The following is a 52706-nucleotide window of genomic DNA, read 5'->3' as shown; positions in this document are numbered from 1 at the left end:
TTTGCGGTTGCGGTGTCTTTGGCCCGGTTGTGGGAGCACTTTGGTGTGGTGCCGGATGCGGTGGTGGGGCATTCGCAGGGGGAGATTGCGGCTGCGTGTGTGGCGGGTGCGTTGAGTGTGGGGGATGCGGCGCGGGTGGTGGCGTTGCGGAGTCAGGCGATCGGTCGGTCGCTGGCGGGACGGGGCGGGATGGTCTCCGTCCCGCTGCCCCTTGACGAGGCGCGGGAGTTGTTCGCCCGGTGGGGTGGCCGGGTGGAGTTGGCGGCGGTGAATGGTCCGTCGTCGGTGGTGGCGGCGGGTGATCCCACGGCGTTGGAGGAACTCCTCGCGTTGGGGGAGGAGTTGGGGGTCCGGACGCGTCGTATCCCGGTGGACTACGCGTCGCACACCTCGCATGTGGAGGCGATCGAGGGCGAGTTGCTGGATGTCCTGTCTGCGGTGAGGCCATTGGCTCCGGTGGTGCCGTTCTTCTCCACCGTGGATGGCGAGTGGGTGCAGGACGCGCGGCTGGACGCGGGCTATTGGTATCGGAATCTGCGGCGGACGGTCCAGTTCGGGGCTGCTGTCGAGGCGTTGGTGAAGGACGACTTCCGGGTTTTCGTCGAGTCGAGTGCGCACCCGGTGCTGACCATCGGCGTACAGGAAGCGCTGGAGCGGTCCATGGGTGTCTCGGCTGTGGTGTCGGGGTCGTTGCGGCGGGGCGAGGGCGGGTTGCGGCGGTTCCTGTCGTCGGTGGCGGGGCTGTGGGTGCGCGGGGTCGAGGTGGACTGGTCGGCCGTCCTGCCCGACACCGGCGGCCGCCGGCCGGAGCTGCCCACGTATGCCTTCCAGCACCGGCGCTACTGGCTCAAGACCACGCCTCAGGCACGATCCAGCATCGAGGAGGACCTGTTGACGGACCGTCAGATCGAGCAGGGAAGCGGCACGGGTGCCGAGGGGACAGGATCGGGGGACCCCGGGGCGCCCGCCGTCGAGTCGCTCACCGACCGCCTTGCCGGGCTCTCCGAGGAGGCACGTACGGAGCTTCTCCTGGAACGGGTACGGGCGGAGGCCGCGGCCGTCCTCGGGCATGAGGACCCGGGGCCGATCGAGCCCGGCGGCGTCTTCTTCGAGATCGGTTTCACCTCCCTCACCGCCGTGGAACTGCGCAACCGTCTCTCGGCGGCGACCGGCTTCGAGCTGCCGATCATGCTGCTCTTCGACAACCCGACCCCGTACACGCTGGCACAGCACCTCCAGGGGCTCTACAACAGCGAGGAGCAGACCCGTGTTTGACGTCGACCGCTACCTGAAGGCACTCGACCACTCCGGCCCGGTGCGCGCCGACCGGGAGACACTGCGGAGCCTGCACAAGAAGCATCTGATCGCGGTGCCGTACGACAGTTCACGGAACACCGGGAACGGGACCTCCTTGTGGGAGGGCGTCGACATCGACCCGGACGCCACGTTCGACAGCCTGATCGTCGGCGGCCGAGGCGGGGTCTGCTACGAACTGAACGGACTGTTCCGCGTCCTCCTGGACCGGATCGGCTTCGAGACGGGTGTGCTGGCCGCCGGGATCCGGCAGATGGACGGCAGCTTCGGGCCCGACCTGGAGCACGTCTTCGGATACGTACGGCTGGACGGTGAACTGCTCCTTGTCGACGTCGGATTCGTCGGCCCCTCCTATCTCGAGCCGCTGTCCGTGACGGACCGGATCCAGCACCAGTACGGAAGTGACTTCCGCGTGGTGCGGACGGACGGTTACCACGTCGTGCAGCGCAAGGGCCGTACCGGCGACTGGCAGGCGGTGTACCGGTTCACCCCGCAGGCCCGGGAGTTCGCGGAGTGGCAGAACCCGACACCGGATCTCGTCGCGTTCGCCCGGCAACTGGCGGGCGCGGGCACCGTCGTACGCGGACGGGCCTTCGACAGCGGTCAGAAGATCCTGATCGGCCGGCGTCTCCTCACGGTGGACGACGGCCGCGAGACCATCCGTGGACTCGTCGCCCAGGCCGATCTCGACCGGGTCGCGGCCGACATTCTGCGGACCGACGGCTGACCCGGGGCGGGAGACGACGAGATGAACGACAGCGCAGCCGCACCCGCGCCCGGCCAGGAGGCGTTCGAGGCCGATGTCCTGGTGGTCGGCGCGGGGCCGGTCGGCCTGGTCACCGCTCTCCTGCTCGCCCGGCAGGCGCTGCGGGTCACCGTCCTGGAGCGGTGGCCGGAGCCGTATCCGATGCCGCGGGCCGTCTCCTTCGACGGCGAGTCGGCCCGGATCCTCGCCGCCGCCGGAGTCGGTGACGTCGTGGGCGAGTTCGGGGAGTCCTCCCGTGACTACACCTGGCGCAACGGTGAGGGGAAGGTTCTCTTCCACGTCGACGTCGAGGACGTGGGCCGCTCGGGGTGGCCTGATTCGACCTCCATGTACCAGCCGGCCCTGGAAGCGGCGCTCGCGGCCCGCGCGGCGGCACTGCCCGGACTGCGCATCCTGCGCGGGTACGAGGTCGTCGCCCTGACCGACCACGGCGACCGCGTCACCGCCACCGCGGCGGGTCCGGACGGGCCGACGGAGTTCACCGCCTCCTGGATCGTCGGCTGCGACGGCGCCAACAGCTTCGTACGCGGAGCGGTGGACGCGGGCATGAAGGACTTCGGGTTCTTCAACGACTGGCTCACCTGCGACGTCGTCCTGCACGAGCCCCGCGAGTTCCGTCCCAACAACCTTCAGGTCTGCGATCCCGCGCGGCCCAGGACCGAGGTGTCGGCCGGGCCCGGCCACCGGCGCTGGGAGTTCATGCGGATACCGGGTGAACCGGTCGAGGAGTTCGGCCGGGCCGAGAACGCCTGGAAGCTGCTCGCCCTCTTCGGCATCACCCCCGACAACGCCACACTGGAGCGGCACGCCGTCTACACCTTCCAGGCCCGGTACGCGACCGAGTGGCGGGTCGGGCGCGTCCTGCTCGCGGGCGACGCGGCCCACCTCATGCCGCCCTTCGCCGGCCAGGGCATGTGCTCCGGATTCCGCGACGCCGCCAACCTGGCCTGGAAACTCGGCCTCGTCCTGCGCGGCAGGGCCGGCGAAGCGCTCCTGGACACGTACACCACGGAGCGCCGCGCCCATGTGCAGCACGCGATCGGCATGTCGATGGACCTCGGTCGCGTCATCTGCCAGACCGACCCGAAGGCCGCCCGGGACCGCGACGCGATCATGATCGCCACCAGGGAGCGCGGACTCGACCGCGGCGGCCGGGAACCCGCCGTCCAGCAGCTCACCGAGGGCCTGCTCCACCGGGACGCCGACGGCCGGCCGATCGCCCCGGCCGGTGAGCTCGGCCCGCAGGGCAGGGTGTCCCGCGACGGTGCGGAGGGGAGGCTCGACGAGGTGCTCGGCACCGGGTTCACCCTGTTCACGACGGTGCCCGTCGCGGAACTGCTGGACGGGCACCGGCTGCGCACCCTCGCGGAGCTGGGCGTGCGTGCCGTACGGCTGACACCGGCCGGCCGGCCGGACACCGGCGGTGCGGACACGACGGTGCGGGACCTGGCCGGGACCCACCTGGACCAGCTGGCCCGCACGGGGGCGACGGCGCTGCTCACCCGCCCCGACTTCTATGTGTTCGGCGCGGCCGGGGACGCGGCGGAACTCGCCCGGCTGGTCGACGCCCTCGCCGCGCAGCTGTGCGTGCCGGACGGGTCCCGGGGCTGACCGGGAGGGCGGACGCCGGGGTCGGCGTGGCCGCTCAGGCGACCGGGTCGACCGCGCTCCGGTCGTACTCGACCCGCGCGTCGGCGATGGAGGACCGGTGGCGCTCGGCCCACTTGGCGAGGGTCACCAGGGACTCGTACAGCTCCAGGGCCATCGGCGTCGCGGTGTACTCCACCTTGGGCGGCACCGTCGGATAGACCGTCCTGGTCAGCAGGCCGTCCCGCTCCAGATTGCGCAGGGTGAGCGTCAGCATGCGGCGGCTGATGCCCCTGACCGCGCGCTCCAGTTCGGTGAACCGGCGAGGGCCGTGCGCGCACTCCAGCAGGATGCCGATGGCCCACTTGCCGCTGACCCGCTCCAGTACCTGGAGCACCGTGCACGCCGTCCGCTCGTGATCGTCGGAGCCGGCGTCCGGAACCTCTGCGGGAGCCTCGACGGCCCGGACCTTCACGGTCACAGCGCTGTTCCTCTGGGACATAAAAGTGCCTCCTTCCGCGGGAGTTCAGGGTCACACACTATGAGTTCGGTAACAAGTCGTTCCCTTTGAGAAAGAAGGTTACCCATGGCTGCCGACACGGCCGCCCGGACCGAGCGGAAACGCTGGCTGGCGCTGTACACGCTCTGCGCGGGGACACTGATGATCGTCCTGGACGGCAGCGTCGTCACCGTGGCACTGCCCACCATCGGCAGGGAACTGGACTTCACCCAGTCGAACCTCGCCTGGCTCGTCAATGCCTACATGATCGCGTTCGGCGGACTCCTGCTGCTGTCGGGCCGGCTCGGCGACCTGATCGGCCGCAAGCAGATGTTCCTCGGCGGCATCACCCTGTTCACGGCGGCCTCGCTGCTGTGCGGACTGTCCAACAGCCAGGAGCTGCTGATCTTCGGCCGGTTCGTCCAGGGCGTCGGCGGCGCCATGGCCAGCGCCGTGACCCTCGGCATGATCGTGACGATGTTCCTGGAACCGCGCGAGCAGGCCAAGTCGATCGGCATCTTCAGCTTCGTCGCCGCCGCCGGCGGCTCCATCGGCGTCATCGCCGGCGGTGTGCTCACCGAGGCGGCCGGCTGGAACTCCATCTTCTTCATCAACGTGCCGATCGGCGTCGTCATCATCTTCGCCGCCGTCCGCCTCTTCGAGCCCGACCAGGGGCTCGGCTTCGGCGCCGGCGCCGACCTGGTGGGGGCGTTCCTGGTGACCTCGGGCCTGATGCTGTTCGTCTACGCCATCAACAAGATCGAGAGCGACGGCTTCGGCTCCGCCAAGACGCTCGGCTTCGGCGCCGTCGCGCTCGCGCTGCTCGCCGGATTCGTGCTGCGCCAGGCCAAGGCGGGTACCCCGTTGCTGCCGCTGCGGATCTTCCGTTCGCGTTATCTGTCGGGGTCCAACGGGGTCATGTTCCTGTTCGTGGCGGGCCTGTTCGGCTTCCAGTTCCTGCTCGCCCTCTACCTGCAGTCGGTGGCCGGATACAGCTCGGCCAAGACCGGCATGGCCTATCTGCCGGGCCCCATCGTGATCGCCGTGATCTCGCTCGGCTACTCCGCGAAGCTGATCACCCGGTTCGGTCCGCGCGCCGTGCTGCTCGTCGGCATGGCCGTCACGGCCCTCGCGCTCGCCCTCCTGGGCCGGCTGCCCGTGGACGCGTCCTACGCCACGGACATCCTGCCGTCGGTGCTTCTGCTGGGCGTCGGCGCAGGCCTCGCGCTTCCTGCCGTCATCGGGCTCGCCATGTCGGGCGCGACCCCGGCCGACTCGGGTCTGGCCTCGGGGCTCGTCAACACCACGCAGCAGGTCGGCGGCGCCCTCGGCGTCGCGGTCCTCGCCGCGCTGGCCGGCTCCCGCTCCGACACCCTGCTCGGCCAGGGCAAGAGCCCCGCCGAGGCCACGACGGGCGGCTACCACGTGTCCTTCCTCGTGGCCGCCGGACTCGAGGTGCTCGGCGTCCTCCTCGCCGCCGTCGTCCTGCGCTCCCCGAAGACGGCGGGTGCCGGGGACTCCGCCGGCGCCGCTCCGGTCGACGCACCCGGACAGGACGTCGACGACATCGCCGTCACCTCCCCGAACCAGAACTGAGCGGCCGGCCCGACACGAGCGATTCCCGGCCGGCCGCCCGCGGCTCCGGCGTCGTCCACCCCCCCCGTCCGACGCCGGCGAAGCGCCCGGCGGCGTACATTCCGTACGCCGCCGGGCGCATCACTCGTTTCACGACACCGAGTTTCTCGGGAGCTTATTCGGAATTCGCCCGACCACCGTGATTCCAGCAGGCTTTCGCGGAGGTCCAGGCACTTTTCAGGGGTGCCATAGGGGATGGCGAATTCCCTTCCGGTCAGTAGCGTTTCAGCCGTTCTTCCGAATTGACGTGTGTACGTATCCGAAGGGACCCCGTCGGTATGACGACCGCAGAGCACCCCGCGCCCAGCTATCCGTTCGGGCCCTCGGAGGGGCTCGACCTCCACCCCCGCTACGCGGAGCTGCGACGCGAGGACCCGGTGTCCCGCGTCACCATGCCGTACGGCGGCGAGGCCTGGCTGGTCACGCGTTACGACGACATCAAAGTGGTCCTCGCGGACAGCCGGTTCAGCCGCGCCGCCACCGTCGGGCAGGACGTGCCGCGGATGAGGCCCCCGATCGAGTCGGAGAACATCCTCAGCATGGACCCGCCGGACCACAGCCGGCTGCGCAAACTGGTCTCCAAGGCGTTCACGGTCCGGCGCATCGAGGAACTCCGCCCCCGTGTGCAGATCATGGTCGACGAACTCGTCGACGACCTGCTGGACGCCGGGCAGCCGGCCGACCTCGCAAAGACCGTCGCCTGGCCGCTTCCGGTGCGCGTGATCTCCGAGCTGCTCGGCGTCCCGAAGGAGGACCGCGACAACTTCCGTACGTGGACCGGCCTCGCCCTCGCCACCGGCAACGAGACGACCCCCGAGCAGATCGAGGAGGCTCTCAACCAGCTGCTGGGGTACATGGGAGGTCTCATCGTCCAGCGCCGCGAGAAGCCGACCGACGACCTGCTGTCCGGGCTGATCCAGGCCCGCGACGACGGGGACAAGCTCAGCGAGCAGGAGCTGATCGTGCTCGCCGTGACGCTGCTGGCGGCCGGCCACGAAACGACCGCGAACCAGATCGGCAGCCACGTCTACCAGTTGCTGACCCGTGAGGGCTACTGGCAGCGGCTCGTGGACGATCCCGAGCTGGTTCCGGGGGCCGTCGAGGAGCTGCTGCGGCACACCCCGTTGTCGGTGGGCGCCGACAACGCGCGCGTCGCGCTGGAGGACGTGGAGGTCGGCGGCCGGCTGATCCGCAAGGGCGAGGCGGTGGTCGTCATGCCGCTGCTCGGCAACCGCGACGCATCCGTCTTCGAGCGTCCCGACGAACTCGACCTGGACCGCGAGAAGAACCCGCACATGGCCTTCGGCCACGGCGTCCACCACTGCCTGGGCGCCCCGCTCGCGCGCGTCGAACTCCAGCTGGCCCTCGGCACGCTGGCCCGCCGGCTGCCGAACCTGCGGCTGGCCGAGGCTCCGGCGGACGTGCCCTGGCGCCGGGACAAGATCGTCCGCGGTCCGAGCGCACTGCTGGTCACCTGGTGACCGAGCCGGGTGCGGCCGCCACTGCCGGCGCCCGATGGGCGGTCACCGTCGACCGGAGCCGCTGCAACGGTTCCGCCATCTGTGCCGGCACGGCGCACGGCCGCTTCCGCGTGGAGAACGGCAAGTCCCGGCCCGTCGAGACGGAGATCGCGCCCGACGAGGCCGTCCTCGACGCGGCCGAGTCCTGTCCGTGGGAGGCACTGACCGTGACGGATCTCGCGAGCGGCACGGTGCTCGCCCCCGAGCAATAGAGAGCGAGACATGGGAAACAGCATCCTGTTCGTCAACATCCCGGCCCGCGGCCATGTGTTCCCGACCCTCGCCGTCGTCGAGGAGCTGACCTCGCGCGGCCACGGCGTCACCTACGTCACGGTCGAGGAGTTCGCCGACAGCGTGCGGGCGACCGGTGCGGACGTGCTCACCTACGACTCCGTGAACCCGTTGGAGCTGCTCGGCAAGCCCGAGGCGGGGGGCGCGCCCGCGGTGTTCCTGCGGGAGAACATCGTCATGCTCGACGCGATCGAGGCCCACTACGGCGAGCGCCGGCCCGACGTCGTGGTCTACGACGAGGCGGCCTTCCAGGCAGGCCGTGTCCTGGCCAGGAAATGGGGCCGGCCGGCCGTGCAGTCGACCCCCAGCTTCGCCTTCAACGAGCACTTCTCCTTCATCGGGAAAATGCTCGAAGCGGCCGAGGGCTTCACCCTGGTGGACCCGGTGGACGAGACCGCGGCGCTGCTCGCCGAGCACGGTCTCGACGGTCCGCTCGACGACTACCTGTGGACCCGGCGCGGGCCCGAGGAGCGCAACCTCGTCTACCTCACCCGGGACTTCCAGTACCACGGCGAGACCTTCGACGACCGCTTCGCCTTCGTCGGACCCTGCCTGGGCGAACGGGAGTTCCTCGGCGGATGGCGGGCCCCGGACGACGGACGGCCGCTGGCGCTCGTGTCGCTGGGCACGCTGCACAACGACAACCTCGCGTTCTTCCGGGCCGGCGTCGACGCGTTCGCCGGGCTTCCCTGGCACGCCGTGATCTCCGTCGGCGACAAGGTGGACATCGACGAGCTGGGCCCGCTGCCGGACAACGTGGAGGTCCACCGGTGGGTGCCGCACCTCCAAGTCCTGGAGCGCGCCTCGGTGTTCGTCACGCACGGCGGCACGGGAAGCGTCATGGAGGCGCTTCTCGCCGGCGTTCCGCTCGTGGTGGTGCCCCAGTGGCTCGACGTCGCGCCGAACGCGGAACGGGTCGCCGAACTCGGCCTGGGCCGGCTGATTCCGCCGGAGGACCTGGACGCGGAGCGGCTGCGCGCGGCCGTGTTCGGCCTCGCGGCCGACGACGAGGTCCACCGTCGGGTCGCGGCCATGCGCCGGCACACGGCGGAGGCCGGGGGCAGAGGGCGGGCGGCGGACGTGATCGAGGAGCGGGCCGGGAACTGAGTCGGCGAAGGGGTGGTCTCCGGCGGAGACCACCCCTTCCCGGTGTCCGGGTCCTTCGTGCTCACACCGTCGTGCGACGCCCGCTGTCCGCCGACTCGTTGACGGCGTCGATCAGTCGGTGCAGTTCGACGGCCGTACCGAAGTCCGGCTCGGCACGGCCGCCGTCATGGATCGCCGCGGCGAGTTCCGTGTACACCCGGCCGACATTGCGGACGGCCGGCGGTTCGTCCGGCAGGACCGTCCGGTGGATGTCCGGTACGGCGATCCGGACCACGTCGTGCTCGGCACGCGCCAGACCCACGTACAGCTCGGAGCTCGCGATCCAGTTGTTCTCGGCCTCCAGGACGAGCCGCCCCTCCCTGCCGTAGACCTCGATCCGCATGCCCGCGCCCTGCAGGCCACCGGTGAGGATCTGCGCGGTCGCGAGCGCGCCGGACTCCAGGACACCCTGCACCAGGACGTGATCGGGCGAGGTCACGGTGATGTTCTCACCCGTCTCGGCGATCACCATCCGCGGAGTGCGGGTGGCGAGCGTCGCGGACAGCTCGGTGAAGTCGCCGACGGCGCACCGGAACATGTCGAGGGCGTGCGCCCCGACGATGGTCAGCGTGTTGACCGCCTTGTCCCGGTCCGCCAGCCAGCCGTAGCGCTGCGGGAGCAGATTGCCGCCCGGTGTGGAAGCCGAGTACGAGAGCGTCGCGGAGAGCACCTCACCGATCCGGCCCTCGGCGATCAGATCGCGCAGCAGCCGGATCGCCGGGTGCTGCCGGCCCTGGAGCCCGATGGCGCTGCGGACACCGGCCTTCTCGGCGAGATCGCGGTACCGCCCGGCCCGTACGGCGTCCAGCCCCAGCGGCCACTCGCAGTACACGTGCTTGCCCGCGGAGATCACCTGGGCGACGAGATCCTCACGCACCGGCAGCTGCACCGACACGGCGACGAGATCCACTTCCGGGTGCTCGATGAGCTCCAAGGGGTCCGTGAAACTGTGCGCGGCACCCCACTGTTCGGCCGTGCGCGCGGCGACCCCGGCCCGGGTGTTGGCCACCGCGCTCAACTCCAGGCCGGGCAGCCCGGCGAGGGCGGGCAGGTGTGTCGCCGAGGCCCACCCCCGTTCCGCGTTCGCCCCGATCACACCGACGCGGATCGTGTCCGACACGTCATCACCTCTCCGTTCAGATCTTGCCGTCGTGCAGAAATGGCTCGTACACATACGCTGCCCGGCCGCCGCCCGAGGTGCGGGGCGGCGGCCGGGCAGCGGTTCAGACCGTCTCGCCGGTGGGCACCGGCCCCCTGCTCCGCGGCACCTCCGGCGCGGGACGCTTCCGGCTGCGGCCCCAGCGACGCATCACGGGCTGTTCCACCAGGCTGTACAGCAGCCAGCCGGCCAGCAGGTCGACCAGGAACAGCGCGATCAGCAGCCCGATCGCCGCGGCGGTGCCGAAGGTGCGGCCACCCAGTACCTCGGGCCGACCGTAGAAGATCACCAGACCCTGGACGAGATAGAAACCGAAGGAGACGTTTCCCAGCCACACCATCGTCCGACCGCCCAGCCAGCCGCCCGCACCGCGCAGATCCGCGGAGGCCGCGGCGCAGAGGATCATGCCGACCGGGACGATCGTGGTCAGGCTGAAGTCGTACGGATCGGGGGCGGCGATCGCGGCCCAGTACCCCGCGGCGAACACGGCCAGGGAGGGCAACAGGCCGATCCGCGGCCACAGGCCCGCGGCGACGATCCGGGCCAGGATCATGCCCAGCACGAACTCGAACAGCCGCGGCGGCGGGAACGCGTAGCTGAACCACTGCTGGTCCATCGTGAGGTTGAACAGGGGCGTCGTCGAACCTCCGGGGATGAACCGCGTCACCAGGGTCACGCCGGCGATCCCGGCGACCATGCCGGCCGCCGACAGCCACAGCCACCGCTCGGCGATCCGCCGCACCAGGAGGATGAACAGCGGGAACAGGGCGTAGAAGAACATCTCCGAACAGAGCGTCCAGGCCGGTCCGTTGACGCTCGCCCAGGTGTCGGGCCGGTCGATGAACGAGTGCACCAGGAAGAGGTTCGCCAGCCAGGCGTGCAGCGGGGTGTACTCGGCGGCGAACAGCCACATCACCAGCGCCCAGGTGACGATGTGGTTGGGGTAGATCTTCAGGGCCCGGCGCCGCCAGAACGCCGTGACGCGCTCCCCGGGCACCGACGACCAGGTCAGCACGAAGCCGCTCAGCACGAAGAAGAAGGAGACCCCGATCCCGCCGGCCGGCCGGAAGAAGTCGGCCAGCGGTTCGGCGATGTCCTGGTCGGCGAAGAAGCTGATCGGCACCGTCGGCCGGATCGGATCGGAGAGCAGCGACGTGTGGACCAGGAACACGAGCATGGCCGCGAAGAACCTGAGGCCGGTGAGCGAGGGGAGCGGGGCGCGGCGCTCCGATGGACCGCTGAGCCGAGGTACGACGGTTCGGTCTGCCATGTCCGTACTGCCTCTCGATGGGGGACGCGGCGTGCTGGGCGGTCAGCGTGCGGTGAACCCGCGGATGGACTCGGCGACGTAGTCGATCATCTCGTTGGTGATCCCCGGGTAGACGCCGATCCAGAAGGTGCGCTCGGTGATGATGTCGCTGTTCTCCAGCGAACCCACCGTCTTGAACTCCACGTCCTGATAAGCGGGTTGACGAGCCAGGTTGCCGGAGAACAGCATGCGCGTGCCGATCTTGCGCGACTCCAGGAAGGAGACGATCTCGGCGCGGTCGAAGGACGCGTCCTTGGTGACCGTGAGGACGAAGCCGAACCAGCTCGGGTCGCTGCCCGGCGTCGGTTCGGGCAGCAGCAGGCCCCGCACCCCGTCCAGCGCCTCGCGCAGCCGCTGCCAGTTGCGCCGCCGCGCCGCCCCGAACTCGGGGAGCTTCTCGAACTGTGCGAGCCCCAGCGCCGCCTGGAGATCCGTCGTCTTCAGGTTGTAACCGACGTGCGAGAACGTGTACTTGTGGTCGTATCCGTACGGCAGCTGTCCCTGCTGGTGCGAGAAGCGCTTGTGGCAGGTGTCGCTCTGGGCGGGTTCGCACCAGCAGTCCCGCCCCCAGTCCCGCAGCGACTCGACGACCCGGGCGAGCGCCAGATTGTCGGTCACCACACAGCCGCCCTCGCCCATCGTGAGGTGGTGGGCCGGATAGAAGCTGGCCGTGGCGAAGTCGCCGAAGCTGCCCGTGGGCTTTCCTCCGTAGAAGGAACCGACCGCGTCGCAGTTGTCCTCGACGAAGAACAGGTCGTGCTGCTTGGCCAGTTCGGCGATCTCCGCCACCGGGAACGGATTGCCGAGCGCGTGGGCGATCATGATGGCCCGGGTCCGCGGCCCGATGGCCGCGGCGACCCGGTCGGCGGTCGTGTTGTACGTGGGCAGGTCGACGTCGACGAGAACGGGCACGAGCTGGTTCTGCACGATCGGGTTCACCGTGGTCGGGAACCCGGCGGCGACCGTGATCACCTCGTCCCCGGGCACCAGCCTGCGGTCGCCGAGTTCCCGCTGGGTCAGCGAGCTCAGCGCGAGGAGGTTCGCCGAGGAACCGGAGTTGGTCAGATGTGCCTTGCGGCGGCCCAGCAGCCGAGCGAACTTCCGCTCGAACTGGATCGCGCTGGCCCCGGAGGCGATCCGCATCTGGAGCGCCGCCTCGACCAGGGCCGCGCGGTCGTCCTCGTCGAACACCGCGCCGGACGGCAGAATCGGTGTCTCGCCCGGTACGAACCGGCGGTCCGCCTCCTGAGCGCGGTGGTACTTGCGCACGCTCTCGAGGATCAGATCCTTCTCGGCCCTGCTCATCGAAGCCCCTCTCTGATCGGTGGTCACGGCCGGACCAGCGCTCGTTCCCGCACCCGGTCGACCAGGGCCGCCTGGGTCAGTACGGACTCGCCCTCGAGACTCGAGGGCACGCCGTCCACCACCCGTGCGACGAACGCGGCCACGACATTGCCGAACTGGTCCTCGGCCGGCAGCGTCAGTTCCTCCACCCGGTCCTGGCGCTCGATGCGCAGGACGGGCGAGTGGGTGGGCGGCGGTGTGTACGCCCAGTGGGCGGAGATGTGGCCGGAGCTGCCCCAGAGCGCGTACCGCGAGCGGTACGAGTGCTCCATGCCCCAGGTCAGATGGGCGGTGACCCCATCGGCCCGGCCGATCAGCGCGGCTCCGCCGAGGTCGACCCCGAGGGCCTCGTCGTAGTGCAACGAGGCGCCCAGCACGTCGAGTTGGGAGCCGAGGTACAGCAGGGCGGTACGCACCGGGTAGACCCCGATGTCGGTGAGCGCGCCGCCGCCGACGTCGGGCAGATAGCGGATGTCGTCGGCCGACTTCTGCGGGAAGGCGAACTCCGCGGTGAGGGAGCGCAGTTCGCCGATCACCCCGTCGGCGATCAGCTCCCGGACCCTGGTGTGCTGGGAGTGGGTGAGGAACATGAAACTCTCCAGAAGCACCAGGCCGCGCTCCCTGGCCAGGTCGACCAGAGCGGTGGCCTGCTTGAGCGTGGCGGCCAGCGGTTTCTCGGAGAGGACGTGCTTGCCGGCGCGCAGCGCGCGGTCGATCCAGTCGCCGTGCAGCAGCGCCGGCAGCGGAACGTAGACCGCGTCGACATCCGCGCGTTCCAGGAGCCGTTCGTAGCCGACCACGGGTTCGCCGCCGAAGCGGTCGGTGAAGCGCCGTGCCTTCGTCTCGCTCCGGCTGGCCACGGCGGTGAGGGTCACATCCGGGTTGGCCGTGATCGCCGGCAGCATGCGCCGCCACGCGATTCCCGCACAGCCGAGCACACCGATCCTCAACGGACTTGCCTTCACTCGGGACCTCCACCCGGCGGACCGGAAATTCGGTGCGCTTGTCAGCCGCGTCAATTTTGATTTTCCGGGTGAATTCCCGGAACTGGCGCAGCGATCTTAGGCGCTGAATTCCTGCCTCTGTCAACCCCTGGTCGGCCGGGCACAGTACTTCTGAAATCCCCTATCCACCCCCTAAGTTGGCAGGATTTTCCGTTGTAGGCATTGAGGTCCTTTCATAGTGGGCCGAGAACTGGACGAAGCCCGATCCTTAATTGATGTCGAGGAGTTCATATGCCTGGTTCATCGGCCGCTGTGCAGCTGCGCAGGCCGGACGAGCACATGGCCGTACGGATCACCGAGTCGGCGCTGGCGGCCGAGGGGATCATGGACCTGGCCGAATTCCACCTCTGGTTCGCGCACCGGCGCGCCACCGACGTGGCCCGGGTGGAGCGCATCGCCCTCGACGACCTGGTGCGCTGGGGAACGGATCCGGACAGCGGTGACCTCGTGCACGACAGCGGGGGCTTCTTCGCCGTGCGCGGACTGTCCGTGGAGAACCCGGGCGCGGCGGTGCCGGCCTGGACCCAGCCGATCATCGACCAGCCCGAGATCGGCATCCTCGGGATTCTGGTCAAGGAGTTCGACGGCGTACTGCACTGTCTGATGCAGGCCAAGAACGAGCCGGGAAACTTCAACGGCGTTCAGCTGTCGCCCACGGTCCAGGCCACCCGCAGCAACTACACGCGGCTGCACCAGGGCAGTGCCGTGCCGTACCTGGAGTACTTCCAGGACACCGCCCGGCACCGGGTCGTGGCCGATGTGCTCCAGTCCGAGCAGGGCGCCTGGTTCTACCACAAGCGCAATCGGAACATCGTGGTCGAGGTGACCGAGGACGTCGAACTCCGCGACGGATTCTGCTGGTTGACGCTGGGACAGCTGCACCAGCTGCTCGACGGCGACGACCTCGTCAACATGGACTCCCGCACCGTGCTGTCCTGCCTGCCGTTCTCGGGCGTCGACCTCGCGGCCGTCTTCCCGCTGCGCATCGGCTCCTTCGGGTCCTCCGTGATCCGCTCGTGCAGCGACGAGCAGGGCGCGCTGCACACCACCGACGAGATCCTCAGCTGGATCACCGAGGCCAGGGCCCGTGCCGTGGTGCGCACCCGGCCCGTTCCGCTGGACCACGTCCGCCGGTGGCAGCGCACGTCCGCCGACGTCTCCCACGAGACCGGACGCTTCTTCAAGGTCATCGGCATCTCGGTGCGCGCCGAGAACCGGGAGGTCGCCGGCTGGACCCAGCCCATGGTCGAACCCGTCGGTCTCGGGATCAACGCCTTCCTCGTCAAGCGGGTCGACGGTGTGCTGCACGTCCTGGTGAACGCCCGCATCCAGCCCGGCTACCTGGACGTGGTCGAACTCGCGCCGACCGTACAGGCCACGCCCGACAACTACACGGTCCTGCCCGCCGAGGCCCGGCCGCGGTTCCTCAGCGAGGTGCTGGAGGCCGATCCGGACCGTATCCGCTTCGACCGCCCGCTGTCGGAGGAGGGCGGTCGCTTCCACCACGCGCGCAACCGCTACCTGGTCATCGAGGCCGACGAGGACTACGAGCCCGACGACGCCGCGGACTTCCGCTGGCTCACCCTGCACCAGCTGGTGGGCCTGCTGCGGCACAGCCACTACGTCAATGTCGAGGCCCGCAGCCTCATCGCGTGCGTGCACAGCCTGGTGGGCGCGGCGGCGAGCGGCTGAGCGGGGCCGGCCCCGCCCCGCCGCCGCGGCCGAGCGCCCCGCGCGGTCTCAGCCGCGGAGCATCTCGGCCACCAGGAAGGCCAGTTCGAGGGACTGCTCCGGATTGAGCCGGGGATCGCACACCGTCTCATAACGGTCCGCGAGGTCCTCGTCCGAGATCTTCCGTGCGCCGCCCAGACACTCCGTGACGTCGTCGCCGGTCAGCTCCACATGCAGGCCCCCGGGGTGGGTACCCAGAGCGCGGTGCACCTCGAAGTAACCGCGGACCTCGTCGACGACGCGGTCGAAGTGCCGGGTCTTGTAACCGCTCGGCGACTCATGGGTGTTGCCGTGCATGGGATCGCACTGCCAGACCACCTCGTGGCCCGAGGCGGTGACCCGCTTCACGATCGGCGGCAGCACCTCCCGGATCCGCTCGTTGCCCATCCTCGTGATGAGGGTCAGGCGGCCCGGGACACCGTGCGGATCGAGCCGCTCCACGTACTCCAGGGCCTGGGCGGGCGTGGTGCCGGGACCGATCTTCAGACCGACGGGGTTCGCCAGCAGTTCCGCGAACGCGAGGTGGGCGCCGTCCGGCCGGCGGGTGCGTTCGCCGATCCACAGGAAATGGCCCGACAGCTCGTACAGCCGCTCGCCGTCCGAGCGCAGCAGCGCGCTCTCGTAGTCCAGGAGCAGCGCCTCGTGCCCCGTGTACACCTGGGGGCCGTACAGGGCACTGGTGTCGGTGTCGACACTTCGGTCGATCTCCGTCGCGAGCCGCTCGTACCGGGCCCCCGCCGGAGTGCTGAGGACGAAGTCCCTGTTCCACTCGTGCACATGGCGCAGCCCCGAGTCCCCGGAGGGGCCCGTGACCGCGCGCAGCAGATTCAGGGTGGTGCTCGCGTTGGCGTACGCGCGCAGCATGCGCCCGGGGTCGGCGGTCCGGTCGCCCGGCGTGGGCAGGAACGAGTTGACGATGTCACCGCGGTACACCGGCAGACCGAGCGAGTCCAGCGTCCCGGAGCGGGGCTTGGCGTACTGCCCGGCGATCCGGCCGATCTTGACCACGGGGAGTCCGGCGCCGAAGGCGAGGACGACGGCCATCTGGAGCAGCGTGCGGATGTTGGCCCGGACGTGCCGTTCGGTGTTCCCCGCGAAGGTCTCCGCGCAGTCACCCCCCTGCAGGACGAAGGCCCGGCCGCGGGCCACGTCGGCCAGGCGTCCGGCGAGGTCGTCGACCTCGGCGGGCAGGACGAGCGGAGGCAGGCCGGCGAGCGTCCCCCGCACGGCCTCCACCGCACCCGGATCGGACCACCGCGGCTGCTGGTCGGCCGGTTTGGCGAGCGCCGCGTCGAGGCGGGCGCGCAGCGGGGCCGGGAGTGTCTCCGGACCCGGCGCGTGCGCGGTCGCGGGAGAGATGCGGGCGACGGACATGGGTCTACCTGCCTCGATGTCGTTCACGGCCTGGGGAGGTGTTCGCGCGCGTCTCACGCGGTCTTGCTGACGTCGGCCCACAGGCCGACGGGCAGGTCCTTGCGGCGTTTGACGTTGAGCTTCCGGTAGACCCGGGTGAGGTGTTGTTCCACGGTGCTCGCCGTGATGTACAGCCGGTCGGCGATCTCGCGGTTGGTGTAGCCCATCACGGCGAGAGACGCGACGCGGCGTTCGGACTCGGTGAGCGAGGCGACACCCTCGCAGTTGTCCGGGGCGGCGCCCGGCCGCGCGCCGGCGTTGTCGGTGACGGCGAGCAGTTCCTGCGCTATGGGCTTGGCCTCGCACTGGTTGGCGCTGTACAGCGCGTGCCGGAAGAGCAGCCGCGCGCGCCGTTTGTCGCCGGTCGCGTAGTAGGCGCGGCTCAGCTCCGACAGGACCCGCGCCTGCTCGTACCGGTCGCCCGCCGCCTCGAAGAGGTCGAGCGCCTCGGTCAGCAGCTGCGGGCGCCGGCTGGGCGGGACCGTCTCGGCGAGCAGCCGCAGCGTGAGGGCCCGCACCCGCGTGCGGTCGTTGCCCAGCCGCCCCAGCTGTTCGTGCAGCAGCTGCCTGGCCTGGTCCTGGTTGCCCAGCTGCAGCCAGGCCTCGGCGGCGCTGGTCCGCCACGGCACCAGGCCCGCGTTGTCCAGCCCCCAGCGCCGGACGAGATCGCCGCAGGCCAGGAAGTCGGCGAGCGCGGCATGGGTGTGGTTGGTCGCCAACCGGTAGTGCCCGCGCGCATGCAGATAGTGCAGTCCGTACCGGCTCTGGAACGCCGCCTCCGGGATGACGCGGGTCAGGTACTTGGCCGCGTCCTCGTAGTCGCCCATCCGGGTCGCGGCGAGCGCCAGCGTGCTCAGCGGCAGTCCCACGGCCACGCCCCACGACTGATGGGCGAGATAGGTCAGCGCGGCCTGCCCGAAGCGCACCGCGGACGGCAGATCGCCCTGGCGCAGCGCGATATGGGCGCGGATGCCGGCGAACAGGGCACGCGAGGTCGGCGCCCGACGGCTGTGCGCGTCCTCCAGGAGCTGGTCGCACCACTCGACGGCGGTGTCGAGCCGCTCCGCCTGGACCAGCGTGTGCAGGGCGACGAGGGCGGCCTCCTCGCCCCAGCTGGTGGCACCGCCGAGCCGCAGTTCGCGCAGGACCTGCTCTGCGCGGTCGACCAGCTGGGGGCTCCTGCCGTGCACCAGGCCGTTCGCCAGCAGCGCGGTGACCTGGAGCTGCGGCTCGGTGCGCGGGGTCACCAGGGTGACGCGCCGGTCGGGCAGCGCGCTCGGGTGCCGGCGCCTGGCCAGCGGCGGGTGGGCGTACGCCAGCCACTGCTCGGTGTCGCGCAGGGCGGCGGCCGCCTCCTCGGTGTGCTCGTCCCCGCTCAGACCGCGCAGCCGCTCCAGTACGTCGGCGGCCTCCTCGTTGCGTCCGAGCCACAGCAGCTTGCGGACCAGCGCGATGCCCTGGCCCCGGTCCAGCTGCTCGGCGGGTCCGGCGGCGAGCGGGGCCAGATGCCGTCCCGCGGCCGACGGGCTGTACTGCCATTCGGCGTGCGCGAGCCGGGCCCGTATCGTCGCCCGGTCGTGCTCGTCGGTGGTGCAGCGGTGCGCGAGCCGCAGGCAGTCCGCGGCGAACTCGTACTTGTCGTCGAGCAGGGCGTGTTCGGCGGCCTCCAGCAGCGCGCCGGTCGCCCACGTGGTCTGCCCGTGCTTGGCCGACACGAGATGCCGGGCCACGGTCACGGCGGGCGAACCCTGCTCGTGCCGCAACTGCGCCGCCCTGCGGTGCAGTTCGATACCGTCCTGGGCGGGCAGGAAGTTGAGCACGGCGGCGCGGGCCAGCGGATGACGGAACTCCGCCCCGTTCAACAGCCCGTTGTCGGAGAGGGACTTGAGCGTGCGCTCCACCAGTCCGGTCTCGACGTCGATCAGCCGGCCGAGTTCGGCGCTCGTCGCGCCGCTGCCCAGCACCGCCAGCGCCCGCGCGACCCGGAGCAGTACCTGGTCACCGCGGTGCAGGCAGCTCACATAGGTGGCTCCGAAGCCCTGTGCCCGGGGCTCGCCGGACTGCGCGTGGTCCTCCGCGAGGACCCGGGTGAGCAGGGGATGGCCCCCGCCGGCGGCGTGGATCGCCGGTGCCAGCGCCTCCGCGGTCGTCGGGTCCATCCGCTCTCCCAGGAACTGGCGGACGCCGTCCCGGGAGAGCGAGGTGATGCGGATCCGGTGCGCGTGCGGCTGGCGCAGCAGCTCGGAGTGGAGCGGCGGACCCGACGGCAGCATTCCCGTGTCGTCGGTGAGCACCAGCAGAACGCGGCCGTTGCGCAGCCGCCGGCCCAGCCGCAGCAGGCAGTCGAGCGATGCCGGGTCGGCGTGGCGCACGGTGTCGATACCGATGACCACCGGCGCGGAGGTGGACAGTTCGAGGAACGCCAGGGACAACGCGTGCAGGACGCGGGCCAGTTCGGGCGGCACCGGGCCGTCGCCGTCCGTCTCGGCCGGCAGCGTGGCTCCGTCGCGCAGCAACGGGCGTACGCGCTCGGCGAGTTCCGCCGGCAGCGGGACGCTGTCCAGGAGCTGACTCAAGACGCCCAGCGGGACCGTGCTCTCGGCCCGGTGGCAGGACGCGTGCAGATAGAGGGCGCCGGACCTGGTGGCCCGGTCGCCGAAGGCGTGCAGGACTTCGGTCTTCCCACTGGCGATGCTGCCGTCGAGGAGCACCACGTGACCGTGCCCCGACGCGGTGTCGGACAGGAGCTTGTCGAGTATCTCCAATTGCTCGTCCCGTTCGACCAGTTTCACTCCGCTACCCCCAGATTGATGCGGTCGTGCGCGTGTTCCTGAGCCGCAAGCCATCATGCGGGGGTGGCACCCACTGAGCGGGAATCGTCCGCCCATCGACGATCCGTAATCGATGGTTCCGCCTATGTGACGGGAGTGAGCCGGAAGAACTCCTGATACAGGCCCAGTTGATGAGTGAGCATGTACAGACCGTGATGGACCGGGTGACCGAGAGCGGCCGCCGACCGCAGCAGCGCGGTGTCCCTCGGCTTCATGACGATGTCGGCGACCAGCGTCCCCGGCGCCAGCTCACGCGGGGCGAACGGCAGGGGATCGTCGGGGCGCAGTCCCAGCGGGGTGGCGTTGACCGCCATGTCCGCACCGTCCGGCTCGGGGGACGCGGCACCGGCGAGCCGGCCGGGCCAGACCGTCTCCAGACGGCCGAGGAGGGCGTCGCGCCGGGCGGCGTCGGGCTCGCAGACCGTCAGCCGGGCGGCGCCCGCCCGCAGGAGTGCCACGGCGATGGCGCTGCCGGCACCGCCCGCCCCCACCAGCATGATCCGCCTCCCTTCCGGTGGATGGCCCTCGGCCTGCAGCCCCGCCACGAAGCCGGCTCCGTCGAAGTTCTCGGCGTACCAACTGCCGTCCGGCTCCCGGCGCAGCGCGTTCGTACTGCCGGTCAGCGCGACGGCCGGGCTGACCTCGTCGGCGAACGCCCGGGCCGCCGCCTTGTGCGGGACGGTGATCAGCAGGCCGTCCAGATTGGCCGCCCGCTGAAGGCCCCGCACGACCTGCTCCAGATCGTCCGGCCGGGCGTGCACCGGCACCAGGACGGTGTCCGTACCCGGCCGGTTCAGCAGCGGATTGAGCAGGGCCGGTGCCTGCACCTGCCGCACCGGATCCCCGACGACCGCCAGCAGCCGGGTGGTTCCGCTGATGCTCCAGGGAACGGCACCGGTCATCGCGCCGACGCTCCCGCCCGCGACTGCCGGGGCATCGCGTCGAGGACGGCCGAGACCGTCTCCTCGGGGACGCCCGCGACGAGCTCGGCGCCGTCCGGCCCGTCGAGGACGAAGGTCAGACCGTCCGTCGCCTTCTTGTCCAGCCGGGCCAGGGACACCAGTTCACCGGTGGTCACCCCCGCCGGCAGCCCGGTGGGCAGCCCGTAGTGACGTACGACGTCCAGATGCTCGGCCACCCGCTCCGGGCCGATACGGCCCAGCGCTCCCGCCAGCCGCCCGGCGAACACCGTGCCCACGGCCACCGCCTCACCGTGCCGCAGCGCGAAGTCCGTGGCCCGTTCCAGGGCGTGTCCCAGCGTGTGACCGTAGTTCAGCAGATGGCGCAGACCCGTGTCCCGCTCGTCGAGGCTCACGATCTGCGCCTTGCGGGCCACGCTCGCCGCGATCTGCCGGGCCGTCGACAGTCCGCGCAGGTCACCGGCGCCGATGAAGTGACACCGCGCTATCTCCCCGTACCCGTTGACCCGCTCCCGCTCAGGGAGCGTGGTCAGATAGTCCGTGTCGCACAGCACGGCCCGCGGCTGCCAGTAGGCGCCCACCAGATTCTTGCCCTGCGGCAGGTTCACCGCCGTCTTGCCGCCCACGCTCGCGTCCACCTGGGCCAGCAGCGATGTCGGCAGGTGCACCACCGGCACCCCCCGGTGGTAGAGCGCCGCCGCCAGTCCGACCGCGTCGGTCGTCGTTCCGCCCCCGCAGGAGACCACCGCGTCGGACCGCGTCAGCCCGAACTCGGCGAAGCGGCCGCAGAGTTCCTCCACCCAGGCCAGCGACTTGCCCCGCTCCCCGTCCCGGGCCTCCACACGCAGCGCGTCGACCCCCGGATCAGGTGTCCACTCGGCGGGCCGGGCCGACACCACCGCCACCCGCCGGGCACCGATCGCGGCTATGACCTCGGGCAGGGTGTGGCGGATCCCCGCGCCGATCCGTACCGGATAGCCGCGCTCGCCGAGGTCCACATCGATCGTGAGCCAGGGCGAACCGTCCCCGCCCCGCCGGTCCTCACTGTCGGTCACGTCGTACTCCTCGTTTCGGCGGGACGGCCCGTGGATCACCGGCCCGTGGATTCTGCGGCGGAGCGTAGTACCGCGCGCCGCACCGGCCTCCGAGAGTGCCTCGACGCCGCCGGCCGCGGCCCCAAGTGAGGGTGGGTATAGGGGGGACGCCAGGGGGGCTGGTGGGACGTCACGGCCGCAGACTCGGGGACGGCTGAAGGAAGTCGGACACCAAGGAGAGGCCCATGCGATCCCGGCGCGGATTCCTGCTGTTGTCGGCTGCGACCAGTACGGCGGTCGCCCTGGGCGCGACGGGACTCACGGCATGTTCGACGACCACCGACGACACGACGGGCGGCAGCCCACAGGACGGCGGCACCCTCACCTACGCGGCCTCGGTCGAACCGGACAGCTGGGATCCGCACCAGGCGTCCACCAGCGTCACGGCCCGGCTGCTGCGTCCGGTTTTCGACTCCCTGGTCAGCCTCCACGCGGACGGCACCGTCACACCCTGGCTCGCCACCTCGTGGAAGGTCTCCGACGACGGCCTGCGCTACACGTTCCGGCTGCGCGAGGACGTGACCTTCGCGGACGGCACCCGTTTCGACGCGGCCGCGGTCAAGGCCAACTTCGACCACGTGGTCGCGCCCAAGACCGTCTCCAAGGCCGCCGCCCCGCTGCTCGGACCGTACGAACGCACCGAGGTGCTCGACCGGTTCACCGCCGTGGTCCATCTCAAGGAGGCCTACGCGTCCTTCCTGCGGTCGGTCGCCTCGACGTTCCTCGGCTTCCACTCGCCGAAGGCCCTCAAGGAGTACGCCGCGGATCTCGGCTCGGGCGGCCCGCACATCGTCGGCAGCGGCCCCTTCCGCTTCGTCTCCTACATCGCGGGCCAGCGGGCGACCTTCGAGCGCCGGGCCGACTACCGCTGGGCGCCCTCGGGAGCCGGACACACCGGCGCCGCGCGGATCGACCGGATCGTCGTCACCGTCCTTCCGGAGAACGCCTCCCGGGTCGGGGCGGTCACCTCGGGCCAGGCCGACATCGCGGAGCAGATACCCGCCTCCGGCCTCGCGTCCGTACGGGCCCAGAGCGGATTGAGCCTGGCGCGCACCCCGGTTCCCGGAACCCCGTACACCTTCTATCTCAACACCGGGCGCGCGCCCTTCGACGATGTCGACGTCCGCCGGGGCGTGCAGTCCGCGATCGACCTGGCCGCCATCGTCAAGGGAGTCTTCCAGGGCGAGTACCCGCGCGCCGGCTCGCCGCTGACGCCCGCGACCTTCACGTACGACAAGACACTCGGCGACACCTGGGGCTACGACAGGGCCAGGGCCGCACGGCTGCTCGACGCGGCGGGCTGGACCGGCCGGGACTCCGCGGGCTACCGCACCAAGGCCGGCCGCCGGCTGACCGCCGAGTTCCCCTACGTCCAGAGCTTCGTCTCCAGCGACAACCAGAGCATCGCCGTCGGTGTCCAGGACGCGCTCAAGAAAGCCGGCGTCGAACTGCGGCTGATCCCGCTCGACTCGGCCAGCAGCATGGACCGCACCGTCAAGGGCGACTACGACGTGTTCGCCTTCGGCTGGGAGAGCCCCGACCCGGCGGTGCTGCGCAACCTCTACCACTCGGAGAAACAGTTCGGGAAGGGAGGGATGAACGGCGCCCGGGTGCACGACGCACAACTCGACACCTGGCTCGACCGCGCCCAGCGCACCGACGACCGGGCCGAACTCGTCAGCCTCTACCGGAAGGTCCAGCGCAGGGTGATCGACCAGGCGTACGCCATCCCCACCTATGTCGCCTCCCGCGACTCCGCCGTACGCGGCCGGGTGCACGGCCTCACCTTCGACGCCTTCACCGATCCCGACCTCTACGACGCCTGGGTGAGCGGAAGTTGACGGGCGGCGCGGTGCGCTTCGTGCTCCAGCGGCTGGCGGCCGGTGCCGTCGTCGTCTGGGGCGCGGCCACCCTCACCTTCTTCGCCGTGCACCTGGTGCCGGGCGACACCGTGGCCGCGCTGATCGGCCCCGGCACACCCGTCACCCCCGCGCTGCGCCACCAGATCCTCGCCGAGAGCGGCCTCGACGACCCGCTGGCCGTCCAGTACGCGCACAGCATGGGTGCGCTGCTCCGCGGTGATCTCGGGAGGTCGTACCAACTCAACCAGCCCGTCGGCCAGTTGCTCGCCGGACAGGTCGCGCCGACCCTGCAACTGGCGGTCGGCTCCCTGGTCTGCGCCCTGCTGCTGGCCCTTCTCGCCGCGATCGCCACGGCGGGACGGGGCGGTGCCACCCGCACGATCGTCTCGGCGGTCGAACTGTTCATCGTGTCGGTGCCCTCGTTCTGGCTCGGCATCGTGCTGCTGACCGTGTTCTCCTTCCGCTTCCGGCTCTTCCCGGCCGCCGCGGACGGCTCGCTGTCCGCACTCGTCCTGCCCACCCTGGCGCTCGCCCTGCCACTGGCCGGGGTCCTCGCCCAGGTCATCCGGCAGGAACTGGAACAGACGGACGCCCGGCCCTTCGTCCTCACCGCCCGGGCCCGCGGCCTCGGTGAGACACGGCTGCTGCTGCGGCACACGCTGCGCCACGCGCTGCTGCCCGTGACCACCCTCTCCGGATTCCTCCTCGGCGGACTGTTCGGCGGCACCGTCCTCATCGAGAACATCTTCGCCAGACCGGGCCTCGGCCGGATCCTCGTCCGGGCGGTGGAAGCACGGGACATCCCGGTGGTGACGGCCCTCGTCCTGCTGTCGGCCGTCGCCTTCGTCGTCATCAACATCGTCGTCGACCTGCTCCACCCGGTCATCGACGCCCGGCTGAGAGAGGTGACTCCATGAGTGCGGACGACTGGCGCGAGGCCGTGGGCAGGAGGCGGCCATGGGCGTCGACACCGCGCTGATCCCCGTGGTCCGCACGACCGCCCGGCAGACGGCCAGGGGCCGGCTGCCGATGCTGTGCGCGGGCGCCCTCCTGCTGCTGCTCGCGCTCGTCCTCGTCGCCCCCGGGCTCTTCACCGGGCGGGACCCCGACGCGACCGACGTCACCCGGACCTTCCAGGCGCCGGGCATGGCGCACCTTCTCGGCACGGACCAGCTGGGACGTGACGTGTTCGCCCGTCTCGTGCACGGCACCCGGATCTCCGTCGCGGTCGCCGCCGCCGCCACGGTGATCGGCGTCGGCGGCGGTGCCCTGCTGGGCCTGCTCGCGGCGGCCGGCGGAGCCCGGGTGGACGCCCTCCTCATGCGGGTCGTCGACGTCCTCATGGCCTTTCCGGAGATCCTCCTCGCGCTGCTGGTCGTCGCCGTGCTCGGCGGCGGCACCCTGAACGTCGCCCTCGCCATCGGACTCGCCGGCATCCCCAGCTACGCCCGCCTCGTGCGCGGCCAGGCGCGACTCGTCCTGGGCTCGGAGTACGTCGAGGCCGCGAGGGCGCTCGGGGTGCCCCCGTGGAGATATCTCCTGCGGCACGTCCTGCCCAACGTCGGCGGCTCGATCGTCGTCCTCGCGTCCATCGGCTCCGGCTCGGCGATCGCCGCCGGTGCCGGGCTCAGCCTGCTCGGCCTCGGTCCCAGACCGCCCCAGGCCGACTGGGGCTCCATGGTCGCCGACGGCAAGGACTTCCTCCAGACGGCCTGGTGGATCTCGGTCGCGCCGGGCCTCGTCATCTCGGCCGTGGTCGTGGCCGTCACCCTGGTCGGGCGCACCCTCCAGTCCTCGGCGGTGCGATGAACCTCCTGGACGTGGAGAACCTGTCCGTCTCCTTCGGACGCGGCCACCGGCCGGTCGTCCGAGGCGTCTCCCTCTCGGTCGCGCCCGGGGAATGCGTCGCCCTGGTGGGGGAGTCGGGGTCCGGCAAGAGCGTCACCGCGCGGGCCCTGCTGGGCCTCGCCGGGCGCGGCGCCCGGGTGGGCGCCGACCGGCTGGAGATCGACGGCGTCGACGCCACCGGATTCTCCGAACGGCGCTGGCGCTCGGTGCGCGGCCGTCGGATCGGCATGGTGCTCCAGGACGCGATGGTGTCCCTGGACCCGCTGCGCACCATCGGCGCCGAGATAGCCGAAGGCGTCACCCTGCACCGCGACCACGCCCCCCGGGACGTCCGTCGACGCGTGGTGGAGCTGCTCGTCGAGGCCGGGGTCCCGGAGCCCGAGACGCGCCGCACCGAGTACCCGCACCAGCTGTCCGGCGGACTCCGGCAGCGGGCGCTGATCGCCTCGGCGCTGGCCGCCGATCCACGGCTGCTGATCGCCGACGAACCGACCACCGCCCTCGACGCCGTGGTGCAGGCTCAGATCCTGCGGCTCCTGGAACGCGTCAAGAACGAGGGCCGCGGCCTTCTCCTGATCAGTCACGACCTTGCCGTCGTCGCCCAACTCGCCGACCGCGTCCTGGTGTTGAACGACGGTGACGTGGTCGAGAGCGGGCCCACCGCCCAGCTGCTGGAAGCGCCCGCCCACCCCTACACCCGCACCCTCCTCGACTCGGTTCCCACCGGACGGCGCCGCGGTGGTGCGCGGGTGCCCGGCGACACGCTGCTGACCGCCGAGCGACTCGTGAAGACGTACGGGCCGTCCCGCCGCGGGGCAACGCCGCGGCGCGCCCTGGACGATGTCTCGCTGACCCTGCGCGCGGGCGAGAGCCTCGGCGTGGTCGGTGAGTCCGGCTCCGGCAAAAGCACCCTGGCGCGTGTCCTGCTGGGCCTGGCCGCTCCGGACTCGGGGCAGGTACGCCTCGGCGGAGAACCCTGGACCACGCTGGACGAACGGGCCCGCAGACCGCTGCGGCACCGGGTACAGCTGATCCACCAGGATCCCTACGCCGCCTTCGACCCGCGCTTCACGGTGGCCCGGATCATCGGCGAGGCGCTGCCCCGGACGACGCGCCGGCAGCGCACGGAGCGGGCCGCGCGGCTGCTGGAGCAGGTCGGCCTCGGCGCCGACCATCTGCGCCGCAGGCCGCACGAACTGTCCGGCGGCCAGCGGCAGCGCGTCGCCGTCGCCCGGGCGCTCGCGCCCCGGCCCCAGGTGCTGGTGTGCGACGAACCCGTGTCAGCGCTCGACGTCACGGTCCAGGCGCAGGTCCTCGACCTGCTGGTCAGACTGCGTGAGGACACCGGGGTGGCCCTGGTGTTCATCACCCACGACCTCGCCGTGGTGCAGGAGATCAGCGATCGCGTGCTGGTGATGCGGGACGGCACGATCGTCGACGAGGGCCCCACCCGCGAGGTCTTCCGCAGCCCGCGGCACGAGTACACCCGGTCCCTCGTCGACGCGATACCGGCGCTGGCCCGCGCGTCGACCAGGGACCTCTCCCAGGCCCCCGTCCCTTCCCGGGACACCCGACAACGACGGAGTGTGCATGACTGACAGCGCCTGGATGGCGGAGGCGGAACCGAGCGGCTGGAACGAACGGGCGCGGACGGTCGCGGCCGAACTCGCCGCCTCGGCCGCGGAGCGCGCGGCGAGCGGGCGACTGCCGCACCGCGAGGTGGCCCTGCTCAAGGAGTCCGGCCTGATCACCCTGCTCGGTCCCGCCGAGCACGGCGGCGGGGCGCAGGAGTGGCCGGTGGCCGACCAGACGGTGCGGATCGTCTCGGCGGCCGACCCCGCGCTCGGCGACCTCCTCGGCCGCCACTACGTCTGGGTGAAACTCGCCTCCTTCATCGCCACCGAGGAGAAGACCGAGCACATCGACGAGGTGGCCGCCCGCGCCGGATGGCTCTTCGGGGGCGCCCGTGACGTGCGCGGCGCCACCCTGGCCGTCCGCGACCGGGGGGACGACATCGTCTTCAACGGCCGCATCACGCCGACCGTGGCCGCGCGCGTCAGCGACATCACCCTCCTCGAAGGCCGGTTCCCGGACGGCGCCCTGGTCAGTTCGCTCGCCATGTCCACCCATGTGGGACTGACCTTCGAGGGCGACGAGGCCGGGACCGTCACCGTGCGCGACGCCGACATCCCGTGGACCGGGGCGCTGGGGTACGTCGACAAGGTCTTCCGGCCGCGCGTCTACAACTCCCTGCTCGCGGCCACCCTCGACCTCGTCCTCGCCAACGTCGCGCTCGGCACGGCCCGCGGCCGTATCGATACCGCCGCCGAGCACCCACCGACGGACCTCGCCGCCTCGCGGGCCGCACTCGGCGCGGTCGAGGCCGAGGCCGACTCGGTCTCCGCGGCGGCCGGCGAACTGCACCGTCGCGCCGTCGAACTCACCGAGCCGGAGGTCACGGCGCACACGCGCCGCGCGGCCCGTCTGCTGGCCCGCGCGAAGGATGTGGCGGCGTCCGCCGCCCGGGCGGACGCCCATGCCGTGCCGCAGGGAGGCGGTGCCCGATGAGCCGGCCGCTCCCGCCCCAGCTGCCCCGCATCCCCCTGTCCGTGCTGGACATCGCGCCGGTGGAGCGCGGCCGGACCGCGACCCGTTCCCTGACCACGGTGAAGGAACTCGCCCGGCGCGCCGACGAGTTGGACTTCCGGCGGTTCTGGGTGGGCGAGCACCACGACACTCCCGGCGTGGCCAGCGCGTCCCCCGCGGTACTCCTCGCCGCGCTCGGCTCGACGACGGAGCGGATCAGGATCGGCTCCGGCGGCGTGATGCTGCCCAACCACGCGCCGCTCGTGGTCGCCGAGTCGTTCGGCACGCTCGGCGCGCTCTTCCCCGGCCGGGTGGACCTGGGCGTAGGACGCGCGTCCGCCACCGGTCCGGCGGTCGGGACGGCGCTGCGCCGGGGGTCCGCCGACGCCGACGCCTTCGGCGACGACCTGAGCGACCTCGTCCGCTTCGTCACGGGCACGTTCCCCGAGGAGCACCCGTACGCGCGGCTGACCGCCATGCCCGTGCCGTCCGTTCCGGCCGAGATCTGGGTCCTCGGATCGAGCGTGGGCAGCGCCGTTCTGGCAGCGGAGCGGGGGCTGCCGTACGCCTTCGCGCAGCACTTCTTCGGGGCTCGCGGGGCGGCGGAGGCACTGCACGCCTATCGCTCCGCGTTCCGTCCCTCGGCGCTGCTCGGCGCGCCGTACGCCGTGCTCACCGTGCACACCGTGTGCGGTGAGGACGACGAGCACGCGGCCCGTCTCGCCGCCCCGGCGGTGGCCTCGGCCCTGCAGATCGGCGGTCTGGCCCGGCACGATCCGCTGCCGAGCCCCGAGGACGCGGCCGCGTTCGACTGGCCGGAGAAGGAGCGGGCCTACGCCGCGACCCTGCTCGCCGAGCAGGCGGTCGGCGGCCCGGACACGGTCCGGCGACGCCTGGCCGAACTCCTCGGCACCACCGCGGCGGACGAGCTGATGGTCACGAACAACGTCACCGAGTCGAAGGAGAAGCTCCGCTCCCTGGAGCGGGTGCGGGAGCTGTTCGAGCCGGTCCCGGCCGGCTGAGGCGCCACCCGTCCGACGAGGCGCCCGCCCCGGGATCCCGGGGCGGGCGCCTCGTCGGACGGGACGGTCACAAAGCCGTGGTCACCAGGCGGCCCGGTCCTTCAACGGCTCCCACCAGGCGCGGTGTTCGCGGTACCACGACACCGTCTCGGCCAGTCCGGTCACGAAGTCCCGGCGCGGGGTGTAGCCGAGTTCGTCCCGGATCTTGGTCCAGTCGACCGAGTAACGGCGGTCGTGGCCCTTGCGGTCGGCGACGTACTCGACACTCCCGTCCCAGTCCGCCCCGCACGCGTCGAGGAGCAGCCGGGTGAGTTCGAGGTTGGACAGCTCGGTGCCGCCGCCGACGTTGTAGACCTCGCCCGCCCGGCCCTTCGTCCGCACCAGCTCGACGGCCCGGACGTGGTCGTCGATGTGCAGCCAGTCGCGGACGTTGCCGCCGTCGCCGTAGAGCGGGACCTTGCGGCCGTCGAGCAGATTCGTGACGAAGAGGGGGATGACCTTCTCGGGGAAGTGGTGGTGCCCGTAGTTGTTGGAGCAGCGGGTCACCCGCACGTCGAGGCCGTGGGTGCGGTGGTACGACAGGGCGATCAGGTCGCTCGACGCCTTGGAGGCGGAATACGGGGAGTTGGGCCGCAGCGGCCGGGTCTCCGGCCAGGAGCCCTCGGCGATCGAGCCGTACACCTCGTCGGTCGAGACGTGTACGAAGGTACGCACCGCCGCCCGGTGCGCCGCGTCGACGAGGGTGTGCGTGCCGACGACGTTCGTCCGGACGAACTCCGCCCCGCCGTCGATGGAACGGTCCACATGCGACTCGGCGGCGAAGTGCACCACCTCGTCGTGCCCGGCCATCAGCTCGGCCACCAACTCCGCGTCGCAGATGTCCCCCTGCACGAACGAGAAGCGGGGCGAGCGGCGGACCTCGTCGAGGTTGGCGGGATTGCCGGCGTAGGTCAGCTTGTCCAGGACGGTCACGGACACCTCGCCGGGGCCCTGCGGGCCGAGGACGGTACGGACGTAGTGCGAGCCTATGAAACCCGCGCCGCCGGTCACCAGGATCCGTCGTGTCATGAGGAGATCTGCACCCTGCTGTGGTCGCCGAGCACCAGCCGGTGGGCGGCCGGGTTGCGGGGGGCGGGAGTGACCTCGACATCGCGGCCGATGAGTGATGCCTCGACCCGGCGGACACCGGTGACGGAGGACCCCCGCAGGACGATCGAGTACTCGATCTCGCTGTCCTCGATCCGGCATCCTTCGGACAGCGCCGTGAAGGGGCCGATGTACGCGTCCCTGATCACGGTGTTCGCGCCGATGATCGCCGGCCCCACGATGCGGCTGCCCGAGACCCGCGCGCCCGCCTCGATCCTGACCCTGCCGATGATGACGCTGGTGTCGTCGACCACGCCCTCGACGAGCGGTTCCACGGTCTCCAGGACCGTGCGGTTCACCTCCAGCAGGTCACTGACCTTGCCGGTGTCCTTCCAGTACCCCGAGATCACGGTCGAGCGCACGTCGCGCCCGCGGTCGATCAGCCACTGCAGCGCATCGGTGATCTCCAGCTCGCCCCGCCCGGACGGCTCGATGGCGCGCACCGCCTCGTGGACGACGGGGGTGAAGAGATAGACACCGACGAGCGCCAGCTCGCTCCTCGGGAACTCCGGCTTCTCCTCCAGCCCCACCACGCGGCCGTCGATGTCGAGTTCGGCGACGCCGAAGGAACCGGGGTCGGAGACCTTCGTCAGCAGGATCCCGGCGTCGGGGCGCTCGGCCCGGAACCTGTCGACCGGGCCCGTGATACCGCCGACGATGAAATTGTCACCGAGATACATGACGAAGTCCTCGTCGCCGAGGAAGTCCCGGGCGATGAGAACGGCATGGGCGAGCCCGAGGGGTGACTCCTGCGGAATGTAGGTGACCTTGATTCCGAAACGGGAGCCGTCTCCCACGGCCTCCATTATCTCCTTCGCGGTGTCGCCCACCACGATCCCGACCTCGATGATTCCCGTCTCCGCGATGGCTTCGAGGCCGTAGAAGAGAACGGGTTTGTTGGCGACCGGCACGAGTTGTTTGGCCGATGTGTGCGTGATCGGCCGCAGGCGGGTGCCCGCTCCGCCGGAGAGTATGAGCGCCTTCACGAATCCCTCCCAGGGTCGTTGTCTTCACCGCGGTCGGTCCGCTCGGCTACTCGGCGATGTAGGTGTGCCGACTCCAGACGAATACCAGCAGGTCACGGCCGTGGTGACGGATGACCCTGGTGGTCGGGTCGAAGTGCTCCCAGCGATTTCCGCTGAGCAGCCGGATCTTGGTGCCCGTGTCCGCCACGTAACGGAGCCGCTCTTCCTCGGGGACGGAACTCGGGCCACCGGTGAGGATGGCATTCGGTTCGGGAGCCGTCATGTGCGCCGCCTTCCGTTGTCGGAACCTGAGGAGATTCCACCACCGACCGGACGGCCGTAGCCATTCTCCGGAAAGAGCTAGGGGTTTCCGGCCGGGACATAGGGGTCCCGGCGAAATTGCCGCACTGCTAGCGTCGACAATGGAATCGGTGTGCTTCCACGCCGAGTCGATACTCATTCAATTCCGTGCGGCGAATGGTATTTCGCCGCACGGCCGGGGGACGGAGGAGATGTGACGAGCGAGGACTCCGCACAGTGGATCCGCAGATTCCATCCCGTGCCGGGTGCCCGGGCACGTCTCGTGTGCCTGCCGCACGCCGGGGGCGCCGCCGGCTTCTACCACCCGCTGTCCGGGCTGCTCGCTCCGGAGGTCGAGGTCCTGGCCGTGCAGTACCCCGGGCGGCAGGAGCGCCGGCACGAGCCGGCGGCGGAGGACATCGGCGTGCTCGCGGACCGCGTGACGGCCGCGCTGGGCCCGTTCACCGAACAGCCGTTCGCGCTGTTCGGGCACAGCATGGGCGCGGTGGTCGCGTTCGAGGTCGCCCGGCGGCTGGGCGCGGACCCGGCGGCGGCGCCCCCGCTCGCGCTGATCGCGTCCGGGCGCCGGGCTCCGTCCCTCACCCGGGACGAGGAGATCCATCGGCTGGACGACGACGGACTCGTGGCGGAGATCGAGTCGCTGCGCGGCACCAGCCCCGGGCTGCTCGCGGACGAGGAGCTGCGCCGCATGGTGCTGCCCGCCGTGCGCGCCGACTACCGGGCGATAGAGAGCTACCGCTGCCCGCCGGACGCCGCCCCGCTCACCGTCCCGATCACCGTGCTGGTCGGCGACAGCGACCCCAGGGTGACCGTCGAGGAGGCCGGGGCATGGGCCCTGCACACCGATGCCGGGACCGATGTGCACGTCTTTCCCGGCGGCGACCACTTCTACCTGAACGAGTTCCGCGAGGCGGTCGCCGAACTCGTCCGACTCCGCCTGCGCTCCGCCCAGTAGGGGAGGGGCACGGGCGGAGCCCCTGCACGCCCTCCCCCGATCACGAACCGGCTACCGCCTCATCGTGACGTCAGCCCGTTGATCCGCCGCAGGCCGTCGCTTGCGGTGTACGCGTCGCCGGAGGCCGCCAGGGCGAAGCTGAAGGTGTTGATCCCCAGGAGGTTGGTGACGTGGGACTGGACCCCGGTGGTGGGGTTCACGCGCTTCACCTCGTCGCCGACCTGGAAGTAGACCAGGCCGTCGCCGCCGACCGAGATCGACGTGGGTTCGTAGGCCTCGCTCGCCAGGACGCGGGTCGCGCCGTTGGTCACGTTCGTCTGGAGGATGCGGCCCCGGCCCATGTCCGCGGTGTAGGCGAGGCCCGCCTTGTCGAAGGCGAGGCCGTAGGAGAAGCCGAGGCCCGTGGCGACCACGCGGGCTGTGCCGCCGTCCGGGACGGCGATGAGTTCGCCGTTGGTGTCGACGGCGTAGGTCGTGGTGCCGAAGCGGGCCACCCCGAAGAGCGAGGGCAGGCCGGCGGCCAGGGTGCGGTGGCTGCCGGTGGCGAGGGAGACCTGCTGGAGCGCGCCGTCGAAGTTGGTGATGTACGCGTCGCCGCCGGCGACGGCCACTCCGCGGAGGTTGCCCAGACCGGTCGTGACGGTACTGAGCGCTCCGGTGGCCAGGTCCAGCTTGAGCAGATCGCCGCCGGAGTACGCCAGGTACACCGCGCCCGCGTTGTCGGGGGCGATGGCGACCGGGGAGCCGGCCGCCGGTGCGATCCGCGCGCAATCGGTGGACGGGCAGTTGACGTCACCCGTCGCGCCAACCGCCGGTGCGGCCAAGGTCATTGTCGCTCCCGACGCCAGCAACGCGCCGAGGGCGAGGGCCACGCCCAGCGCGCGGCCACGGCCGGTGAGCGAGCGGGTGGGACGGTCGAGCGGGAGTCGTGTCGCGGTCCTAGATCTCATCATTGAGTCCATCCGTTCCTGTCCGTCGACGATCGGTCGGCCCGCGGGATCACCGTGGGCACTGCACCGGACACGTAGCGGAGGTACGGAGAGGTTCACCGAGGGGGCCGCGGGTTGATCCGAGAGCGTCCCGACGACATCTCTTAGTCCTGCTGTCCACCCGAAGGCTTCGGCCAGCTGCCCAGGAGCTGTTCGTCGGTCATGGCCGTCGGGAGCGGGGCCGGTGACGGATCGAGGCCGAAGCCCACCATCAGGGCCTCCGCGTACCGGCGCCAGGCGTCCGGGGCCACGTCGTTCGTGCGGTCGGCGACGGCGCCGATCATGTAGAGGAAGGCGTACACATCGGCGCCGGCGAAGTCCTCGCGGACCACGCCCGCCGCCACCGCCCGGGCCACCAGGCCGTCCACGAGACGGCCGAGCCGGTCACGCGTCCGGGCGGCCGTCCCCTTGGTGAAGTCGGCGTTGGCCAGGACGACTTCGAGGGCGCGGTCCTCGGCCCGCATCCGCGCCGCCTCCAGCAGATAGTGCCGTAGCGCCCCGGCCGGGTCGGGCTGTTCCGCGGCCGTGGCCGCGAGGTGCAGGAACACCGTGAACCGCTCGGTGAACAGGGCGTCGACCAGGGACTGGAGGTCCGGGAAGCGCCGGTACACCGTGCCGACGCCGAGGCCCGCCTCGCGGGCGATCTCGTTGAGGGGGACGGTGGTCCCGCGTCGGGCGAACAGGCGGTCGGCCGTCGTCATGATGAGGCGGCGGTTGCGTTCCGCGTCCGCGCGCAGCGGGCGTTGAGTTTCGGGGCTCACGCCGGGACATTCTCCGGCATCCTCGCCACCGCCGGCCGACGCGCATGACGGACCAGGAGGCAGGCGCCGGTGACGGCGCTCCACAGCAGCCACGAGTAGACACCGCCCCGCTCGAAGATCCCGGCCGTGCTCGTGGAGACGCCCACGAACGCCTCGCTCAGCAGCCCCAGGGCGCCGACCGCGATGCTGAACACCCGGTAGGCGCGCGGCAGTTGGAGGCTCCGCAGGGAGCCCGCGAGGATCACGACCGTGTTCGCGCACAGGATGGCGACCGCCGCGCCCCCGACGTGCAGCGCCAGGCTGTAGCCCGGGCCGTCCGGCGAACCGTGGAACAGGCCGACCAGCAGGAAGCCCACCGCGTGCGCGGCGGCGAGGGCGACGACGACCCGGCGCGCGCGGCCGGTGAGCAGGGTGAGCGCCAGCAGGATCGCGCCGGTCGCGAACAGGACGCCCTGGACGACGAACGACGTGTTCATCAGCACGTGATCGGGCGAGCAGATGGTGCGGCCCTGGTAGTGCGTGCCGCACTTGGGGACGCCCAGGTCGCTGATGTAGTTCGTGGCGTAGCTGTACGGCGGAGACGTCCAGGCCGCCGCGGCGACCGCCTCGGACACCACCCACTGCACCGCGTTCAGCAACAGGACGGCCGCCGCAAGGGGCAGCCGGTTCTTGCGTGACATCACAACTCCTCTCGACAGGTCATGCGCTCCACCCTACATTAAGTGGATAGATCTATCCGGTTAGAGTTGGACGGCCACGTGACGAGCGTCACAAAGCGAGGTTCGAACTTCGGGGGCCGCCGCGCATCTAGTCGGCGTCCACTCCACTCCACCGAGGAACAATCAATGTTGGCTTATCTGCCCGGATTCGCCCCCTGGATCGTCGCCGGCGTCCTCTCGTCCTTCGACTGGCGCTGGGGCGCGCTCGGCGGTCTCCTCACGGGGCTGCTGATGATGCTCAACGACCGTCGCCGCGGGGTCGGCTTCGACGCCCTGGTCCTGGAGATCAGCACCCTCGCCTACTTCGTGGTGATCGGCGCCGTCTCCGTCGCGAAGCCGGACTCCTCCCTGTCCGGCCAGACCGACGTCATCTCCTTCGTCTGGCTGGGCGGCACCGCCTGGGGCAGCCTGCTGCTCCGCAGCCCCTTCACGCTCGGGATCGCCAAGCGCCAGACGCCCCGCGAGTACTGGGACATGCCGGAGTTCGTCCAGGTCAACAACCTCATCACCAGCGCCTGGGGAGCCGGCTTCACCTTCATCGCGGTCAGCCTGGCCATTTCCAACGCGGTGGACGCCCCGGCCTGGGTCGGCATCACCGCCCATGTCGTCGGCCTGGTCGCCCCCGCCGTCTTCACGAAGGTCTATCCGGCCCGCGTCCAGGCCAGGTTCGTGGCCCTGGCGCAGGCACAACCGCCGGTGCGGGCCGTCCCGTAGCCCGGCCGGACGGCCAACCGCCGTCCCCGGCCGGTGACTTCGCGACTTCACGGCCTTTCGGCACCAAGTACCCATCCCCACGAAGGAGTTGGCGCACCGTGAGCACCACGCTGGAAGCCGCCTCGGCGCGGAACGTCGTCCAGGACCCCACACTGTCCCTCGAGGGCGGCGGCGCCGTGATCTCCGAGGCCGGGAACCACGAGAACGTGCCGGCGCTCGTCGACGTCGCGGCCTTCGCGCCCGACAAGGGCGAGTCCGTGAACACCCTCATCGCCGACCCGCCGCCCGGTGCTCCCGTGCCGCCGATCCTGCCGCCCGTCGACGGGTTCCTCTTCCTCGACCGGGAGAAGTTCGCCGCGTCCTTCGCCGGGGACCTGCCCGCCGCCGGCGCCCAGTTCCTCGCCGACTCCCAAGTGCCGTGGGGACTGGACGCGTTGGGCGGTGCGGTCGGCCAGCCCGCCTGGCGTGCCAAGCCGGGTTTCTACCCCGTCGCCACCGACGACCGCATGATCCCGCCGCCCGCCCGGCGGGCCATGGCCGAGCGCGCCGGTGCCACGGTCGCCGAGACCGGCGGCAGTCACGCCGAGTACGCGTCCAGGCCCGCCGAGGGCGCCGCGTTCATCGGGAAGGTGGCGGCCGGCACCACCGCGTGAGGCTCCGCGCAGGCAGTCGTGGCGGCCGCTGTGATCGGCGCGGCCGTCGCAACCGCGGCGGCGGAGGCCGTACCGGTGTCCGCCGCCGCGGCCAACTCCCGCCCGGACCAAGGTGGTTCGGGTGCACGGCTCGACAAGGAAAGTACCGATGACCGACGAGACAACCGTTCCGCTGTATCTACGGGGCCGCTTCGCCCCGGTCCCCGAGGAGCACACCGCCGCGCGGCTCACCGTGCGCGGCACCCTGCCGCCCGAGCTGGACGGCCGCTATCTGCGCAACGGCCCCAACCCGCTGCCCGGTGAGGACAAGGGCCACTGGTTCACCGGCCCCGGCATGCTGCACGGCATCCGGCTGCGCGAGGGCCGCGCCGAGTGGTATCGCAACAGGTGGGTCCGCACAAGGGAGTTGGAGGGTCACCCCTTCGTCCGCGAGGACTTCAGCATCGACCTGGCCGCGACGCCGGCCAACACTCATGTGATCCGGCACGCCGACACCGTGCTCGCGCTGTGCGAGGTCGGCCTGCCCTACTGGGTCACCCCGGAGCTGGACACCATCGGGCCGTACGACTTCGGCGGGAAGCTCACCACCGCGATGACCGCGCACCCCAAGGAGGACCCGGTCACCGGTGAACTCCACCTGTTCGGGACCGGGTTCGCGCCGCCCTATCTCACCTACCACCGGGTCACCCCGGAGGGCGAGCTGCTCGACAGCCGGCCGATCGACGTGCCGGGACCGACGATGATGCACGACTTCGCCATCACCGAGCACCACGTCGTGTGGATGGACCTGCCCGTGGTCTTCGACGCCGAGCTGGCGGGACGCGGCGGCATGCCGTACCGGTGGGCCGAGGCGTACGGCGCCCGGATCGGGATCATGTCGCGCGAGCCCGGCGTCACCGACGTGCGCTGGTTCGACGTCGACCCCTGCTACGTCTTCCACGTGGGCAACGCCTACGAGGACGCGCAGGGCCGGGTGGTGCTGGACGCGGTGCGCTACGACGACGCCGGGTTCCGGAAGGTCTGGGGCGACATCGGCGGACCCACCGGCCAGGGCACCCCCGGCGTCCCGAACGGCCAGGTCGGGGTGCGGGAACCGGGCCACACCCAGGCGCCCTCCGTGCTGTACCGGTGGATCCTCGACCCGGTGGCCGGCCGGGTCCTCGAGTCCCAACTCGACGACCGCGAGGCCGAGTTCCCCACCCACAACGAGACCCTCACCGGGCGCCCGAACCGCTACCTCTACACGGTCAACGGCGACGGCATCGCCAAGCACGACCTCACGCGCCGGACCGACGACGTCCACAAGACGCCAGGCAGCCGCTACTCCGGCGAGGCCGTCTTCGTCCCGGCGGCGGACGGCACCGCCGAGGACGAGGGCTGGCTGCTGTCGCTCCTCTCGGACGACGACGGCGCGGCGGGCGAACTCCTCGTCCTCGACGCCGCGGACCTCTCGGTGCAGGCGGTCGTGGAACTGCCGTACCCGGTCCCGTCCGGCTTCCACGGCAGCTGGCTGCCCGAGCCCGGCAGCCGGTCCGAGGACTGAGAAGGCCCTTGCCGAGGAGCCGCTCCCGCGTATCTTCCTCGGCAGGGCCCCTCGACCCGACGCACGAGGCCCTAGGTCATGTCCGCAAAGTCCCTCCCCCAGAGGGGGTACCCCCAGCCTCGCGACGCCCGGCACGCTCCCCCCACTGCCTTAAGGGCGTGGGAGGTGCCCCCACTCGGCGTTCCGGACGAAAGCCCACGTACAACCAGTACGAGGACTTCCGCCCGGAACTCCTCCAGCCTCCGGCCGGGGGGACCCCCAGAGCGCGCACCGGACGCCGCGAGGCCCGTCCTCCGGGCGGACGACGGGACTTTGCGGACACGGCCTGGCAGCACACCGTTCGCGATGCGTCGTCATGGAGGCTTCGGACTCATGGTGCCCCTCAACCACCCCACGGACGAGGAACTCACCCGCAGGGCCCAGTCGGGCGACACCGGCGCCCTGGGACTTCTGCTGACACGCCATCAGGCGCCCATGCGCGCGGTCGCGTTGAGCCTGCTCGGCTACGGCCCCGACGCCGAGGACGCCGTACAGGATGCCGCCCTGACCGCGCTGCGGCGCATCGGCGACGTGCGGGAGCCCGCGGCCGTGGGGGCGTGGCTGCGGGCGATCGTACGGAACTCCGCGCGGATGCGGCTGCGGGCCAACCGGGAGCTGCCCGGACTCGACGGGCTGGAGCAGCTGCGGCTGCGCGACGACGAGCACCCCGAGCGGCTGATCGAGCAGCACGCGATGCGGGACTGGATCTGGGACGCGGTGGAGGAACTGCCGCAGCAGCAGCGGCTGGTGCTGATGCTGCGGCACTTCAGCGGGATCACCTCGTACCAGGACATCGCCGAGGCCTGCGAGGTGCCGGTCGGCACCGTGCGCAGCCGGCTCAACCAGGCCAGGGCGAAGATGGCCAAGGTGCTGCTGTCCACCCGGACGCAGGGCCACGAGGACGCCGCCGCGATCACCGAGGACAGCCGGCAGGAGGCCGAGGCCACGCTGGACGGCGCCATGCGCGGTCAACTGCCCTGCGAGATCCTGGAGTTGTGGCCCGCCGAGACCGAACTGGTCGGCGTCCTCAACAAGGAGGGCGGACGCGTCCATCCCTTCCCGGCCATGCGGGAGACCAGGACCAAGGGCGTGACCCAGCATCTGCGCCATGTCGTGGCCAGCCGCGACATCGCCATCTGGGAGATGGAGGCCATAAACCCCGCCGGGATCTCCAACCCCTGCCCGCCCAGCCTCGCCTGGCTGATGTTCCGGCAGGACGGGCGGGTGCGGAAGCTCCGGGTGGTCTTCCCGGGGACCCCGTCAGGCGGAGCGCAGCAGCCCTCGTAGCGCCGCCGTGTCGATGACCTGGGACCGGGACGGGAACACCTTCTCGACCAGCACCCGGTGGGTCTCGGCGTCGGGGTCGGCGACACCGTCGGACAGGACGAGGACGCGGTAGTCGCGGTCGGCGGCGTCCATGACGGTGGACAGGACGACACCGCTGGTGCTGATCCCGGCGAGCACCAGGGTGTCGATGCCCCGCTCGCCCAACTGCTGGTGGAGATCGGTGGTGGAGCCGGAGCCGTAGCGGATCTTGCGGACGACGACGTCGCCGTCCTCGGGGGTGAGGCGCTCGTCGATCTGGGTCGAGGCGTCCTCGTGGTGCAGCATCTTCGCCCCGGCGACCCCGCTGAAGGTCGGGTTGTGCTCGGGGACGGCCGTCCAGTCGTCCTCGGTGAAGGCGACGCGGACGTAGCCGATGGTGCCGCCGGCCGCGCGGACCTCGGCGATGGAGTCCTTGACCCGCTCGACGAGGGCGTCGGAGTCGGGTACGGCGGGGACGATCCCGTTCTGGAAGTCCATGACCAGCAGGGCGGTACGCGCGGGGTCGATCGTGGCGAGGGGGGTGGTGCTCACGTGAGGTTCTCCTTGGTGGGGTTTTCCGTATGTGCGGGGGAGTTGGTCGTGTCGCGGCCCATCAGCCGGCGGTCCAGGACGGTCAGCAGGAGGACCACGACGCCCGCCCCGACCAGGACGAGGCCGAGAATGTGCAGGCCGTGGTCGCTCGCGCCGTCGCGGAAGACGATTCCGCCGATCACGGCGGAGGTGATGGTGCCGAGGTAGCCGAAGGTGCGGAACAGCCCGGAGGCGGTGCCGATCTGGTCGGGCGGCGCGGCGAGGTAGAGGGCGGTCTGGTTGCCCACGGTCGTGGCGGCCGAGGTGACGCCGAAGATCAGCGAGACCAGCACGAGCGCGATCGCCGGGCTGTCCGAGGTGAGCAGCATGATCCCGGCCGAGCCGATCAGCATGGTCACCGCCGAGGCGATCAGCGGGCCGCGCACCAGATTGCGGCTGGCCAGCGGGCGCGAGAGCAGCGCGGAGACGGCGCCCATCGGCAGCAGCAGGAGTCCCGCCGTCACCGTGGAGTACCCGTGCGCGGCCTCCATCCACTGCGTCATGCCGTACATCACCGAGTAGGTGCCGAGCAGGGTGAGCCCCTGGCGCAGATAGGTGCGGGTGAGGGCGCCGTTGGCGGCGAGGCCGCGGAAGTCGAAGAACGGCGCGGTCCTGCGCAGCTCCCACCGGACGGTGGGGACGGCGGCCAGCGCGAAGACGGCGAGGGCGATCCAGTCGAGCCGGGGGAGGTCCATGAGGAAGATGACCAGCGCGCTCATCGTCACGGCGAAACCGAGGATGCCGGGCAGGTCGATCCGGTCGGCGACCCTGCGGAACCGCCGGTCCGCGCGGTCGAGCGCCGGGTCCTTGGGCAGCCAGCGCACCGCCATCACCATCGCCATCGCGGTGACCGGGATGTTGATCAGGAACGCCCAGCGCCAGCCGCCCGCACCGACCAGCAGCCCGCCGATCGGCGGCCCGACGGCGGCGGTGGCCATGCCCGCGATCGCGATCCCGCCGAGCACCCCGCCCGGCGGCCCGTCGAGACCGGCGTCCTCGGCGCGGCGCCGGATCAGCACCATCGCGCAGGGGAACGCGGCCGAGGTGCCGACACCGACCAGGACACGGGCGACCGTCAGCATCGCCAGGTTCTGGCCGAGGCCGCCGACGACACCGCCGAGCAGTACCAGCACGATCCCGGCCAGGAAGATCCGGCGCGCCCCGAGCACCTCCGCCAGCTTGCCCGCCGTGGGTTGCGCTATCGCGCTGGCCAGATACAGCGAGGAGACCAGTACGGCGGTGCTGCCCACCGAGACATGCAGCTCGGTGGCTATCGGCACCAGCGCGGTCGCGATGATGGAACTGTTGACCGGGTTCAGGATCGCGCCCACATAGAGCGGGGTCGTGAAGGTCCAGGAGAACGGCTTGCGCGCGAGATCGCGCGCCGCGGCGACGGCTTTGGCGGCGTCGGCGCTCATATGCGGCCGTCGTCCAGCTCGGCCCCGGCCAGACGCTCCAGCAGCTCGATGGCCTTGTCGACGTCCTTCCGCTCCTCCGGGGCGACCAGCTGGTCGATGGCCCTGGCCAGGAAGGTGGCGCGGCCCCGCAGCAGCTTGTCGATCAGCTCGGCGGCGGACGGATCGGCGCTCATCAGCTTTTTGCGGCCGTCCCGCGCGTCCGGCTCGCTGTGCACCAGCCCGGCGGCCTTCAGCACGGCCAGACTCTGCGCGATGGACTGCGCGCTGACCCGCTCCAGCGTGGCCAGCCGCGCCGCCGTGACCGGCCCCTCCCGTACGACGCTCCCCAGCACGGCGAGCTGCGTGGGCGTGAGACCGGTCGCGTGCTGCCCCGACTCCGTCCGCAGCCGTGCCCGCACCCGGATGATCGCGTCGCTGAGCCGCTGCGCGGTGGCGACGGTCGGCTCGGGGTTCGTGTTCATGACCCCACCGTAAAACTGCACAAGTAACTTTGCCAAGTTACTTGTGCAGTTTCGGCTGTCTGCTGGATCACACCCCCAGCCGCGCGGCGAAGAATCCGCTCAGCTTCTCGACGGCGGGCGTGACGTACTCGTTCCGGTCGTAGAGATCCACGTGCGAGGCACCCCCGATCCAGGCCAACTCCTTGTCCCCATAAGCCTTTTGATACGCCTCGACACTCATCCAGGAGGTCACGGCGGCCCGCCCGGCGATCAGCAGGACAGGGCGCGGCGCGATCAGGCCGAGGGAGGAGAACGCGTCGAAGCCGGCGATACGGTCGACGCTCGACCAGGTCAGGGACTTCGCCGAGCGGGGGTGCTGGGCGCGCGGAGTGCAGTAGTACTCCCAGCCCTCGTGGACATGCGGACCGCCCGCGCGCGCCTCCTCCTCGGTGGCGGGAAAGATCGGGAAGCGCTGGACGTCCGCACCACGGGCCTCCGCCGCCGCGGCCAGCAGGCCCCGTACGACGGCCGGATCCTGGCCGCCGTCCGCGCCGAGCCGGAACTGCCGCGAGATGTCCACGGCGCTCACCGTGGCCACGGCCCGGATACGCGGGTCGGTCGCGGTGGCCGCCAGGGCGTACCCACCGGAGGCACAGATGCCCAGCACCCCGATGCGCTCGGGGTCGACCCCGTCGAGAGTGCCGAGGTAGGAGACCGCCGCCTTCAGGTCCTCGACCCGCTGGCCGGGGTCCTCCAAGCCGCGCGGCTCACCCTCGCTCTCGCCCTGATACGCGGCGTCGAAGGCCAGCGTCACGAACCCCCGCTCGACCAGCCGCCGCGCGTACAACCCGGCCGCCTGCTCCTTCACCCCACCACCGGGATGACCGACCACGATCGCGGCCCGCGGAACCCCGTCCGGGCGGTACAGGTGACCGGCGAGCTTCAGGCCGGCACTGGGAAAGACGACATCACTACGCATGGGAGAGCACTCCAGTCGGAGAGAGGGGAAGCCGTTCTACGGCCATGCCCCCACCGTCGACCCGCCCGCCCCGGCGCCACCAGGGACGGCTCTGCCTATGCGGTTCTGTACCAGGCACGCACCCGCGGCCCCGACGACACTGGAGGCATGGCAGACCCCGACGCGTCCCTCTCCGGCAACGAACTGGGCGACTTCCTGCGCGCCCGCCGCGCGGAACGCGACCCGCACGAGGCGGGCTTCCCCGACGACGGCCGGCTGCGCCGCGTACCCGGGCTGCGCAGGGAGGAACTCGCCCATCTCGCGCACGTGAGCGTCGACTACGTGGTCCGCCTGGAACAGGGCCGCACCCGCCGGGGCTCCCGGGCTGTCCTGGACGCGCTCGCCGACGCCCTGCACCTCGCACCGGACGAGCGCGCCTACCTCTTCACCCTGGCCGAGGTCGCCCCCGGCCCGGCCGCCCGACCGGCCGGGCGACCCGAAGTGGCGCCCCGGCTACGGCAGTTGCTGGACACGATGCACGACGTCCCGGCGATGGTGCTGCACCGAGGCATGGACGTACTCGCCTGGAACCGCGCGGCCGGCGCACTCCTCACCGACTTCGGCGCGCTGCCCCCGGCCGAGCGCAACCTGATCCGGCTCACCTTCCTCGACGCCGACTTCCGGGCCCTGTACGCCGACTGGCCCCGCGCCGCCCGCGAGTGCGTCGCCGTCCTGCGCATGGAGGCGGGCCGCACCCCGCACGACCCCGCGCTGACCGCCCTCGTCGCCGAACTCGGCGCCCGCGACCCGGACTTCCGCACCTGGTGGGCCGGCCACCAGGTGCGCGGACCACGGCAGCTCACCAAGACGTACGTCCATCCGGTCGCCGGTGAACTCACCCTCGACGTCCAGCAGTTCACCGTCGACACCCACCCCGAGCAGCTGCTCGTCGCCTACACCGCGCCGCCGGACTCGGCCTCGCAGGAGGCGCTGCGGTTCCTGTTGCAGTGGGCGGGCCTCGCCGGCACGCAGGCGGGGTGAGCGGCGGGGTTCAGCCGCCGACCGGCGCGCCCGCCACCGCCGTACTGCCCGGGAGGGGCGTACGGGCGGGCCGTTCGGACAGGACGTCGAGGATGTTGTCGACCGCCAGGTCGACCATCGCGGCCCGGGTCGCCTCGGTGGCCGAGCCGATGTGGGGGAGTGCGATCACGTTCGGTTCGGCGACCAAGGGGGACAACTCCCGTCCCATCGGCTCGTGTTCGAAGACGTCGAGTCCGGCGGAGTGCAGGCGGCCCTCGCGGACCGCGTCGAGCAGGGCCTGCTCGACGACGACCCCGCCGCGCGAGGTGCTGACCAGTGTGGCCGTCGGCTTCATCGCGGCCAGCTCGCGGACCGAGATCAGATGGCGGGTCTCCTCGGTGAGCGGGACGTGCAGCGACACGACGTCGGCGTCGGCCAGCAGCGCGGCCAGGCCGACCGAGGTCGAGAGGTCGTCGTCGGGGGCGTACGGGTCGTGGTGGATCACGCGCATGCCGAAACCGTGGGCGCGACGGGCCACCGCGCGGCCGATCTGGCCGTAGCCGATCAGGCCGAGGGTGGCGCCGTGGACGTCCAGGCCGAGGTAGTCGTGCATCCGGAACAGTCCCCAGGAGCCCTCCGCGAGGCTCGCCCCGGCCGCGCCGAGCTTGCGGCGGGCGGCGAGGATCAGCGCGAAGGTGAGGTCGGCGGTGGTCTCCGCGAGCACGCGGGGCGTGTGGGTGACGACGATGCCGCGTTCGGCGGCCGCGGCCCGGTCGACGTTGTCGAAGCCCATGCTGGCGAGGGCGATCACGCGCAGAGAGGGGCCCGCCGCGTCCATCAGGGCGGCGTCCACCGGGTCGTTGCCGAGGGCCAGTACGCCGCTCACGCCGGGGGCGAGGGCCGCGAGGTCGGCCGGTCCGGGCTTGCCGGCACCGGGCCAGGCCACCAGTTCCGCGCTCTCGGAGAGACGGTCCAGACCTCGGCCGGGCAGGGTTTCACGGGTGGCGAGGACACGCTTCTTCATGTGCTTCTCCAGTGACGAGCCGCGTATTGCCGACCGGGCGAACGATTTCGCAGTGGTTGCGAAGTGGTTTCGAAGAAAGCTAGCCGCGGTGGTCACCGGAAACAAATAGCGGATTCTTGTGACGCTATTCGTCGTCGTTATTCTTGTCGCCCGCGATCAGTTCCAGGAAGAGATCGTGCACCGCCAGGGCCGGCTCCGAGAGCGGCTGATTGTCCGACGTGACCACGGACAGTTTGACCTGGATGACCGGGTCCACGATCCGCCGTACGGACAGGGCGCGGACATCGAGAATGGCGCGCGCCGCCGACCACGGCAGGACCGTCGCCCCGAGGCCCGCGTCCACCGCGTTGACCAGGGTCAGCGCCGACTCCACCTCGCCCACCACGTTCAGCCGCAGCGACGCCTGCTGGAAGGCCGCGTCCACCACCTGCCGGATCGTGTGGATCCGGCTGGGCAGCAGCAGCGGCAGGCTCGCCAGCTCCTCCAGGCGCACCTCGCCCTTCCCCTGCGGTGCCGCGTCACCGGGCGCCTCGATCAGGTAGAGGTCCTCGGTGCGCACCGGCTCGAACTGCACACCCCGCAGCGGCCCGGCGCCGTAGATGAACGCCATGTCCATCCGGCCGGTCATGATCGCCTCGCTGATCACCCCGCCGAAGTTCTCGTTGATGTGCAGCAGGATGTCCGGGTAGCGCTCGCGCACGCTCTTGAGCAGCGGCAGCGCGAGGGCCGCGCCCAGGCTGTACGGCGCGAGGCCCACCGACACGCTGCCCGCGGGGGCCCGGCCGGAGACGTCGACGGCCGCCTGCGCGAGGTCCACCTGCCGCAGGATGAGCTGAGCGTGCCGGTACAGCGCCCGGCCCGCCTCGGTCGGGGCGACCCCGCGCTTGCTGCGGATCAGCAACTGCTGCCCGAACTGCGCCTCAAGCGCGGACAGTTGCTGGCTCAGCGCCGGCTGGGCGATGTGCAGGATGTCGGCCGCGCGCGTGATGCTCCCCGCGTCGATGATCTTGATGAACGAGTAGAGACGTCTGGTGTCCATGCGCGGGGCCTTCCGGGTGGAGCGAAGCCTCATCGTAGGGAGGGATCACCCCGAAGCACAGCCCCGGCGGGTGGAGGCTGTGAGGGGAGTCATAGCGGTTCGCGATAACGCCAGACCGAACGGATATTGGCGATCACGCGACGCGCGGAATAAGTTGTGCGGAACATCCCGCCAGGAACATTCTCCGTTCCGGCGTCACGAAGACGTGATGGTATCTCCCTCCCAGGAATTCCCTTTCCCGGAGTTCCCCATTCCCGCATTCTCTCCCGGAGGACGTCATGACCCCCATGGTTGATCTCGTCGCCGATCTCGGCGAGGGATTCGGCGCCTACACAATGGGCGACGACGCGGCCCTTCTGGAGATGCTCACCTCCGCCAACGTCGCCTGCGGATTCCACGCCGGCGATCCCCGCATCATGGACGCGACCGTGCGGACCTGCGTCGAGAAGCAGGTCGCCGTGGGCGCCCACCCCAGCTTCCCCGACCTGGTCGGCTTCGGCCGCCGCGCGATGGATCTCACCCCGGAGGAGGTCCGTACCGACGTGCTCTACCAGATCGGCGCCCTCCAGGCCTTCGCCGTCGCCCACGGCACCCGGGTCCACCACGTGGCCCCGCACGGCCGCCTCGGCAACCTGGTCGCCGTACGAGCCGACTACGCCCGCGCCGTCGTGGACGCCGTGGCAGCCCTCGACGAATCGCTGATCGTCCTCGCGCAGGACGGCGAGCTGGCCGACGCGGCCCGCGCCCGGGGCCTGCGGGTCGGCATCGTGGGCATCGCCGACCGCGCCTACCGCGCCGACGGAACCCTCGTCCCGCGCTCCGAACCCGGCGCGGTGATCCACGACCCGGACGAGGTCGCCCGCCGCACCCTCCGCATGGTCACCGAGGGCGTCATCCGCAGCGTCGACGGCACGGACGTCCAAGTCGCCTGCGACACCGTCCTGTTGCACGGCGACAGCCCCGGCGCGATCGCCCTGGCCGGCCGCATCCGCGAGCAACTCCTCACCGCCGGAGTCGAGATCACTTCGCTCGACAAGGTCCTGACCGGCAAGGACGGTTGAGATGACCGGCAACGTCACCATCACCGACTGCGGCGACTCCGCCCTCGTCGCCAAGGCTGTGGGCCTCGACGCCGAACCCGCGTGGCAGCTCGTCCACGCCCTCGCCGACGCCCTGAACGCCGTCCGACTCACCGGCGTCCACGACGTGGTGCCCACCTACGACGCCCTGCTCGTCGAGTTCGACTGCGCGGCCACCGACCACGCCACCGTCCGCCGCGTCCTGGCCCACGAGGCGGCCCGCCTCGGCCCGCACCCCGCGCCCACCACACCCCCGCGCCGCTTCGTCGTCCCCGTCGTCTACGGCGGCGAGTACGGACCGGACCTGCCGGAGGTGGCCGCCCAACTCGGCCTGTCCGAGGGCGAGATCGTCGCCCTGCACTCCGGAACCGACCTCACCGTCCGCTGCCTCGGCGCACCCGCGGGCGCCCCGATGACGGACGGCCCGCCGTTCCCGAAACCCGTCCCACGGCTCGCCTCGCCCCGCACCCGCGTCGACGCCGGTTCGGTCGCCGTCGCCGGACGGCAGGCGGTCATCTGCCCGATGCCCTCGCCCGGCGGCTGGCCGCTCCTGGGCCGCACCCCGGTGCGCGTCCTCGACCTGCACAGCGACCCGATCACCGTGTACCGGCCCGGCGACACCTTCCGCTTCCGGCCCATCGAGCCCCAACAGTGGGACGAATACGCCGAGTTGAGCCTGGCGGACTGCCATGGCTGACACCCTCACCATCCGCACCGCCGGCCTCGTCACCGTGCAGGACCTCGGCCGCGTCGGCCGCTCCCGCTACGGCCTGCCCGCCAACGGAGCCGCCGACCAGCACTCGGCACGCGTCGCCAACGTCCTCTGCGGCAACGACGACCGCGCCCCGCTGCTGGAGATCACCGCCCTCGACTTCGCGTGCGTCCCCTCCGGCGACATCCTCATCGCGGTCACGGGCGCCCCCGCCGAGGTGAGCGTCGAAGGAGTCGTACGCCCCCAGTGGGAACCGCTCCCGGTCCGGGCCGGCGAAACCATCCGCGTCACCGGGATCAACCGGGGACTGCGCGTCTACCTCGCCGTACTCGGCTCGTTCGAGGCGGAGCGCCTCCAGGGCAGCTGCGCCCCCGACACGATCCTGGGCTTCGGCCCGCCGCTCCGCGCAGGCGACGAACTCGCCCTGCGCACCGCCTGTCCGCCCATAGACCACCCGTTCTCCCGCATCCCGCTGTTCCGCCTGAACGCGCCGGTCCCCCCGTTCCCCGCCAGCTGGACCATCGACGTCACCGACGGCCCCGACCGGGCCGAGTTCGGCGACACGGGCCGGCGCCTGTTCGACGCCCCCTTCACGGTCACCCCGCGAAGCAACCACATCGGCCTGCGCCTCCAAGGGGCGGTACCCCGCCGCGTCACGAAGGGCGAGGTCCTCTCCCGAGGCGTCCCCATCGGGGCCGTAGAAGTCCCCGCCGGCGACGAACTCCTCGTCCTGCACCGCGGCCGCGGCGTCACGGCCGGCTACCCCGTCCTCGCCGTGGTCACCGCCACCGGCCTCTCCGCCCTCGGCCAGGTCCGCCCCGGCCAGACCATCCACTTCCGCCACCGCACCCTCGACCAGGCCATCACGGCCCACCGAGCCCAACGCCAGGCGATAGACGCCCTGAGATCCAGGGTGCGCATGGCCTTCGAGGCCTTGCGCATCAGGGCCCCCGCGGACCTCTTCAACCCAGGCCAGCTGTAAAGGGGCGCGGGGTTTTGACCACCCGCACCTTTTCAACTCAGGCCGGCTTCAAAGAGGCGCGGGGTTTTGACCACCCGCACCTCTTCAACTCAGGCCGGCTTCAAAGGGGCGCGGGGAACTGCGCGCCCAGCCCCCACCGACCCGCACGCAAGACCGGACCGAAACCAACGCCCACAAAACCCACCCGCACTCCGCTCACCCACAGCAACACCAACACCCGCTCCCCGCCCACCCGCTGGAAGCACCCCGCACGGAGCCGCAACACCCCTCATCCCCGCCTGCTGCACAGACAGGAGACGCCATGAGTACCGTGGCCGCTCAACCCGTCCCCAACACGGTCGACCCCAGAACAGCCCGCAAGGTCACCCTCGCCGGCTGCGTAGGAATCTTCGCTGAGCTCTACGACAACGGCATCTTCGGCTTCATGGCCGGATCGCTCGCCGCCGTCTTCTTCCCGAACTCGGACAACGCGACCGCCGTCCAGTTCGTCTTCCTCGGCTACGCCGTCTCCTTCTTCTTCCGCCCCCTCGGCGCCGTCATCTGCGGCCACCTCGGCGACCGCATCGGACGCCAGCGGATGCTGGTCTTCGTCATCCTCCTGATCAGCGCCGCCACCGCGGCCATCGGCGTACTGCCGACCTACGCCAGCATCGGCGTCGCGGCCCCCGCCCTGCTGATCCTGCTCCGCGTGGCGCAGGGCTTCTCCGTCGGCGGCGAGGCCTCCGGCGCGATGAGCTTCCTCGCCGAGCACGCCCCGGAGGGCAAGCGCGGGCTCTACACCAGCTACGCGCAGATCGCCTCGTTCCTCGCCCTGCTCACCGGCACGCTCGTCGCCGCCGCGATGACCAGCGGACTCGGCTCCGCGCGCATGGAGTCCTGGGGCTGGCGCATCCCGTTCCTGCTCGCCGTGCCGCTCGGCATCGCCGGCATCTACATCCGCAAGCGCATCAGCGACACGCCCAACTTCACGCGCCTGAAGGAAGAGGACGGCCTCTCCAAGAACCCGCTCAAGGAGGCGTTCGCGTCCGCCGAGCACCGCCGCGCGATGCTGCTCGCCCTGTTCATCCCCCTGATGAACGGCTCCGGTTACTACGTCCTGTTCAGCTACATGCCCACCTTCATGAGCAGCGAGCTGAACTTCAGCAAGGTGCAGGGTCTCCTCGTCACCGCCTCCAGCCTGGTAGCGATCTGTATCGCCATCCCCTACATGGGCCGCCTCTCCGACCGCGTCGGCCGCAAGAAGGTCCTCGCCGGAGCCGCCGTCGCCATGGCGATCGTCGGCATCCCCTGTTACCTGCTGATCGGCACCGGAAACGTGGCCCTCGCCGTCATCGGCGCCTGCATCATGGCGGTGGTGTTCGCCGGCCACACAGGCGTCATCCACATACTCCTCGTCGAACTCTTCCCGACCCGTGTGCGCTACTCCGCCTACGGCCTCGGCTACAACGTCTCCTCCGCCCTCTTCGGCGGCACGGCCCCCCTGCTGATGACCTACCTCATCGCGCAGACGGGCAACGTCAACATGCCGGCCTTCTACGCCGTGATCACGGCCCTGGGCACCCTCCTCGCGGTGTCCAAGGTCAAGGACCGCGCCCACCTGCCGCTGCGCGACGCCTGACAGCCCCACGAACTCCCGGCACCCGCACGCCCGTTGCACCCCCCACCCCGCACAACAAGGAGCACCTCAGCATGCCCATCTCCGACTACAGGACGGCCCTCGTCACCGGAGCGTCGACCGGCATCGGAGCCGTGGTCGTCGAACGGCTCGCCAAGCGCGGCCTGGAGGTCCACGCCGTGGCCCGCAACGCCGACCGGCTCAACACCCTTGCCGACGAGACCGGTTGCGTCCCCCACGCCGTCGACATCACCGACACCGAGGCGCTCACCGCCGTCCTCGACGGCCTGGAGATCGACGTCCTCGTCAACAACGCGGGCGTCTCCCGCACCGGCAACATCCTCACCGCCGACGAGTTCGCCGTCGACGAGCAGATCGCCGTCAACATCCAGGCCGTCCTGCACCTGGTCCGTCTGCTGATGCCCGGCATGGTCGAGCGGGACCTCGGCCACATCGTCAACATCAGCTCCATCGCCGGGGTCTACAACTTCGGCGGCAACACGATCTACCACGCCACCAAGGCCGCCGTGCACACCCTCTCCCGCCAGCTCCGGGTCGACGGCTACGGCCGCCGGGTCCGCGTCAGCGAGATCTGCCCCGGCCGGGTGGAGACGGAGATCTTCGGCCGCCTCCTCGGTGACATGGAGGCCGCCCAGCGCGAGTACTACGACGGCTACGAGTCCCTGAAGCCCGAGGACATCGCCGACGCCATCGAGTTCGCCGTCGACGCGCCCCGGCACGTCAACATCGGCCACATCGAGATCCTGCCCACCTTCCAGGTGCCCGGCGGCCTCAACTTCGAGCGCAGGGAGGGCTGATCACATGAAGACGGCAGAACGGCTGCACCGCATCAAGCCCTCGCCGAGCACGGCGGCGGCCCAGCGCGTCCGCGAGCTGAAGAGCCAGGGCCTCACCATCCTTGACCTCACCGTGGGCGAGCCCGACTTCGACACCCCCGACCACGTCAAGGCCGCCGCGATCAAGGCCATCGAGGCGGGCGAGACCAAGTACACGCCGGTGAACGGCACTTCGGCCCTGCGCGCGGCGATCTCCGGCAAACTCCGCGAGCGTCACGGCCTGGAGGTCCCCGACTCCCGCATCACCGTCGGCGGCGGAGCCAAGCAGGTCATCTTCCTTGCCCTGATGGCCACTTTGGACGAGGGGGACGAGGTGATCGTCCCCGCCCCGTACTGGGTGTCGTACCCCGACATGGTCCGCGCCAACGACGGCACCCCGGTCATCGTCGACTGCCCCGAGGCGGACGGCTTCAAGCTGACCCCGGAGCGCCTCGCATCGGCCCTCACCGATCGCACCCGCTGGGTCGTCCTCAACACCCCGGGAAACCCCACCGGATCCGCCTACACCACCTCCGAACTCCGCGCCCTCGCCCAGGTGTTGCTGGCGCACCCGTACGTCGGCGTCCTCACCGACGAGATCTACGACGAGATCTGGTACGGCGACGAGGAGGCCCCGTCCCTCGCGGCCGTCGAACCGGCCCTGGCCGACCGGGTGTTCCTCACCAACGGTGTCTCCAAGACGTACGCGATGACGGGCTGGCGCATCGGCTACGGCGTCGGTCCGGCGGACCTGGTCACCGCGATCAACACCCTCCAGTCGCAGACCTCTTCGTGCCCCTCCTCGGTGAGCCAGGCCGCCGCTGCCGCCGCACTCACCGGACCGCAGGACTTCGTCCGGGACACCGTGCGGGTCTACCGCGCCCGCCGCGACGAGACCGTCAAGCTCATCAACGACGTGCCCCTCCTCAGCTGCACCGTCCCGGACGGCGGCTTCTACCTTCTGGTCAACTGCCGTTCGGCGATAGGGCAGTTCACGCCCGCCGGCACGCGCATCGAGAACGACGAGGACTTCGCCCTGCACCTCCTCGACAGCCGGCAGGTGGCGGTGATCCACGGAGCCGCGTACGGCGCGCCCGGCTACTTCCGTATCTCCTTCGCCACCTCGACGGACGTCCTCACCGAGGCGTGCGAGCGCATCGCGACGGCGTGTGCCGAACTGACGTCCACCGCCCCCTCCGCCTGAAAGGTCATCATGATCCGCGTCAGCACGAAGTTCGACCGGCCGGACGACGCCCTGGTCAAGCAGCTGAGCGCCTTCTCCTCGGCCACGATCCACGAGGCGCAGGGCCGCCTCGGGGCACTGGACTCGGCCATCAAGCCGGTCGACCACACGATGTCCCTGTGCGGCCCGGCCTTCACGGTCCAGTGCGCCCCGCGCGACAACCTCATGCTCCAGACCGCCATCGCCTACGCCCGCCCCGGCGACGTAGTGGTGGTATCCGCCGGCAACTACGAGGAGGCGGGCTCCTTCGGCGACGTCCTCGCCAACGCCTGCCAGTCCAAGGGCCTCGCCGGTCTGATCACCGACACCGGCGTCCGCGACACCGAGGACCTGCGCGCCCTGGGCTTCCCGGTGTTCTCCCGCAGCGTCTCCATCAAGGGCACGGTCAAGGAGACCGTCGGCCCCATGTGCGAACCGATCACCGTCGGCGGCGTACTCGTCCGCCCCGGCGACATCATGCGCGCCGACGCGGACGGCGTGGTCGTGGTCCGCCGCGAGGACGCCGCCGAGGCGGCCGCTGCCTCACAGGAACGGGTCGACGCCGAGGCGGGCTTCATCGCCGCGTACCGCGCGGGCAAAACGGTGATCGAGATGTGCGGCCTCGCCCCGGTACTGGCGGCGAAGGGCCTGGTCATCGAGGAGTAGGACCGGTCCGTCGTGTGATGCTCTGCGGCCTGCGGCCTGCGGCCTGCGGCCTGCGGCCTGCGGCCTGCGGCCTGCGGCCTGCGGCCTGCGGCCTGCGGCCTGCGGCCTGCGGC

Annotated in this window: 48 protein-coding genes; 27 read left to right on the top strand and 21 right to left on the bottom strand. The window is 71.1% G+C overall.

Annotated features, from left to right (window positions below; translation table 11 throughout):
- Positions 1–12: 12 nt before the first annotated feature.
- The 3 genes from SSP08S_RS64350 to mhpA are packed head-to-tail and all read left to right on the top strand — an operon-like array spanning position 13 to position 3691.
- The gene (locus tag SSP08S_RS64350) at positions 13–1275 is read left to right on the top strand and encodes an acyltransferase domain-containing protein (RefSeq protein WP_051106130.1); all 1263 of its coding nucleotides are present in this window, start codon (positions 13–15) and stop codon (positions 1273–1275) included.
- The gene (locus SSP08S_RS48415) at positions 1268–2041 is read left to right on the top strand and encodes an arylamine N-acetyltransferase family protein (protein WP_019074885.1); all 774 of its coding nucleotides are present in this window, start codon (positions 1268–1270) and stop codon (positions 2039–2041) included. Before SSP08S_RS64350 ends, SSP08S_RS48415 begins: the two co-directional genes overlap by 8 nt.
- A gap of 21 nt (positions 2042–2062) precedes the next feature.
- Positions 2063–3691: a bifunctional 3-(3-hydroxy-phenyl)propionate/3-hydroxycinnamic acid hydroxylase MhpA gene (mhpA, locus tag SSP08S_RS48410; protein ID WP_019074884.1), complete on the top strand. Its 1629-nt coding sequence runs from the start codon at positions 2063–2065 to the stop codon at positions 3689–3691.
- A 34-nt stretch (positions 3692–3725) separates the two neighbouring features.
- Here the strand turns inward: mhpA and SSP08S_RS48405 are convergent, their stop codons facing one another.
- Positions 3726–4169: a winged helix-turn-helix transcriptional regulator gene (locus tag SSP08S_RS48405; RefSeq protein ID WP_026179459.1), complete on the bottom strand. Its 444-nt coding sequence runs from the start codon at positions 4167–4169 to the stop codon at positions 3726–3728.
- A gap of 84 nt (positions 4170–4253) precedes the next feature.
- Here SSP08S_RS48405 and SSP08S_RS48400 point away from each other — a divergent pair, with 84 nt between their 5' ends.
- The 4 genes from SSP08S_RS48400 to SSP08S_RS48385 all read left to right on the top strand — a co-directional run bounded on the left by SSP08S_RS48400 (position 4254) and on the right by SSP08S_RS48385 (position 8719).
- Complete coding sequence (locus tag SSP08S_RS48400; protein WP_019074882.1) at positions 4254–5762, top strand: MFS transporter; 1509 nt, start codon at positions 4254–4256, stop codon at positions 5760–5762.
- A 317-nt stretch (positions 5763–6079) separates the two neighbouring features.
- On the top strand, positions 6080–7282 hold the full coding sequence (locus SSP08S_RS48395; RefSeq protein WP_019074881.1) for a cytochrome P450: 1203 nt from the start codon (positions 6080–6082) through the stop codon (positions 7280–7282).
- Entirely contained in the window at positions 7279–7533 is a 255-nt protein-coding gene (locus SSP08S_RS48390) for a ferredoxin (protein WP_019074880.1), read from the top strand. The genes SSP08S_RS48395 and SSP08S_RS48390 overlap by 4 nt, the downstream gene beginning before the upstream one ends.
- Positions 7534–7543: 10 nt before the next feature.
- Positions 7544–8719, top strand: a complete 1176-nt coding sequence (locus SSP08S_RS48385; RefSeq protein ID WP_019074879.1) for a macrolide family glycosyltransferase — start codon at positions 7544–7546, stop codon at positions 8717–8719.
- 61 nt (positions 8720–8780) lie between these two features.
- Here SSP08S_RS48385 and SSP08S_RS48380 read toward each other — a convergent pair whose 3' ends face one another.
- The 4 genes from SSP08S_RS48380 to SSP08S_RS48365 all read right to left on the bottom strand — a co-directional run bounded on the left by SSP08S_RS48380 (position 8781) and on the right by SSP08S_RS48365 (position 13535).
- A complete protein-coding gene (locus SSP08S_RS48380) occupies positions 8781–9878 on the bottom strand; it encodes a Gfo/Idh/MocA family protein (RefSeq protein ID WP_019074878.1) in 1098 nt (365 codons plus the stop codon).
- Between the two features lie 103 nt (positions 9879–9981).
- Positions 9982–11187: an acyltransferase family protein gene (locus tag SSP08S_RS57540; RefSeq protein ID WP_051106129.1), complete on the bottom strand. Its 1206-nt coding sequence runs from the start codon at positions 11185–11187 to the stop codon at positions 9982–9984.
- A 42-nt stretch (positions 11188–11229) separates the two neighbouring features.
- Positions 11230–12531, bottom strand: coding sequence for a lipopolysaccharide biosynthesis protein RfbH (gene rfbH / locus SSP08S_RS48370; RefSeq protein ID WP_019074876.1), 1302 nt, complete (start codon positions 12529–12531; stop codon positions 11230–11232).
- A 23-nt stretch (positions 12532–12554) separates the two neighbouring features.
- Complete coding sequence (locus SSP08S_RS48365) at positions 12555–13535, bottom strand: Gfo/Idh/MocA family protein (RefSeq protein ID WP_026179458.1); 981 nt, start codon at positions 13533–13535, stop codon at positions 12555–12557.
- A gap of 270 nt (positions 13536–13805) precedes the next feature.
- On the opposite strand from SSP08S_RS48365, the gene SSP08S_RS48360 reads away from it, so the two are divergent.
- Positions 13806–15266 carry an NDP-hexose 2,3-dehydratase family protein gene (locus SSP08S_RS48360; protein ID WP_043260350.1) on the top strand — a complete coding sequence of 487 codons (1461 nt, stop codon included), beginning with the start codon at positions 13806–13808 and terminating at the stop codon, positions 15264–15266.
- Between the two features lie 48 nt (positions 15267–15314).
- Here the strand turns inward: SSP08S_RS48360 and SSP08S_RS48355 are convergent, their stop codons facing one another.
- The 4 genes from SSP08S_RS48355 to SSP08S_RS48340 form a co-directional block, all read right to left on the bottom strand.
- Positions 15315–16679 (bottom strand): 3-deoxy-7-phosphoheptulonate synthase class II, encoded by a 1365-nt coding sequence (locus SSP08S_RS48355; RefSeq protein ID WP_019074873.1) that lies wholly within the window; start codon positions 16677–16679, stop codon positions 15315–15317.
- Between the two features lie 53 nt (positions 16680–16732).
- Complete coding sequence (locus SSP08S_RS48350) at positions 16733–19510, bottom strand: AAA family ATPase (protein WP_019074872.1); 2778 nt, start codon at positions 19508–19510, stop codon at positions 16733–16735.
- 122 nt (positions 19511–19632) lie between these two features.
- Positions 19633–20451, bottom strand: a complete 819-nt coding sequence (locus SSP08S_RS48345; RefSeq protein ID WP_019074871.1) for a shikimate dehydrogenase family protein — start codon at positions 20449–20451, stop codon at positions 19633–19635.
- Entirely contained in the window at positions 20448–21524 is a 1077-nt protein-coding gene (locus tag SSP08S_RS48340; protein ID WP_019074870.1) for a 3-dehydroquinate synthase family protein, read from the bottom strand. Before SSP08S_RS48340 ends, SSP08S_RS48345 begins: the two co-directional genes overlap by 4 nt.
- A 224-nt stretch (positions 21525–21748) precedes the next feature.
- Between SSP08S_RS48340 and SSP08S_RS48335 the strand changes: the two genes are divergently transcribed.
- From SSP08S_RS48335 to SSP08S_RS48310, 6 genes are read left to right on the top strand one after another with little or no spacing between them, the layout of a single operon-like run.
- The gene (locus SSP08S_RS48335; RefSeq protein WP_019074869.1) at positions 21749–23404 is read left to right on the top strand and encodes an ABC transporter substrate-binding protein; all 1656 of its coding nucleotides are present in this window, start codon (positions 21749–21751) and stop codon (positions 23402–23404) included.
- On the top strand, positions 23401–24342 hold the full coding sequence (locus SSP08S_RS48330) for an ABC transporter permease (protein ID WP_019074868.1): 942 nt from the start codon (positions 23401–23403) through the stop codon (positions 24340–24342). Before SSP08S_RS48335 ends, SSP08S_RS48330 begins: the two co-directional genes overlap by 4 nt.
- A gap of 40 nt (positions 24343–24382) precedes the next feature.
- Positions 24383–25234 (top strand): ABC transporter permease, encoded by an 852-nt coding sequence (locus SSP08S_RS48325; protein WP_019074867.1) that lies wholly within the window; start codon positions 24383–24385, stop codon positions 25232–25234.
- Positions 25231–26871: a dipeptide ABC transporter ATP-binding protein gene (locus SSP08S_RS48320; protein ID WP_019074866.1), complete on the top strand. Its 1641-nt coding sequence runs from the start codon at positions 25231–25233 to the stop codon at positions 26869–26871. Before SSP08S_RS48325 ends, SSP08S_RS48320 begins: the two co-directional genes overlap by 4 nt.
- A complete protein-coding gene (locus SSP08S_RS57535; RefSeq protein ID WP_019074865.1) occupies positions 26864–27841 on the top strand; it encodes an acyl-CoA dehydrogenase family protein in 978 nt (325 codons plus the stop codon). Before SSP08S_RS48320 ends, SSP08S_RS57535 begins: the two co-directional genes overlap by 8 nt.
- A complete protein-coding gene (locus tag SSP08S_RS48310) occupies positions 27838–28881 on the top strand; it encodes an LLM class flavin-dependent oxidoreductase (RefSeq protein ID WP_019074864.1) in 1044 nt (347 codons plus the stop codon). The genes SSP08S_RS57535 and SSP08S_RS48310 overlap by 4 nt, the downstream gene beginning before the upstream one ends.
- 81 nt (positions 28882–28962) lie before the next feature.
- Here the strand turns inward: SSP08S_RS48310 and rfbB are convergent, their stop codons facing one another.
- The 3 genes from rfbB to SSP08S_RS48295 are packed head-to-tail and all read right to left on the bottom strand — an operon-like array spanning position 28963 to position 31275.
- Complete coding sequence (rfbB, locus tag SSP08S_RS48305; protein WP_019074863.1) at positions 28963–29949, bottom strand: dTDP-glucose 4,6-dehydratase; 987 nt, start codon at positions 29947–29949, stop codon at positions 28963–28965.
- Positions 29946–31013 carry a glucose-1-phosphate thymidylyltransferase gene (locus tag SSP08S_RS48300; RefSeq protein WP_019074862.1) on the bottom strand — a complete coding sequence of 356 codons (1068 nt, stop codon included), beginning with the start codon at positions 31011–31013 and terminating at the stop codon, positions 29946–29948. Before SSP08S_RS48300 ends, rfbB begins: the two co-directional genes overlap by 4 nt.
- Positions 31014–31059: 46 nt before the next feature.
- Positions 31060–31275 (bottom strand): DUF5988 family protein, encoded by a 216-nt coding sequence (locus SSP08S_RS48295; protein WP_019074861.1) that lies wholly within the window; start codon positions 31273–31275, stop codon positions 31060–31062.
- 231 nt (positions 31276–31506) lie between these two features.
- On the opposite strand from SSP08S_RS48295, the gene SSP08S_RS48290 reads away from it, so the two are divergent.
- Entirely contained in the window at positions 31507–32268 is a 762-nt protein-coding gene (locus tag SSP08S_RS48290; protein WP_019074860.1) for a thioesterase II family protein, read from the top strand.
- 59 nt (positions 32269–32327) lie between these two features.
- On the opposite strand, the gene SSP08S_RS48285 is transcribed toward SSP08S_RS48290, so the two are convergent.
- From SSP08S_RS48285 to SSP08S_RS48275, 3 genes are all read right to left on the bottom strand, one after another.
- The gene (locus tag SSP08S_RS48285; protein WP_245608110.1) at positions 32328–33218 is read right to left on the bottom strand and encodes an NHL repeat-containing protein; all 891 of its coding nucleotides are present in this window, start codon (positions 33216–33218) and stop codon (positions 32328–32330) included.
- A gap of 143 nt (positions 33219–33361) precedes the next feature.
- Positions 33362–34018, bottom strand: a complete 657-nt coding sequence (locus SSP08S_RS48280) for a TetR/AcrR family transcriptional regulator (RefSeq protein WP_019074858.1) — start codon at positions 34016–34018, stop codon at positions 33362–33364.
- Positions 34015–34698 carry a DUF998 domain-containing protein gene (locus SSP08S_RS48275; protein ID WP_019074857.1) on the bottom strand — a complete coding sequence of 228 codons (684 nt, stop codon included), beginning with the start codon at positions 34696–34698 and terminating at the stop codon, positions 34015–34017. Before SSP08S_RS48275 ends, SSP08S_RS48280 begins: the two co-directional genes overlap by 4 nt.
- A 165-nt stretch (positions 34699–34863) precedes the next feature.
- On the opposite strand from SSP08S_RS48275, the gene SSP08S_RS48270 reads away from it, so the two are divergent.
- From SSP08S_RS48270 to SSP08S_RS48250, 4 genes are all read left to right on the top strand, one after another.
- Positions 34864–35451, top strand: a complete 588-nt coding sequence (locus SSP08S_RS48270; protein WP_019074856.1) for a hypothetical protein — start codon at positions 34864–34866, stop codon at positions 35449–35451.
- Positions 35452–35561: 110 nt separating this feature from the next.
- On the top strand, positions 35562–36104 hold the full coding sequence (locus SSP08S_RS57530; RefSeq protein ID WP_245608111.1) for an alpha/beta fold hydrolase: 543 nt from the start codon (positions 35562–35564) through the stop codon (positions 36102–36104).
- A 148-nt stretch (positions 36105–36252) separates the two neighbouring features.
- Positions 36253–37647 carry a carotenoid oxygenase family protein gene (locus SSP08S_RS48255; RefSeq protein WP_019074854.1) on the top strand — a complete coding sequence of 465 codons (1395 nt, stop codon included), beginning with the start codon at positions 36253–36255 and terminating at the stop codon, positions 37645–37647.
- A gap of 372 nt (positions 37648–38019) precedes the next feature.
- Positions 38020–38973, top strand: coding sequence for an RNA polymerase sigma factor (locus SSP08S_RS48250; protein WP_019074853.1), 954 nt, complete (start codon positions 38020–38022; stop codon positions 38971–38973).
- On the opposite strand, the gene SSP08S_RS48245 is transcribed toward SSP08S_RS48250, so the two are convergent.
- The 4 genes from SSP08S_RS48245 to SSP08S_RS48230 form a co-directional block, all read right to left on the bottom strand.
- Entirely contained in the window at positions 38947–39543 is a 597-nt protein-coding gene (locus tag SSP08S_RS48245) for a cysteine hydrolase family protein (protein ID WP_019074852.1), read from the bottom strand. The two genes, SSP08S_RS48250 and SSP08S_RS48245, sit on opposite strands and share 27 nt — an antisense overlap.
- The gene (locus tag SSP08S_RS48240) at positions 39540–41000 is read right to left on the bottom strand and encodes an MFS transporter (protein WP_019074851.1); all 1461 of its coding nucleotides are present in this window, start codon (positions 40998–41000) and stop codon (positions 39540–39542) included. The genes SSP08S_RS48245 and SSP08S_RS48240 overlap by 4 nt, the downstream gene beginning before the upstream one ends.
- Positions 40997–41461 (bottom strand): MarR family winged helix-turn-helix transcriptional regulator, encoded by a 465-nt coding sequence (locus SSP08S_RS48235; RefSeq protein ID WP_019074850.1) that lies wholly within the window; start codon positions 41459–41461, stop codon positions 40997–40999. Before SSP08S_RS48235 ends, SSP08S_RS48240 begins: the two co-directional genes overlap by 4 nt.
- A 67-nt stretch (positions 41462–41528) precedes the next feature.
- Positions 41529–42419, bottom strand: a complete 891-nt coding sequence (locus SSP08S_RS48230; RefSeq protein WP_019074849.1) for an alpha/beta hydrolase — start codon at positions 42417–42419, stop codon at positions 41529–41531.
- Between the two features lie 147 nt (positions 42420–42566).
- Here SSP08S_RS48230 and SSP08S_RS48225 point away from each other — a divergent pair, with 147 nt between their 5' ends.
- Positions 42567–43439 (top strand): helix-turn-helix transcriptional regulator, encoded by an 873-nt coding sequence (locus SSP08S_RS48225; protein WP_019074848.1) that lies wholly within the window; start codon positions 42567–42569, stop codon positions 43437–43439.
- A gap of 10 nt (positions 43440–43449) precedes the next feature.
- On the opposite strand, the gene SSP08S_RS48220 is transcribed toward SSP08S_RS48225, so the two are convergent.
- Both SSP08S_RS48220 and nac read right to left on the bottom strand, forming a co-directional pair.
- A complete protein-coding gene (locus tag SSP08S_RS48220) occupies positions 43450–44442 on the bottom strand; it encodes a 2-hydroxyacid dehydrogenase (protein WP_019074847.1) in 993 nt (330 codons plus the stop codon).
- 124 nt (positions 44443–44566) lie between these two features.
- A complete protein-coding gene (nac, locus tag SSP08S_RS48215) occupies positions 44567–45481 on the bottom strand; it encodes a nitrogen assimilation transcriptional regulator NAC (RefSeq protein ID WP_019074846.1) in 915 nt (304 codons plus the stop codon).
- A 278-nt stretch (positions 45482–45759) separates the two neighbouring features.
- Here nac and SSP08S_RS48210 point away from each other — a divergent pair, with 278 nt between their 5' ends.
- The 7 genes from SSP08S_RS48210 (at position 45760) to SSP08S_RS48175 (ending at position 52593) form a co-directional block, all read left to right on the top strand.
- On the top strand, positions 45760–46542 hold the full coding sequence (locus tag SSP08S_RS48210; RefSeq protein WP_019074845.1) for a LamB/YcsF family protein: 783 nt from the start codon (positions 45760–45762) through the stop codon (positions 46540–46542).
- Between the two features lies 1 nt (position 46543).
- Entirely contained in the window at positions 46544–47257 is a 714-nt protein-coding gene (locus SSP08S_RS48205) for a 5-oxoprolinase subunit B family protein (protein WP_019074844.1), read from the top strand.
- Positions 47250–48254, top strand: a complete 1005-nt coding sequence (locus SSP08S_RS48200) for a 5-oxoprolinase subunit C family protein (protein ID WP_019074843.1) — start codon at positions 47250–47252, stop codon at positions 48252–48254. Before SSP08S_RS48205 ends, SSP08S_RS48200 begins: the two co-directional genes overlap by 8 nt.
- 301 nt (positions 48255–48555) lie before the next feature.
- Positions 48556–49872 (top strand): MFS transporter, encoded by a 1317-nt coding sequence (locus tag SSP08S_RS48190; RefSeq protein WP_019074842.1) that lies wholly within the window; start codon positions 48556–48558, stop codon positions 49870–49872.
- A gap of 71 nt (positions 49873–49943) precedes the next feature.
- On the top strand, positions 49944–50687 hold the full coding sequence (locus tag SSP08S_RS48185; protein ID WP_019074841.1) for an SDR family oxidoreductase: 744 nt from the start codon (positions 49944–49946) through the stop codon (positions 50685–50687).
- Between the two features lie 4 nt (positions 50688–50691).
- Positions 50692–51909 carry an aspartate transaminase gene (locus tag SSP08S_RS48180; RefSeq protein WP_019074840.1) on the top strand — a complete coding sequence of 406 codons (1218 nt, stop codon included), beginning with the start codon at positions 50692–50694 and terminating at the stop codon, positions 51907–51909.
- A 9-nt stretch (positions 51910–51918) separates the two neighbouring features.
- Positions 51919–52593: a 4-carboxy-4-hydroxy-2-oxoadipate aldolase/oxaloacetate decarboxylase gene (locus tag SSP08S_RS48175; RefSeq protein WP_019074839.1), complete on the top strand. Its 675-nt coding sequence runs from the start codon at positions 51919–51921 to the stop codon at positions 52591–52593.
- Positions 52594–52706: the final 113 nt, after the last annotated feature.

Origin of the sequence: Streptomyces hokutonensis (assembly GCF_000376565.1) — a bacterium.
Taxonomy (GTDB): Bacteria; Actinomycetota; Actinomycetes; order Streptomycetales; family Streptomycetaceae; genus Streptomyces; species Streptomyces hokutonensis.
Note: the sequence above shows the minus strand (reverse complement) of the source record. Positions and strands in the feature narration are given on the sequence as shown.

Excerpts from the sequence above, each read along its gene's own strand:
- SSP08S_RS48405 (WP_026179459.1), bottom strand. The coding sequence starts at position 4,169 with ATGTCCCAGAGGAACAGCGCTGTGACCGTGAAGGTCCGGGCCGTCGAG.
- SSP08S_RS48295 (WP_019074861.1), bottom strand. The coding sequence starts at position 31,275 with ATGACGGCTCCCGAACCGAATGCCATCCTCACCGGTGGCCCGAGTTCC.
- SSP08S_RS48255 (WP_019074854.1), top strand. The coding sequence starts at position 36,253 with ATGACCGACGAGACAACCGTTCCGCTGTATCTACGGGGCCGCTTCGCC.
- SSP08S_RS57535 (WP_019074865.1), top strand. The coding sequence starts at position 26,864 with ATGACTGACAGCGCCTGGATGGCGGAGGCGGAACCGAGCGGCTGGAAC.
- SSP08S_RS48335 (WP_019074869.1), top strand. The coding sequence starts at position 21,749 with ATGCGATCCCGGCGCGGATTCCTGCTGTTGTCGGCTGCGACCAGTACG.
- mhpA (WP_019074884.1), top strand. The coding sequence starts at position 2,063 with ATGAACGACAGCGCAGCCGCACCCGCGCCCGGCCAGGAGGCGTTCGAG.
- SSP08S_RS48400 (WP_019074882.1), top strand. The coding sequence starts at position 4,254 with ATGGCTGCCGACACGGCCGCCCGGACCGAGCGGAAACGCTGGCTGGCG.
- SSP08S_RS48325 (WP_019074867.1), top strand. The coding sequence starts at position 24,383 with ATGGGCGTCGACACCGCGCTGATCCCCGTGGTCCGCACGACCGCCCGG.
- SSP08S_RS48345 (WP_019074871.1), bottom strand. The coding sequence starts at position 20,451 with ATGACCGGTGCCGTTCCCTGGAGCATCAGCGGAACCACCCGGCTGCTG.
- SSP08S_RS48240 (WP_019074851.1), bottom strand. The coding sequence starts at position 41,000 with ATGAGCGCCGACGCCGCCAAAGCCGTCGCCGCGGCGCGCGATCTCGCG.
- SSP08S_RS48225 (WP_019074848.1), top strand. The coding sequence starts at position 42,567 with ATGGCAGACCCCGACGCGTCCCTCTCCGGCAACGAACTGGGCGACTTC.
- nac (WP_019074846.1), bottom strand. The coding sequence starts at position 45,481 with ATGGACACCAGACGTCTCTACTCGTTCATCAAGATCATCGACGCGGGG.
- SSP08S_RS48180 (WP_019074840.1), top strand. The coding sequence starts at position 50,692 with ATGAAGACGGCAGAACGGCTGCACCGCATCAAGCCCTCGCCGAGCACG.
- SSP08S_RS48320 (WP_019074866.1), top strand. The coding sequence starts at position 25,231 with ATGAACCTCCTGGACGTGGAGAACCTGTCCGTCTCCTTCGGACGCGGC.
- SSP08S_RS48355 (WP_019074873.1), bottom strand. The coding sequence starts at position 16,679 with ATGTCCGTCGCCCGCATCTCTCCCGCGACCGCGCACGCGCCGGGTCCG.
- SSP08S_RS48270 (WP_019074856.1), top strand. The coding sequence starts at position 34,864 with ATGTTGGCTTATCTGCCCGGATTCGCCCCCTGGATCGTCGCCGGCGTC.
- SSP08S_RS48235 (WP_019074850.1), bottom strand. The coding sequence starts at position 41,461 with ATGAACACGAACCCCGAGCCGACCGTCGCCACCGCGCAGCGGCTCAGC.
- SSP08S_RS48310 (WP_019074864.1), top strand. The coding sequence starts at position 27,838 with ATGAGCCGGCCGCTCCCGCCCCAGCTGCCCCGCATCCCCCTGTCCGTG.
- SSP08S_RS48385 (WP_019074879.1), top strand. The coding sequence starts at position 7,544 with ATGGGAAACAGCATCCTGTTCGTCAACATCCCGGCCCGCGGCCATGTG.
- SSP08S_RS48250 (WP_019074853.1), top strand. The coding sequence starts at position 38,020 with ATGGTGCCCCTCAACCACCCCACGGACGAGGAACTCACCCGCAGGGCC.
- SSP08S_RS48200 (WP_019074843.1), top strand. The coding sequence starts at position 47,250 with ATGGCTGACACCCTCACCATCCGCACCGCCGGCCTCGTCACCGTGCAG.
- SSP08S_RS48175 (WP_019074839.1), top strand. The coding sequence starts at position 51,919 with ATGATCCGCGTCAGCACGAAGTTCGACCGGCCGGACGACGCCCTGGTC.
- SSP08S_RS48395 (WP_019074881.1), top strand. The coding sequence starts at position 6,080 with ATGACGACCGCAGAGCACCCCGCGCCCAGCTATCCGTTCGGGCCCTCG.
- SSP08S_RS48210 (WP_019074845.1), top strand. The coding sequence starts at position 45,760 with ATGACCCCCATGGTTGATCTCGTCGCCGATCTCGGCGAGGGATTCGGC.
- SSP08S_RS48285 (WP_245608110.1), bottom strand. The coding sequence starts at position 33,218 with ATGAGATCTAGGACCGCGACACGACTCCCGCTCGACCGTCCCACCCGC.
- SSP08S_RS48220 (WP_019074847.1), bottom strand. The coding sequence starts at position 44,442 with ATGAAGAAGCGTGTCCTCGCCACCCGTGAAACCCTGCCCGGCCGAGGT.
- SSP08S_RS48275 (WP_019074857.1), bottom strand. The coding sequence starts at position 34,698 with ATGTCACGCAAGAACCGGCTGCCCCTTGCGGCGGCCGTCCTGTTGCTG.
- SSP08S_RS48185 (WP_019074841.1), top strand. The coding sequence starts at position 49,944 with ATGCCCATCTCCGACTACAGGACGGCCCTCGTCACCGGAGCGTCGACC.
- SSP08S_RS48205 (WP_019074844.1), top strand. The coding sequence starts at position 46,544 with ATGACCGGCAACGTCACCATCACCGACTGCGGCGACTCCGCCCTCGTC.
- rfbB (WP_019074863.1), bottom strand. The coding sequence starts at position 29,949 with ATGACACGACGGATCCTGGTGACCGGCGGCGCGGGTTTCATAGGCTCG.
- SSP08S_RS48360 (WP_043260350.1), top strand. The coding sequence starts at position 13,806 with ATGCCTGGTTCATCGGCCGCTGTGCAGCTGCGCAGGCCGGACGAGCAC.
- rfbH (WP_019074876.1), bottom strand. The coding sequence starts at position 12,531 with ATGAGCAGGGCCGAGAAGGATCTGATCCTCGAGAGCGTGCGCAAGTAC.
- SSP08S_RS48190 (WP_019074842.1), top strand. The coding sequence starts at position 48,556 with ATGAGTACCGTGGCCGCTCAACCCGTCCCCAACACGGTCGACCCCAGA.
- SSP08S_RS57540 (WP_051106129.1), bottom strand. The coding sequence starts at position 11,187 with ATGGCAGACCGAACCGTCGTACCTCGGCTCAGCGGTCCATCGGAGCGC.
- SSP08S_RS48230 (WP_019074849.1), bottom strand. The coding sequence starts at position 42,419 with ATGCGTAGTGATGTCGTCTTTCCCAGTGCCGGCCTGAAGCTCGCCGGT.